Genomic DNA, 56,521 nt, shown 5'->3' with positions numbered 1-56,521 from the left:
AATGGCCGCCCCGGCCAGGGTTTTCATCGGGCCGGGAGAGATCGCATTGACACGGATGCCTTCGGGCCCAAGATCATTGGCCAGATAGCGCGTGGCGCTTTCCAGAGCGGCCTTTGCCACGCCCATGACATTGTAATTTGGCGTGACCCGGTTTGAACCGCCGTAGGTCAGCGTCAAGACGGTGCCGCCATTGTCTTTCATAAAGGGATGCGACCGGCGCGCCACTTCGATCAGTGAATAGGCCGAGATATCCATCGAGTTTTTGAAATTCGCCCGGCTGGTATCCAGAATGCGCCCGGTCAGTTCAGACTTGTCCGAATAGGCAATGGCGTGGACAACAAAATCAAAACTGTCCCAGCGGCTGCCCAATTGTTCAAAGGCCGTGTCCAGCGAGGCGTCATCGGTCACGTCAACGTCGACCATAAAGTCACTGCCGACGCTTTCAGCCAAAGGTGCCAGACGTTTGCCAAAGGCCTCACCCTGGTAAGTAAAGGCAAGGTCCGCCCCGGCTTCGGACATCGCCTTGGCAATGCCCCAGGCGATTGAGCGTTCATTGGCAACACCCATGATCAAGCCGCGCTTGCCCGTCAAAGTTCCAGACATTATGAGTGTTATCCTTTGTACTTGCTCAAAACCATCGATCCGTTGGTGCCACCAAAGCCAAAACTGTTGGTCATGACACAGTCGAGGCCTGCGTTTTCAACGAGCTCGGTTGCGATCTCGCCGGGCAGAATGCCCTCGGCCAGGGTGTCCACATTGATCGATGGGGTAATAAAATCTTTATCCAGCATCAATAGGCAGAAAATTGCTTCCAATGCGCCCGCCGCCCCCTGGGCGTGGCCGGTCATGGATTTGGTCGACGAGACCGGCGGGGTCTGACCTTCGCCAAAGACCCGGCGCACAGCCTCGACTTCGCCAACGTCGCCAACAGGCGTCGAGGTGCCATGGGCGTTGATGTAGCTGACCTTGCGGCCTTCAGGCAGGGTCGACAGCGCCAGACGCATGGCCCGTTCGCCGCCTTCGCCAGAGGGCGCAACCATGTCGTGGCCATCGGATGTGGCCGCATAGCCGACAACTTCGGCGTAGATCTTGGCGCCGCGTGCCAGTGCGTGGTCAAGATCTTCCAGCACGACCATGCCGCCACCGCCTGAGATGACAAAACCGTCGCGGTCCTGATCAAAGGCGCGGCTGGCCGCTTCTGGATTGTCGTTTTTCTTAGAGGACATCGCGCCCATGGCGTCAAACAGGCAGGACAGGGTCCAGTCCAGCTCTTCGCCGCCACCGGCAAACATCACGTCCTGCTTGCCCATCATGATCTGTTCTGCCGCATTGCCGATGCAGTGCAGCGAGGTCGAGCAGGCCGAGGTAATGGAATAGTTTATGCCTTTGATTTTAAAGGCTGTCGACAGGTTGGCCGAAATGGTCGACGACATACATTTGGGCACTGCAAAGGGCCCGATGCGCTTGGTGGCGCCGGTTTTGGCAACCACCTGATGCGCCGCCAGCATGGCAGAGGTGGAGGGACCACCAGAGCCTGCGACAAGACCAGTGCGCTCATTGACGATCTGATCCTCAGAGAGGCCCGCATCGGCAATGGCCTGGCTCATGGCGATATGGGCATAGGCAGCACCTGGCCCCATAAAGCGAAGGGCGCGCTTGTCGACATGTTCCTTGATGTCGATCTTCAGCGTGCCGGCAACCTGACTGCGAAAGCCATGCTCGGTCATTTCCGGGCTGGCAACGATGCCGGATTTCCCCGCCTTCAACGAGGCGATGACTTCTTCGGTGTTGTTTCCGATGGAGGAGACGATCCCCAGACCGGTGACGACGACACGACGCATACGTGCACTCCCTTAATTGCTTATGTCTTAGTATGCATTGCGGCGGGCAGGTGCAAGATGGCTCTGATATGGGCCTCTGGTGTTTGAACGTATTCGTGAGGATTGCCCAGGGTATCGAACCCGCTGCCCGAGAGATGCGCAGCCTGTTCAAATTTTGGCCGAAATCTCTTTCAGGGCGCCCAGCTCTTTTTGGGTCAAAACGGCCGTATCAGCACGTTCCAGCGCATCTTTCGACAGGGCCGCTGCGGCTGTTTTGAATGTTTCGGGGGACATCTCTGCGAGCGCCAGCAGGGCGTTGTGCAGTTTCACCTGGACCTCGATGACAGCTGCGCCATCGCGGGCAATAGGTCGAAAGGCCTGCTCCAGCAGCTCGGCGCTCTGCAAGGGGGGCACGGTGACATTGGAATATTCAACCTCTTGTGACAGGTCAGAATACCAAGGCGCGAGTATTCTGACGAGCCGGCCGATCACGTCAATCGCAGTTCCCGGATCATTGACCGATTGCGACAGCGCCCGTGAGGCGATCTCGGACATGACGATGAGCCCGAATTTGGGGTCCTGATCAAAGCTACGCCGTTCACCACAGGAAAACGCCGCCCTGAGCGGGGTAAGGTCGTGATCCGCATGAGTGTTGCCCGTCACCAACAGCAGTGGTGTTGCCTTATGAACAAATGTTCCTGGTAAGGCCGCGATCCAGACCTCGAGGTCCAGTTCCTTTGCGCATTTGGAAATGGCTCCAATGTCAATGTGTTGGACAAAGCCGATCACATTTGAACACAGCTTATGGGCGCCGTCTGGAGGGGGCTGTTTTTGCGGTTTGCCACCTAGGCAAGGTTTTTCAATACGCCGCTGCAGCGCGGTGCTTGCTGCTGCTTCAACACGTTCTACGGTGTCTTCGATGCGCCCAAAACTTGCCAGCTGACTGATCCAGCGCAACAGCGCCACCACAACAAATGCAATCACCAGAACGGTTGTGGCAAACAAGACCAGACGCCCTGCTTCGGAGTAGTAGCCCGCATTCAATGCAACAATGCCAACAAGGCTGAACAAGAAGGCCCCTAGAAACGTTGCCAGGACATTCTGTGTGGTGTGGTCTTCCTGCAGCAGGGCCGTTGCGCGCGGGGTGGCAGAACCGGCGGCTGTCGAGAAGGCCGAAACCGCGATGGACAAGGAAAACGTGGTCACTGCAAGCATCGAGGTGGCCAGAATATTGAGCACCTGATCCACCGCGCCTGCGCCGATTTTTTCGCTCCAGCTAAGGGGTAATAGCTGCCCCACAAACTTTGCCAGCACCACGGAGCCGAGAGCCAGGACTGCAAAGCCGACTGTTCTAACCCATATCTTGCGCAAGTGCTGCAAAATGAGCCAGACAAATTTGATATTGAAAAGATCTGAAAGAACGCTGCGCATAGTGGCGACCCTAGTGAGAAACAAATAGGGCGTCGATGAAAATATCGAAACCATGCGGGCGGCTATGGTGCGGGGCCCTGGGATTATGGCACAGGGCCTGGGGCAACAAAAAAGAGGCCCGGGGGCCTCTTTTCATTGGATCTCTTTTCGGATGGCTTATGCCTCGGAGAGAACGACCTTCATGTCTTTGACGTCATAGATCATCTCGCCATCGGCTTCGACGATGCCATCCGCCACACCCATGGTCAGGCGGCGCGTCTGGATCGCTTTTTTGAAGTCGATCTTATAGGTCAGCATCTTGCGCTCGGGGCGGACCATGCCGGTGAGTTTGACCTCGCCCACACCAACCGCCATGCCGCGCCCCTGCCAGCCGCGCCAGCCGAGGTTAAAGCCGGTGAGCTGCCACAGCCCATCCAGGCCCAGACAGCCGGGCATGATTGGGTTGCCGGGGAAATGGCACTCAAAGAACCACAGGTCCGGGTTGATATCGAATTCCGCAATGATATGGCCCTTACCATGGGCGCCGCCATCGGCGCTGACCTCGGTAATGCGGTCCATCATCAACATTGGTGGCGCTGGAAGCTGGGCATTGCCTGGGCCAAACAGCTCTCCGCGGGAACATTTCAACAGATCGTCTTTGTCAAAGCTGCTGGGGTAATCGGCCATGCTGGCGCGTCTCCTGCCTGAGGTGTTTCATGTGTTTTTCCTCATGTAGCACCCGGCTCAAGGGTCCTGCAAGAGCAGTGAACACTGCCGAGCACGGGGAGGGGGCACAGGTCGTTTGCCGTGCCGTTCACCGCAGGTGGGGATTCTGTTTGAAAAATGCAATTCATTCGCAGTATAAACACCAATAGCAACGCGATGCAGGATCCGCACATGACGCCAAACACCGAAGAAGTGGCAACACACTGGCTGGTTGACGCCGGTCTGCGCCCGACCCGCCAACGGCTTGCCCTGGCGGAGCTTTTGGTGGGCGATGGCAAACATCGTCATGTCACCGCCGAAAGCCTGTTTGACGCTGCCAAAACCAAAGGCACCGCCGTTTCACTGGCCACGGTCTACAATACGCTGCGTGCTTTTTGTGACGCAGGCGTGTTGCAGGAAATCACTGTGGATGGGTCAAAAAGCTATTTTGACACCAATACCCATGATCACCCGCATTATTTTTGGGAGGACGGCAACCGGGTTACCGATGCGCCCTCTGATCAATTGGTGATTCAACGCCTGCCCGACGCACCTGAGGGCATGGAAATTGCCTCGGTTGATGTGGTCATTCGTCTGCGGAAGGTCTGAGGCCCGCCGCTGCGGGTTTGGGATTCTGGGGGCTCAGGGTCTTTGACAGGATGTCCATCGCCTGCGCCACGGCCGAATCAGGTTTTGGCGCACCATGGGTGGTGATGATCACTGGCTCCAGGGCGCAGCTGTCGCGGATCGGGATATTCACCAGCGCTTTGCCATCGTAGCTTTGGCGGATAGGTGGCGCGCTATAGCTGATGCCGATCCCCTCTGCGTTGGCGGCGAGGCTGCGTAGCACCTCCAAAGAAGCCGCACGATGCGAGATGCGCGGAGTTAGCCCCAGGCTTTTGAACAGCGCCAGCATATGTTGCACCGACACACCCTCCTGCGAGAGCACCAGAGGTTCCCGGGCCAGTTGCGCCAGGGAGAGGCTGTCGTGCTGCGCCAGGTCATGGTTGGGTGGCACCAAGGCCTGAGGGGCGCGATTGTCGATCACCAGCCGTGTGAAGCCTGCATCCAACCCCAGATCATAGGTCACCGCCAGGTCGATTTCCCCCTGCAGAAGGCCAGCAATGATCTGTGCAAACCCCAGAGTTCTGGTTGTCACGGTGAGGTCAGGCAAGGTCGCGCGCAGGTGGCGCAGAGCGGGGGCCAGGACAAAGGGGGCCAGATCGGAAAAACAGCCTATGACCAGGCTTTGCACCACAGGGCTGCTGCCGTTCTGAGTCTCAAGCCGGGCGGCCTGGTCCAACAGGTGTTGGGCCGCTTTGGCAAAGTCACGCCCCTGAGGGGTGAGCGACAAAGGCGTGCCTCGCCGCCGTACAAACAGGGGGTGGCCCAGGTGGTCTTCGATCCGCGCCAGGGCGGTAGAGAGAGCGGGCTGACTGACATTGAGGGCCTGTGCAGCCGCAGACAGGCTGCCGTGCTGGGCAACGGCGCAGGTGTATTCGTAGTGGCGCAGAGTTAAATATAGCATGGGGTTATAACTAGGTTAGAAATATATTATTTGAAACTAATTTACTCAGGCGGCATGGTCGGCGCAGCAAAAATACTTTTTTTCCGCCCACCGCCAAGCTGGAGCCCGTCAGTCTGCCCGTCTGTCAGGCTGTCGCAAGCGGGCCGGTGTGGTGGTACAATCAGGACGGAGATCCCTATGGTGCACCCTCTCATCACGCAAACCCAAATTGATGACTTTCAGCGCGACGGCGCGGTGTTGATCAAGGGGCTGTTCAAGGGGCAGGTCGACCAGCTGCGCCGCGGCGTTGCCCAAAACATGGCGCAGCCCGGTCCCTATGCGTCAAACAACGAGAAGGCGGGCCAGACCGGGCGCTTTTTTGATGATTATTGCAACTGGCCGCGCATTTCGGATTTTGAGGCGGCGATCAAATCCTCACCGGTGGCGGAGGTTGCGGCTGACCTGATGCGCTCTGACCGGGTGCAGATGTTCCATGACCATGTCTTGGTGAAAGAACCGGGGACCTCGATGGCGACTCCCTGGCATCAGGATGGTCCCTACTATTTTGTAGAAGGTCGCCAGACCATCAGCTTTTGGTCGCCGCTGGACCCGGTGACAGAGGCTGCCCTGCGCTGTGTTGCGGGCTCTCACAGGTGGGAAAAGGAAGTGCTGCCAACCCGTTGGGTTTCACAGGAGGGGTTCTTTGCCGATGAGGGGCAGTACATGGCGGTGCCTGATCCCGAGGCTGAGGGCATGACCATTCTAGAGTGGGACATGGAGCCCGGGGATGCTGTGGCCTTTGATTTCAAAACCCTGCATGGGGCCCGTGCCAATACCAGCCAGAGCCGCCGACGGGCCTTCTCATTGCGGCTGGTGGGGGAGGACGCGCGCTATGTCGAACGCCCCGGACCGACCTCGCCGCCCTATCCGGGGCACGACATGCAGCCGGGGCAACGGCTGCGGGAGGATTGGTTTCCGGTGTTGCTGCAGCGTTAGGGGCAGCACGGTGAGGGGAGGGGGGCTGCCCCCTCTTGCGCCGGATGGGGCTTTCACTCCTAAGATCCTATTGGCCAGATGAAATGGCAGGTGGCGCCAAGGTTGGGTTTGGAGGTTAGAACCATTGTCCTGGTTCCATCAGGCCAAGGTCCAGCAGTTGCCGGGAGTGCCACTCAAAGGGAGTGGAGTTGTGCCATTTGAAACTGTCGATGGCAAAATCCGATCCGGGGTTGCGTTTAAGCGCTTTGGCGGTGCGAAAGGAGCAGATGGCAGCGGTTAGATTGTGGTGCCAGGGGCAGGCATAGGTGTTGTATTCCTGATTATTGAAGGTGTGATTGTTTTGCAGTTCCAGGCCTTCTTTGACCTGGAACAGGGAAATCCTGTCGATCTTGCGGCTGGTCCAGGGGATATGCTCCTCATGGCGCCAGCGCACGCCGCCAAAGAAGTCCAGCTGCCTTTCGCGTGGCTCTTGGGTGGCATCATCCCAGCGGGCCTGGGCGTAGTAGCCTGACTTGTCGAGAAAGGCGGTTTCCAGGGACACGGCGTTGGGATGTTTTTGTAAATCGCCAGCATAGAGATCGATCACATAGCTCAGCATTGCCGAGCGCCGTTCCTCGGTGTGGAACGTCAGCATCTCTGCCACTGTTCTGGTCTCGCAAAACGGGAAGAACAGGAATTCAGCATTGTAGCAGTAATAGAGCCAGCACCCCGGTTGCGCTGCCTTGATAATCTGGTTGACCGCCCCGAACACGTTCTCAGGGGCGCTGCAATCAAAGGGAACGCGGTGGACTTTGGATTTGATGTCACGCGGCAGATCAAAGGCATCTGGCATCAGGGCAACAACGGCTTTGAAGCCGGATTGCAAATGATGGCGCAGGGTTGTGGCCACCTCGATATCGTCCTCGACAAAGATCAGCGCGACGGGGCCTTTGACCAATAGGGCCTTTTGTTGTTTGAGAAAATCTTCCAGCGAAGAATACATCATGCTCTTGTGTCTCTGACCTTTTGCTGCCGTTCTGGCAATTGCCCTTAAAATCGGGTAATCCCGCCTGCATTGCAAGCCGCGAGATTTGCCGTTATGGCAGGCCGTTGTTCCCGATCCCTGCTGGAAGGCACCACAGATATGACCGCGCCCAAGAAGCTGTTTATCAAGACCTATGGCTGTCAGATGAATGTCTATGACAGTGAACGCATGGCCGAAGCGCTGGGCGGGCAGGGCTATACCGAGGCAAAATCTGCGGATGAAGCGGATATGATCCTGCTGAACACCTGCCACATCCGCGAAAAAGCTGCCGAAAAGGTCTATTCGGAACTGGGGCGGTTCAAAAAGCTGAAGGCGCAGAAACCGGATCTCAAGATTGGGGTCGCGGGCTGTGTTGCTCAGGCCGAGGGGCAGGAGATCATGCGCCGTCAGCCGCTGGTGGATCTGGTGGTTGGGCCGCAAAGCTATCACCGCCTGCCAGAGATGGAGGAAAAGGCGCGAGAGGGGGAGAAGGTGCTCGACACTGATTTTCCCGAAGAGGACAAGTTTGAGAAACTGAAGCGCCGCCCCAAGTCCAAACGCGGTCCGACGGCGTTTTTGACCGTGCAGGAAGGCTGCGACAAGTTCTGTGCCTTCTGCGTTGTGCCCTATACTCGTGGCGCCGAGGTTTCGCGCCCGGCAGATCGTATCCTCACCGAAGCCCGCGATCTGGTTGAGCGCGGGGTGCGCGAGATCACCCTGCTGGGGCAGAACGTCAATGCCTATCACGGTGCCGGAGCCAATGGCGATCTGACTCTGGCCCAGCTGATCTGGGAGTTGGACAAGCTTGAGGGGCTGGAACGTATCCGGTTTACCACCAGCCATCCCAACGACATGATGAATGATCTGATCGAGGCCCACGGCACCTGCAAGAAGCTGATGCCCTATCTGCATCTTCCGGTGCAGGCGGGATCTGACAAGATTCTCAAGCGGATGAACCGCAGCCATACCGCCGAAAGCTATCTGCGCTTGATTGAGCGGATCCGCGCGGCGCGGCCGGATATTCTGATCTCGGGTGATTTTATCGTCGGCTTCCCCGAGGAGACCGAAGCAGATTTTCAGGCCACCCTGGATCTGGTCGAAGAGGTGAAATACGGCACCGCCTATTCCTTTAAATACTCCACCCGTCCCGGAACCCCCGCTGCTGAGCGCCCGCAGGTCGACCCGGTTGAGGCCGATGACCGGTTGCAGCGGTTGCAGGCCTTGTTGACGCGCCAGCAGCGCGAAATTCAGGACAGCATGGTGGGGCGTGAGGTCGGCGTTTTGTTTGAGAAACCGGGGCGTCAGGCCGGGCAGATGCTGGGCAAGTCAGACTATCTGCACGCGGTTCACGTTGCGGATTGCGACCGGCAGGCCGGGGACTTGGCGCGGGTGCGTATCGTTTCGTCGCGCACAAATTCGCTGGCTGGTGAGCTGATCGACTAGCGGCAGCGGGGCTTTGGGGGCGCCTTGGGCGCCTGGCCAGTGCAACGTGGAAGGGGCCTCAGATAAGGGGCGATTCTTTTTGCCGTTGACTGCTGGTTGATTTCGCTTGGAAAACCGTTTTGCGGAGGTTTGATTTTGGCGAGTGAGTCATAATTGCTGCGCTCTTGGGGACAATTTAAACAAAACAGTATGAGTGTTGCCTGAAAGCGCATAATCTTGCGAAAAGCCTGCAAGGGTGGGGGCTGTTTTTATGAAAAAGCCGTGTAGATTGTTGCTGATAACCTGAGTGTTAGGAATTTTAAGCGGCAAGCTTCTCTGGGCGATACCCCTGGAGGGACTTAGGTGAAGGAAATCTGGTTGTGATGACATTTAAAGCAAATAACATGGCCGCCCTGCTGGCCGCTGCCGTGGCCGCGGTGAGCCTGTCTGTCGGGTCGGTGCAGGCGCAGCAGCGCACAGTTGTTGGTGAACGCTACGTTCCCACCATCTGGGTGGACCCCGACGGCTGCGAGCACTGGGTGATGGACGACGGCGCCGAAGGCTATATGACGCCGCATGTGACGCCTGATGGCAAACCCGTCTGCCGTCGTGGCAATCTGTGTGGCGTGATGGAGACGGATCAGTTCTTTGCAACTGACAAGCACTACATCAACGCTGCGGGTCAGTCGCGTCTGAAAGAGTTTTTCAATTCCAACAAAGGCAACGTGCGCTCTTTTGTGATCGCTGGTCACACTGACAGCCGGGCCTCTGATGAATACAATATCCGTCTGTCACAACGCCGCGCCAATGCGGTCGCAGGCGTTGCAAAATCGGTTGGAGCACGGATCACAGATATCCGTGCCTATGGCGAGCGTGACCCACGTGTACCCAATACCAGCGCCGCAAACATGGCGCAGAACCGTCGCGTCGAAATCTATTGCTTGCGCTAAAGAAGGACATCAAGATGCACCTACTCAAAGCAACCGCGCTGTCCCTTGCGCTGACCGCAGTAGCGGCCTGTGAAATCACCGAGGACAAAACCCGTGACCAACACGCTGGGGATGGCTCCAATACGCACCTGTCGAATATGACAGCGGGGATCTGGGTTGATCCCCAGGGCTGTGAACATTGGATCATTGATGATGGCCTCGAAGGCTACGCTGATCTGCGGCGCACCCCGGACGGCAAGCCCGTCTGCAACAGCCCGCTGCCGCGCAATGTTGCAACGGGTCCGTTCAAGGATGGCTCAACCTTCCCGGATTCTCTCTGAGGCTTTACGCTCAGGGGAAACCATCAGTTTCAAGATGCGGTCGCCCCTTTGGGGCGACCTTTTTTGTCTCATTTCTGTGAATTTGTAGGCCGCCTGCTTGCACCTGATCGGTGGCAGATGCAGACTGCCAAGAGAAACCCATACTCAGGAGCTCCCCCCATTGGTCACAAGCGCTCGGATCCAGCCACCGACCCCCAGCACCACGCAGGAGGTGCTGCTCGAATTCCCTGACAATCGCCTGCTGATTGATCTTTGCGGCGAATATGATCGCAACCTGACGGAAATCGAACAGAAAATCGGTGTCCAGATTGTGCGCCGGGGCAATCAGCTTTTGGTTCTCGGGGAAGAACCGCTGCGGGATCAGGCCGCTGAAGTGCTTGTTTCGCTCTATGATCGGCTGGAAACGGGGCGCAGTGTTGAACATGGCGATGTCGACCGCGAGCTGCGCATGGGTCATTCCAGCGACGAGGTCGCTGAGGATCAGCTTGAGATGTTCAAAGGTGGCCAGGTCGAGATCAAGACTCGCAAAAAGCTGGTTGAGCCCCGTACAGATGCGCAAAAGGCCTATGTACGCTCGCTGTTTGAGCATGAGCTGGCCTTTGGGATTGGTCCCGCTGGGACCGGCAAGACCTATCTGGCGGTAGCAGTTGGGGTGAACCTGTTTATCACCGGCCAGGTGGATAAGATCATCCTGTCCCGCCCGGCAGTCGAGGCTGGGGAGAAGCTTGGCTATCTGCCCGGTGACATGAAGGACAAGGTCGATCCCTACATGCAGCCGCTTTATGATGCGCTGAATGATTTCCTGCCCGGGAAGCAGCTGGCAAAGCTGCTGGAGGAAAAGCAGATCGAGATCGCGCCTTTGGCCTTCATGCGCGGGCGCACCCTGTCCAATGCTTTTGTTGTGCTGGACGAGGCGCAGAATGCCACTTCGATGCAGATGAAGATGTTCCTGACCCGTCTTGGCGAAGGCTCACGTATGGTCATCACTGGCGACAGGACCCAGGTGGACCTGCCGCGTGGGGTGACTTCTGGCCTGGCAGATGCGGAGCGTTTGTTGGCGCCGATCTCCAAGATCAGCTTTAATTACTTTACCGCGCGCGATGTGGTGCGACATCCGCTTGTCGCCGCCATCATCGAGGCCTATGACGCCGAGACACCACCGGCGTGACGCCCAGGTCCATTGGTGGCGAGGTTCTGTCCAGCTGCGGCGGTTTAAAAGGTGACGACATAGATGGCTTTGGAGATCACAGTAGAGGACAGCCGCTGGCAGCAGGCCGGGCTGGAACATCTCGCGCATCAGGCGGTTGATGCCGCGCTTGGGCATTTTGACCTTGATCCTGAGGAATGTGAGATTGCCTTGCTGGCCTGCGACGATGATCAGATCGCCGGTTTGAACGCAGAGTTTCGCGAAAAACCTGTTGCCACCAATGTGCTGAGCTGGCCAGCGGACGATCTGGCGGCGTCAGAACCGGGTGTGCAGCCGTTGCGGCCAGAGGCAGATTTTACCGGTGAGATCCCGCTGGGCGATATTGCAATTGCTTATGACACCTGTGTCCGGGAGGCAAATGCCGCAAATAAGCCGCTATCGGACCATTTGCGCCATCTGATCGTTCACGGAGTGTTGCATCTTTTGGGCTATGACCACATTAGCGACCTTGACGCCACAGTGATGGAAGGCTTGGAGGTCGAGATACTTGGCAATATGGGTTTGGATAACCCATATACTGTGGATGACAGCCTCTAGCGGGGCATTTTGGATAGGACAGATGGGCGATATAGAAGGCAGTTCTAACGCGGCGCATGGCGCGCTGCAGAACATAAGCAGCGCTGTGGCAGAAGCCAGCGCTGCACAACGACCCGGGTTTTGGGAGCGTATTTTTGGCTCCTTTGCGCCGGCCACACCTGTGGAACAGCCGCAGGCAGAGCCCGAGGGACCCAGTCCCGCAGCCCAGTCTCATGGGATGATAAACCTGCGCCGTATGCGGGTCGAGGATGTGGCTATTCCCTCGGCTGAGATCCTCTCGGTTCCGGTCTCTATTGATCGCGACGATTTGGTGCAGGTGTTCCGCGATAGTGGCTTCACCCGGATCCCTGTCTATGAGGGCACTCTGGATACGCCACTTGGGTTTGCGCATCTCAAGGATTTTGCCCTGACCCATGGGTTCAATGGCGGCAGCAAGCCCTTTGAGCTGTCTCAGATGCTGCGGCCTTTGCTGTTTGTACCGCCTTCGATGCCGATTGGTGTGCTCTTGGCCAAGATGCAGGCTGAGCGTCGCCATATGGCCCTGGTGATTGATGAATACGGCGGCGTCGACGGCCTGGTGACGATTGAAGACCTGATCGAACAGGTGATCGGTGAGATCGAGGACGAACACGACCCTGGCGAGGACCAAACCTGGTATCAGGAAAAGGCCGGCTGCTATATCGCTTTGGCCCGTACGCCTCTGGCGGAATTTGAAGCCGAGGTAGGCCAGTCGTTGACCCACCACGAAGATGTCGACGGCGAAGAGATAGAGACGCTTGGCGGGCTGGTCTTCATGCTGTCTGGCCGGGTTCCGGCACGGGGAGAGGTCATCGTGCACCCTGATGGGCCGGAATTCGAAGTCATGGACGCCGACCCGCGCCGGATCAAACGGTTGCGGGTGATGCTGCCGGACCCTGCCGCGGGATGAGCGGCCTGCGGAGCAGATGTTTGCGCGCTGCTCGGCAGCGGTCAAGCTGGGTTGCCGGGTTTTCGGCCTTTGGCCTTGGGGCGTTGCTGTCGGTTTCGCTTGCTCCGCTGCATATCTTGTTGAGCTTGCCACTGGCGCTTGGCGGCCTGGGCGTGCTGGCGCTTTGGGCGCGGTCCCCCCTGCAGGCCTCGGTGATTGGCTGGCTGGCAGGGCTGGGGTATTTTAGTTTTGCCCTGTCCTGGATTGTCGAACCCTTTCAGGTCGATGCAGAGCGTTATGCCTGGATGGCCCCCTTTGCACTGGTCTTTCTTGCGGCCGGGCTGGCGCTGTTCTGGGCGGTGGGCTTTGGCCTGGCGGTGCGCTGGAGCCCATGTGCCGGGCTGAAAGACAAACAGGGCGACAAGCTGGAGGCGGGGCGCGATGGCAGGCGGCTTGTGCTGCTGCTGGCGCTTTGGCCCCTGGCAGAGCTTGCGCGGGCCTATCTTTTTACCGGCTTTCCCTGGGCCGGGTTTGGGCAATTCTGGATTGATACCCCTGCGGCGCAGCTGTTGCCCTGGGTGGGCGGTCAGGGGCTGGCTGTTCTGACCCTTGCGGTGACGCTGCCGCTGGCGCTGTTGCGCAGGCGGCCGTTGTTGGCGGTCTCGCCATTGCTGGGACTGACCTTGGCTGGCTATGCATTGCCGCCCCTGCCTCCAAAGCCCGCGATGACCTCTCATCTGGTGCGATTGGTGCAACCCAACGCGCCCCAGGCGGAAAAGTGGCTCCCCGAGCGGCGCTGGGATTTTGTCCGTCGTGCCATCGAGATGAGCGAGACTGGCGTAAGCGCTGATCAACCCGGTCAAGGCCAGGTCAGGCCGGATCTCATTGTCTGGCCAGAGACTTCGGTTCCCCAGCTGCTGAACAATGCCAGCGATACCCTGTCTGCGATTTCAGAGCGGGTTGCTGGGGTGCCTGTCCTGCTGGGCATCCAGCGGCGCGCTGAGGGGCGGTATTACAATTCAGCGGTGCTGGTGAACGCACAAGGGCGGGTGGATCAGATCTACGACAAATCACATCTGGTGCCCTTTGGGGAATATGTACCCTTTGGCGATCTGATGGCCCGGTTTGGGATCTATGGTTTTGCGGCGCAAAGCGGCGCTGGCTATAGTGCAGGCCCGGGGCCTGGCCTGATCGACCTGGGCATTGGCCAGGCGCTGCCGCTGATCTGCTACGAGGCCGTCTTTGCCCGGGATGTGAATGCCGCCCCGGCGCGTCCCAATATGCTGATCCAGATCACCAATGATGCCTGGTTTGGTACGCGATCTGGCCCCTATCAGCATCTGGTGCAGGCACGGATGCGCGCAGCAGAGCAGGGGCTGCCGATGCTGAGGGCCGCCAATACCGGCATCACCGCGATGATCGACCCCTTTGGGCGCCTGCGTGAGACCATCGCATTGGGAGAAACCGGCGCCGTCGATGCCATTCTGCCACAACCGCTGGCTGCCACTGTTTACAGCCGCACGGGCGATCTCCCGGTGCTTTTTCTGTGTATCGTCCTGGTTTTGGGTGCTGTAGAAAAACGACGCAGGGCCGCGAAACCGTCACAGTAGATTAACGTCTGGCGATTAGTATTTGACCTCTAGTTCATCCGAGCGTACTTGGTACGAAGTCCTCTCACAACGGCTTCCTGACGTGACGAGGTTAACCCAATGGAGCATTTTCATGTCTCGTAAGAATTATACTTTTACCTCGGAATCCGTTTCCGAAGGCCACCCGGATAAGGTCTGCGATCAGATTTCGGATGCGGTACTTGACGCATTTCTGGCCGAAGAGCCAGAAGCCCGCGTCGCTGCGGAAACCTTTGCAACCACCAACCGCGTTGTCATCGGCGGTGAGGTGGGCCTGTCCGATCAGGACAAGCTGCACGAATACATGGGGCGGATTGATGCGATTACCCGCGCCTGCATCAAAGAGATCGGCTATGAGCAGGACAAATTCCACCACGAGACCGTGGAAGTCACCAACCTGCTGCACGAACAGTCTGCCCATATTGCCCAGGGCGTTGATGCCTCGGCTGACAAAGACGAAGGCGCGGGCGATCAGGGTATCATGTTCGGCTATGCCACCACCGAGACACCGCAGCTGATGCCTGCGCCGATTCAGTACAGCCACGCTGTTCTGCGGCGTCTTGCAGAAGTGCGCAAAAATGGCACCGAGCCTGCATTGGGGCCGGATGCAAAATCGCAGCTGTCCGTTGTCTATGAAGATGGCAAACCGGTGCGGGTCAGCTCGCTGGTGCTGTCGACCCAGCACCTGGACGAAAGCCTGAGCTCGGAAGATATTCGCGCAATCGTTGCGCCTTATTTCCATGAGGTCCTGCCCGAGGGCTGGCTGACGAACGAGACCATTTGGCATGTGAACCCAACTGGCAAGTTTGTCATCGGCGGTCCCGATGGGGATGCAGGCCTGACCGGGCGCAAAATTATTGTTGATACATATGGCGGTGCGGCACCTCACGGTGGTGGTGCCTTCTCGGGTAAAGATCCGACCAAGGTTGACCGCTCGGCGGCCTATGCGGCGCGCTACCTGGCCAAGAACGTGGTTGCCGCCGGCATGGCAGAAAAATGCACCATTCAGCTGTCCTATGCGATTGGTGTCTCCAAGCCCCTGTCGATTTACGCCGATACCCATGGCACCGGCGAGGTGGCTCCGGCTGAGATTGAACGCGCAATTGATCAGGCAATGGATCTGACCCCCCGCGGCATTCGCCAGCACCTGGGCCTGAACAAGCCGATCTATCAGCGCACCGCTGCCTATGGCCACTTTGGCCGCGAACCCGAGGCCGATGGCGGCTTTAGCTGGGAACGCACTGACCTGGCCGAGGCGCTCAAAAAAGGGCTCTGATCCAGGCAACAACCTAACTGCAGGGGCCAAGGTCTTCCATCATGGAGGGCTTTGGCCCTTTTGCTTTTTGGGCTGCATGCGGCAGAGCGTTCGCTCCGTTGCGGCCCATCTGCCCCATCTGGCCAGTGTCGATGCCAATTTGCACTTGGGTCAAAGCACCCTATCGAGTCATGTTGGGGGCAGCACATGAAACTGATTAGGTTTGGACAGGATGCCCCGTTTGATGATCCGAAGTATTGTCGCTGCTACTTTGGCGCTAAGCCCCCTGTCGCTTATGGCAAAGGAACGGATGTCGGATAAATTCGAGGTCAAAGGATCGGTGCTGATCTATGACACCGAAAAAGCCAACGGCGAGATCCTTGATGATGACATTCGGGCCCTCAAGTTGTCCCTGAGAAAACACACAGCCGTCACGGAATTACACCTCAACAGCAGCGGTGGCAGCGTCCATGCCGGGGCCGAGATGGCTGCGATTGTAATGAAGTACCGGCTCGATACCTATGTCGAGGAGGAGTGCACAAGCGCCTGTGTTGATGTTTTTCTTGCCGGTAACCGGCGGCAAATGGCCAGTGGGGCCAAAATCGGCTTTCATCAACGCAGCTGGGCGGCCCAGGCGGTCCAGCGCTACTATCGCAAATACCGCGCGCGCAATGATTGGGGGACACCCTTTGAATTTGGCTCCTGGATCTACGGCGATACTCAGACGGAAGTTCATGCGCATCTGGTCTATATGATTTCACGCGGGGTGGAGCCGGGCTTTGTGGTGTCGACCTTGAAGGCAAAATCGGATGAGATCTGGTATCCGTCTCACGAAGAACTTTCTGCGGCCGGGGTGCTGCGCGAGGCAGTGCCGGGCGTTGTCCCATTGCAACGGGTGCCCGTGGCGCAGGCGGAGCAACTGCCGCTTGTGGCGCCGGAAGTGAAAAAGCAGCGCTAGGGGCATTGAACCGGCGCCTCTCTTGACCTGCGCCGCTGCTTGCGGCAGATGAGCGGCCAACTGCGCACAAGCCTTGTTTGCAAAGGCTGCTTTGATTGCGACTGATCAAAGAGGGCGCCTGAATAAAGGAAGTGCCCCGCCATGGCCGAGAAGAAAACACCCCGTGATACCGGCAGCGACAGCGGTTCAGCCAAGGGTGACACAGCAAACAGCACCCCGGAAAATGGCGCTCATGTGAGCGGCGCGCCCTGGCGCAATTTCTATGGCCGGTTTAGTGGCAAGACCCTGAAAGACAGCCAGCGGCGCTATCTGGCCGAAGATCTTGAGGCGCTCAGCCCCGGTGCTGTGGGCTGGGAGGAAAACCCGGATCGCGCGCCACTGGATCTCGATGCCCTGTTTGGCGGGCGCGACACCTGGCTCGAGGTTGGCTTTGGCGGCGGTGAACACCTGGTGCATCAGGCCAGCTGCAACCCGGATGTGGGCATCATCGGGGCTGAGCCGTTTATCAATGGTGTTGCCATGTTGCTGGGCAAGATCCGCAAGGCAGGCTGCGAAAATATTGCCGTGCATCCCGGCGATGCACGCGATTTGATGGATGTGATCCCGCCACAGTCCATTGCCAAGGCGTTTTTGCTGTATCCTGACCCCTGGCCCAAGAACCGCCACCACCGCCGCCGGTTTGTGACCCAAGAACATCTGGAGCCCCTGGCGCGTTGTCTCAAGCCCGGTGCCATCTTTCGCGTCGCCACCGATATTCCCGACTACGTGCGCCAGACGCTGGAGGAGGTGCCAAAGGCTGGTTTTGAATGGCTGGCGAGCGAGGCCGCAGATTGGCGTGAACCCTGGCAGGACTGGATCTCCACACGTTATGAGCAAAAAGCCCTGCGTGAGGGGCGCACTCCGACCTATCTGACCTTCCGCCGTCTCGGCTAGAGGGGCAGCGGGCAGGGTATCGGTGCTGGACGCTCTGATCGCAATTCGTTACCGATAGCGGAAACATATGCAGGCTGACAGATGCAGGCTGACACGACATAGACAAAGGAAACGCCATGTCCGGACACGGTACCCCGATCCCGATGACCTCCCACCGTGCTGAGCCTCTGAAAGGCGTGGCAGAGGTTCCGGGGGACAAGTCGATCTCCCACCGCTCGCTGATCCTGGGGGCCATGGCCATTGGCGAGACCAGGATCTCCGGTTTGCTGGAAGGTGATGATGTGCTCGACACGGCCAAGGCAATGCAGGCCTTTGGCGCCGAGGTGGTCAATCACGGGGGCGGCAAATGGTCTGTCTTTGGTGTGGGCGTTGGTGGCTTTGCCGAGCCGGATCAGGTGATTGACTGTGGCAACTCCGGCACTGGGGTGCGGCTAATCATGGGCACTATGGCCACTTCACCCATCACGGCGACTTTCACTGGTGACGCCAGTCTCAACGGGCGCCCCATGGCGCGGATTACCGATCCGCTGGCGCTGTTTGGTGCCAAGGCGGTGGGCCGCAAGGGGGGGCGTTTGCCGATGACCATCGTTGGCGCGGCAGAGCCAACCCCGGTACGCTATGTGGTCCCGGTGCCCTCGGCGCAGGTGAAATCTGCGGTGTTGTTGGCGGGGTTGAACGCGCCGGGCAAAACCGTGGTGATCGAAAAGGAAGCCACCCGTGATCATTCCGAACGGATGCTGGCCGGCTTTGGGGCCGAGATCACCGTGGAGGACACCGAGGAGGGCCGGGTGATTACCCTGACCGGCCGCCCGGAGCTTAAGCCACAGGAGATCGCCGTGCCGCGCGACCCGTCTTCGGCGGCCTTTCCAGTCTGTGCAGCGCTGATTACACCGGGGTCGGATGTGTTGGTGCCAGGCATTGGCCTCAACCCCACCCGCGCCGGTCTGTTTTACACGCTGCAGGATATGGGCGCGGATCTCATATTCGAGAACCCGCGCGAAGAGGGCGGCGAGCCAGTCGCGGATCTGCGGGCAAAATACTCTCCCGATATGCAGGGCATCGAGGTGCCGCCAGCGCGGGCGGCGTCGATGATCGACGAATATCCGGTACTGTCCGTTGTGGCGTCTTTTGCCAGTGGCAAAACCATGATGGCGGGGGTCAAGGAGCTGCGGGTAAAGGAAAGCGACCGCATCGACGCGATGGCGCGCGGGCTGCGGGCCAATGGCGTCACCGTGGCCGAGGGCGAGGACTGGTGGTCGGTTGATGGCCTGGGGCCGGACGGGGTTCCCGGCGGCGGCACCTGCGAAAGCTTCCTCGATCACCGGATCGCCATGTCCTTTATGGTGATGGGCATGGGGGCTCAGAACCCGGTGACAGTGGATGACGGCTCGCCGATCACCACCTCCTTCCCGATCTTTGAGCCGCTGATGACAGGCCTTGGTGCCAAGTTTACGCGAGCCTGATGCGCTGGCGCGCCGCATATTGGCTTTGCGTTTTGGCCGGGCTTGCCGTTTATGCGGCCATGGTGTTCTGGACCCTGCCAGCCATCGCGCAGGCGGCAGGGGGGCTATCGGCTTTTGATCTGCGGCCCTTTGGATATAGCGAAGCTGAGGCGCGTGCCTTTCTGACCGCTCTGAGTGCCGAGGGGCGGGCGCTGTACACTGGCCCGCAGCGGTGGCTGGACCTGCTCTATCCGGCGCTTCTGGGGCTGTCGCTGGCGGGGCCGGTGCTCTGGCTGGTTGCGTCCAGACCCTGGCGCGTGGTGTTTATCGGCGTGATTGTGGCCGCTACCGCGCTGGACTACCTGGAAAACTATCTTGTGGCCGGTTTGCTTGCAGGGGATATTGACGCGAGGGCGATTGCCGCAGCTTCGCGCGCGACGATGGTTAAATCGGCGCTGGACAGCTGCGCTATTTTGATCGTGCTGGCCGTCTCCATACGGGCGGCCCTAAGGAAGGGAAAGAACAGACCATGAGCCAGAGTTTTACCATTGCCATCGACGGTCCAGCGGCAGCAGGAAAGGGTACGATTTCTAAGGCGGTTGCCGCAGAGCTGGGGCTGGGACATCTGGACACCGGGCTGCTGTACCGGGCGGTTGGGGTCAAAACGCTGGAAGGCATCCCGGCCATCACAGCTGCGCAGGGCCTGACCTCTAAGGATCTGCAACGGGATGATCTGCGCGGGCCAGAGGCGGCGCAGGCGGCCTCCAAAGTGGCGGTAATCGCCGAGGTGCGCGCGGCCCTGGTCGATTTTCAACGCGCCTTTGCCCGCCGCGCCGGTGGGGCGGTTCTGGATGGGCGCGACATTGGCACGGTGATTTGCCCCTATGCCGAGGTAAAGCTTTTTGTCACCGCCAGCGCCGAAGTCCGCGCCCAGCGGCGGTTCCTGGAGCTTTCTGCAAAAGGCGAGGCCCAGACCCTGGAAGAGGTGCTGGCAGATGTCAAAGCCCGCGATGAGCGCGACATGAACCGCGCCGAAGCACCGTTGCGCCCCGCAGAGGATGCCGTGGTGATCGACACCAGCGCATTGTCGATCAAAGAGGCCATTGCCAAAGCCCTGCAAGAAGCTTCTGCCCACCGTTGACGCACTCCTCTGATCTAAGTGAACAGCGTCAAGCGTGGGCCTGGTGGGGTACTATATTGGCAGCTATGCGGGCATTTCTGCCGTTTGAGATTTGGTCTGGACCTTCAATATGGCTCAAAAAATTCAATCCCTTGCTGTGGTCGATCGCCTTTTCCCACTCATTGTGACAGGCGAAAAAACGTCAACAATTCGGTGGCGGGAGCGGCGCATCGCGCCAGGTCGGCTAAGGTTCTTCAATCAGGCTGACCCCAGTAAGAGTGTGGAAGTCGAGGTGGTTCGTTGTACCGAGCTGCCTTTGGGCGAGGCTGCGCAGTTTGTGGGGCGGGCGCAAGAGTGGCCCGACGCGATTATGCTCGAAGGCATGCGCGAACACTATCCGGAGATACAGCTTTCGAGCATTGTGCAGGTTGTTGAATTCGCCCCTCCTTCGTCTTCATAGGTCTGTAGGTTTGGGCACGCAGCTGCCGTCTGGTCGCGCAGGAATAAATTTCTCTGCGAGATATTGAACTAAACAGTTCAGTTCCGATATGGAAGATGTAAACCTTCCAATGACGGGAAAGACTATGTTTCTAGAAAAGCTGAACTGGCGCTATGCCACCAAAAAGATGGACCCCTCCAAGCCGGTGTCCGAAGAGGCCGTGGCGAAGATCGTTGAGGCGGTGCAGATGGCGCCGACCTCTAGCGGCTTGCAGCCCTATGAGCTCTTGGTGGTGCGCAACACAGAAAAGCGGGCGGCTATTCGCCCTGTTGCCTGGGATCAGGCACAAATCACCGATGGCTCGCATCTGTTGGTCTTTGCCGCCTGGGACAACTACAGCGAAGCGCGTATCGACGCGGTTGTGGATCAGATGGCTGAAGAGCGCGGTGGCATGACTGACCTGCTGCAGGGCTATTATGACCGGCTCAAGGCGATGTATCTGCCCCGTTCTGATGAGGAAAACTACGCCCATGCGGCGCGTCAGGCCTATATCGGTCTGGGCTTTGCCCTGGCAGCGGCGGCGGAACTGGGTGTGGACAGCACCCCTATGGAAGGATTTGATCCGGAAAAGGTCGACGAAATTCTGGGGCTTAAAGAAAAAGGCCTGCGCTCGGTCCTGTTGTTGCCCCTGGGCACCCGCGACGAAAGCGGCGACTGGTTGGTGAACCTCAAGAAGGTGCGCAAGCCGCTGAGCACATTTGTGACCAATATCGACTAAACGGAAAGATGGGGCATCTCGTCGTGCCGAGGTGCCCTCTTTCCCCTCGTGTCAGCGCCTGAATTAGGTGCCGCTGTGCTCGGCTGATCCAGAAAAATAAGGCCTTTTCCCGCCTGCTGCGTTGGTTTTACTTGCGCGGCGCCGGGAATCCGCTTAACAAGCGCGCTGTCAGTATAGGGGCGGCTAACGCTCGAATGGCAATCTGAGCAGGGTCGGGGAAAGTTCCGGCCCTTTGTGTTTGTTTGCTCCAGATGCCTTTGTGCCACGTCCCATGCGACCAAACCCCAAGACCGGCGGAGACAACCGCACGGCCAGAAAACTTTGTAAAGGAAACCTGAGACCTCATGGCTCAAAACGTATCTATGGAGGACTTCGAAGCCCTTCTTAACGAAAGCTTCGAAATGGACACCCCAAACGAGGGGTCCGTTGTTAAAGGCAAGGTTATCGCGATCGAAGCGGGCCAGGCCCTGATCGACGTAGGCTACAAGATGGAAGGCCGCGTTGACCTGAAAGAATTCGCAAATCCTGGCGAAGCTCCTGAAATTGCTGTCGGCGACGAAGTAGAAGTCTTCCTGCGTTCCGCTGAAAACGCCCGTGGCGAAGCTGTAATCTCTCGTGAGATGGCACGCCGCGAAGAAGCCTGGGACCGTCTGGAAAAAGCATATGCCGACGACGAGCGCGTCGAAGGTGCGATCTTTGGCCGTGTCAAAGGTGGCTTCACCGTCGATCTGGGTGGCGCAGTTGCCTTCCTGCCAGGTTCGCAAGTTGACGTCCGCCCCGTGCGTGACGCTGGCCCTCTGATGGGTCTGAAGCAGCCCTTCCAGATCCTGAAAATGGACCGTCGTCGTGGCAACATCGTTGTATCGCGTCGTGCGATCCTCGAAGAATCCCGTGCCGAACAGCGCGCCGAAGTTATCGGCAAACTGTCCGAGGGTGATTCTGTTGACGGTGTGGTCAAAAACATCACCGAATACGGTGCATTCGTTGACCTGGGCGGCGTAGACGGCCTGCTGCACGTCACCGACATGGCATGGCGTCGTGTGAACCACCCTTCCGAGATCCTGGCGATCGGCGAAACCGTCAAGGTTCAGGTCATCAAGATCAACAAAGAGACCCACCGTATCTCCCTCGGCATGAAACAGCTGCAGGAAGATCCATGGGATCTGGTTGGCGCCAAGTATCCGCTCTCCTCGGTCCACAAAGGCCGCGTGACAAACATCACCGATTACGGTGCATTTGTTGAGCTGGAGCCCGGTGTCGAAGGTCTGGTCCACGTCTCTGAGATGTCCTGGACCAAAAAGAACGTGCACCCCGGCAAGATCGTCTCCACTTCGCAAGAAGTTGACGTCATGGTGCTGGAAATCGACGGCTCCAAGCGCCGCGTTTCCCTGGGTCTCAAGCAGACACAGCGCAACCCATGGGAAGTCTTCTCGGAGAGCAACCCCGAGGGCACCGAAGTCGAAGGCGAAGTCAAGAACATCACCGAATTCGGTCTGTTCATTGGTCTCGAAGGCGACATCGACGGCATGGTTCACCTGTCCGACCTGTCCTGGGACGAGCGCGGCGAAGATGCGATCCAGAACTACCGCAAAGGCGACATGGTTTCGGCCGTTGTCTCCGAAGTGGACGTTGAAAAAGAGCGTATCTCCCTGTCGATCAAAGCCCTGGGCGGCGACAAGTTCGCAGAAGCCGTTGGCGGCGTGAAGCGTGGCTCCATTGTCACCGTGAACGTGACTGCCATCGAAGAAGGCGGCATCGAAGTCGAATACGAAGGCATGAAGAGCTTCATCCGTCGTTCCGACCTCAGCCGTGATCGCGCAGAGCAGCGCCCCGAGCGCTTCAATGTTGGCGACAAGGTCGACGTGCGCGTCACCAATGTCGACAGCAAGACCCGTCGTCTGGGTCTGTCGATCAAAGCTCGCGAGATTGCAGAAGAAAAAGAAGCTGTTGAGCAGTATGGTTCCTCGGATTCCGGCGCAAGCTTGGGCGATATCCTGGGCGCAGCTCTGAACAACGACTGATTTCGACCTGCACTTTAGGTTCTAAACGATTTGAACGGCCCTGCCTTTTGGCGGGGCCGTTTCTTTTCGGCGGATTTCCACCACTGCCCTGAGCGCTCCAGACGGTCTCCGGCCCGGCACCGGTGGGCGCGACCTGCGGTTCACGGCAGCGCTGAAAAGGGCGCTGTTCTGCTGGGGAACGGCTTGCGAATCAACTACTTCTCTTGCCGCCTGCGATGCGCAGTTAAGGGCTTTGTTGGCTCTGCTTTGCTCTTTGCTGCGGTTAAAACTGTGAATTTGTGGTCGTTTGACGAATTTTGCAGCGTAAATATCGGCCAACTCTCTTCTGTTTTGGTTCCTAGATGGGGCTTTTGGACCTATAGTTGTCATTAGCCGGCAAAGGCTTGCGTAGTTTTGGGAGGGCAGTGAGTATGATCCGTTCTGAATTGATTCAGAAGATTGCAGACGAAAACCCGCACCTGTATCAGCGGGATGTCGAAAGGATCGTGAATACGGTGTTTGAGGAAGTGACCGATGCGATGTCCCGGGGCGACCGGGTTGAATTGCGTGGCTTTGGGGCTTTCTCAGTGAAACAAAGGGACTCGCGCGTTGGTCGCAACCCACGCACTGGTGAAACTGTCCAAGTTGAAGAAAAACATGTTCCGTTCTTCAAGACCGGTAAGCTCTTGAGGGATCGCCTGAACGGAAAGGCCTAAATGCGTTATATTCGCTACGCTATCCTGGGAGCCCTGGGAATTCTGTTGGTTTCGGTTTGTATCGCAAACCGCACTATCGTTTCGCTGAAACTGCTGCCGGATGCAGTTGCTGAATTTGTCGGGATGAACCCTTCGATCTCTTTGCCATTGTTCATGGTGGTTCTGGGTGGCCTCGGGGCCGGTCTGGTCATTGGCTTCATCTGGGAATGGATCCGCGAACATAAGCATCGCCGCACCGTCAGCAACCAGAATCGCGAAGTAAAGAAACTGTCGCGCGAAGTGAAAAAGCTGAAGCAACAAAAACATGAGGGTAAGGACGAGGTTCTGGCCCTTTTGGACGAGGCTAGCTGAGCAAAGCGAATGAGTGCTATTCGGGTCAAGATCTGTGGGCTCAACAGCCCACAGGACGTCGCTGCGGCTGCCGCTGCAGGCGCAGCCTATGTTGGTTTTGTCTTTTTTCCAAAATCTCCACGTAATATCTCCATTGAACAGGCCACCCACCTGGCGTTGGAGGCCCCTGTTGGTCTGTGCAAAGTGGCGCTGACGGTGAACGCCGATGATGCCATGCTGGACGCCCTGACCGATGCGGTGCCACTGGATATGTTGCAGCTGCACGGCAGCGAGAGCCCGGAGCGGGTTGCCGAGGTAAAAGCGCGCTATGGGTTGCCAGTGATGAAGGCAATTGGGGTGGCAGATGCTGCAGATCTGCCGCAGATTGATCTCTACTCTCAGGTGGCGGATCAGTTGCTGATTGATGCCAAACCGCCCAAGAACGCTGATCTGCCGGGCGGCAATGGGCTGGCCTTTGACTGGCGTCTGCTGGCGGGTCGCAAATACTGGCAGCGCCCCTGGATGCTGGCAGGCGGGCTCACCCCCGAAAATGTCGCAGAGGCGGTGCGCATGACAGGCGCCCGGCAGGTTGATGTCTCTTCTGGTGTCGAGGCGGCGCCGGGACAAAAAGATGCTGCGCTGATTGCCCGGTTTAGTGCGGCCGCCCAGTCTGTGGCTGTCTGAGTGGCAGTTGGCCCACGCGCTGCTGACTGGTCTCTAGGTGCCGCGTCTGGGGCCGACACGTTTGTGCATCAGCAGTCCATGGGCCGTTGGGTAAATCTGAAGCCCGACAGATAGAATCCTTCCTTGCCTCCCTTTACCCGCCGCCGCCCGCAGGCTAGTCATATCGGGCGCAGCGACCAGTGCTTCGACAAGGGGAAGAACCATGGCAAACGATCTCTTCAACAGCTTTATGAACGGACCTGACGAAAAAGGTCGCTTTGGCATCTTTGGTGGACGATTTGTCTCGGAAACCCTGATGCCGCTGATCCTCAGCCTGGAAGAGGAATATAACCGGGCGAAAGATGATCCCAGCTTTTGGGCAGAGATGGAGAGCCTCTGGAAGCACTATGTTGGCCGTCCCAGCCCGCTGTACCACGCTGAGCGCCTGAGCACCCATCTGGGTGGTGCCAAAATCTACATGAAGCGCGACGAGCTGAACCACACCGGCGCGCATAAGGTCAACAATGTGTTGGGCCAAATCCTGCTGGCGCGGCGCATGGGCAAGTCCCGCATCATTGCGGAAACCGGCGCGGGCCAGCACGGGGTTGCTACGGCAACTGTCTGCGCCAAGTTTGGTTTGAAATGTGTGGTCTACATGGGCGCCCATGATGTGAAACGTCAGGCCCCCAATGTCTTCCGCATGCGTCTCCTGGGCGCTGAAGTCATTCCGGTGACTTCGGGGCGCGGCACCCTCAAGGATGCCATGAACGACGCTCTGCGCGACTGGGTAACCAACGTCAACGATACCTTTTATTGCATCGGGACCGCTGCAGGCCCGCATCCCTATCCGGCGCTTGTTCGTGACTTCCAGTCGATCATTGGCAAAGAGGTGCGGTGGCAGCTGGCCGAACAAGAGGGCGAAGGCCGCCTGCCAGATACGCTGATTGCAGCGATCGGTGGTGGCTCCAATGCCATCGGGTTGTTCCATCCTTTCCTGGATGACAAATCGGTCCAGATCATCGGCGTCGAAGCCGGCGGTAAGGGCGTCGATGACCGGATGCAGCACTGTGCCTCGCTGACAGGGGGCCGCCCTGGTGTGCTGCACGGCAACCGCACCTATCTGTTGCAGGACGATGATGGTCAGATCCGTGAGGGCTTTTCGATCTCTGCTGGTCTGGATTACCCTGGCATCGGGCCAGAGCATTCCTGGCTGCACGATACGGGCCGCGCCGAATATGTCTCGATCACCGACAAGGAAGCCCTGGAGGCCTTCCAGCTGTCCTGCGCAATGGAGGGTATCATCCCGGCATTGGAGCCCAGCCATGCGCTGGCCCACGTGATGAAGATCGCACCTGACCTGCCATCGGACCATATCATCGTGATGAATATGTGCGGGCGCGGCGACAAAGATGTCTTTACCGTCGCGCGCCATTTGGGCTTTGACATGTCCGACACGGAAGAGGGGCGGGATCTGGAAGACTAACCGGTCACAGTCCAGGCCTTGTAATCAAAGGAAAAGAGCCGCCCCGGAAACCACCAGGGGCGGCGTTCAGCTGCTTCAGGGGTTCTGCAGAACGGACCTGCGGCTGCCCGATAAAGGCACTACCGCCGCCGCTAGGGGCGCGGGTCTGATGTCTTGACGGCGTGGTTTTGCAACAGCGACAAAGGCACAATGTCGAGGGCCCGCGCATGTGTCGCCTCAAGACAGACAAGCGGCGCGCAACCTTCGTGGGCGGCTTGCAAAAACCGCCCGGCGCAGAGGCACCATTGATCCCCGGGCTTCAATCCAGCAAAGCCAAATTCGGGTCGCGCTGTGGAGAGATCATTACCGACATATTTTGAATAAGCGAGGAATTCGGCTGTCATGACGGCACAGACCGTGTGGCTGCCCTGGTCTTGGCTGCAGGTGTTGCAATACCCGTCGCGAAAAAAGCCGGTGAGCGGCGCCAGGGAGCAGGGCGCCAGCGCGCCGCCCAGAACATTTATGCTTTGATCCTGTTTCATGGGTTTAGCCTACAACATTCTAGCCAGGTTTCGGAACATTTTGATATTGATCCTGCTGACGCGTCTATTCGTGGCAAAACGGGGCGTCCCCGCCCAGAGGCGACTGCAAAGGCAGGTGCAAAAGGGGGGGCGTTATTTGAACTTATCTACCAGCTTTTCCAGAGCAGATCGATCATCCGGCTCTACGGCTGCTTTGGGGGGCGCAGGAGGGGCAGCAGGTTCCGAAGCGTGTTGTGACCCAGGTTTTTGGGCATCCTGTTGGGGGGCGGGTTTCTTTCCGGTGGGCGGTTTTGAGCCGCCAGAGCTGCGTGGTGGAGCCACCCGCAGCGACACTGCGTTCATGAACTTGCCACCATCCCCGGCGGCCAGCGCCGCAGCCCCATCCGAGATACCGCGCAGCAGATCATCCAGCCAGGCCTCATCCGCCTTGGGGAAGTCGCGCAACACATAGCCTGCCACCGCATCTTTGTGGCCAGGGTGTCCCACCCCCAGCCGGACCCGGGCATAGTCCGCTCCGATATGAGAATGCAACGAACGCAGCCCGTTGTGGCCGGCATGGCCACCGCCCTGTTTGACCCGGCATTTGCCCGGCGCCAGATCCAACTCATCGTGCAATACGGTGACATCTGCGCTGGTTAGCTTGTAAAACCGCATCACCTCGCCAACGGACTGGCCAGAGAGGTTCATGAAGGTCTGGGGCTTGAGCAGCAAGACCTTGATGCCCCCCAGTGTGCCCTCACAGATCTGGCCCTGAAATTTTGATTTCCAGGGCGAAAACCCATGGTCAGAAGCAATTTCATCCAGCGCCATAAAGCCGATATTGTGCCGGTTGCGGGCATATTTGGCACCGGGATTTCCGAGCCCAACAAAGAGTTTCATAGCCTGTTTCATCCCAGGTTTCGGGTGCTTGCGATCCCTGACTGTACGCGTGCCAGTCAGATTGGCAACCGGTCATGGGGCTTGAGGCTATATGGCGCGGTTCGAAGCAAATATCCAGAGCCGCGGTCCGAAGGAGGTCGAAATCCCAACGAGGGAGCAGGTTTGATCTGTACACTGGCAATCGGTGTCTTGGCCCCCTGGGCTGCTCAGAGCCCGTGGGCGCCGCGCTGTGGTAGGGAATAGTCCGCATCCTTGCCCAGCAGATGACGGGGAATAGGATCGGATATGATCTCGCCGCGAAATCTGGGGGCATCAAAGTTGAACCCACGCAAGATCCGGAACAAAAGTCTTCTGCGCAGCTTGGCCTCTTCCTGCTCCAACCGATCTAACATCACACATCACCCCTTACTCTAGACAGATGGGAGCCTGGCTGGAAAAGGCAAACGAGAGGTTTTCACAAAGCAGGATTCTCTTTAGAGCTTGTCCCTTTTTTTGGACAGTTTTTGCGGATTTATGGCTTGTTTGACTTTCGACGGGGGCTTGGCGTTCAGCTGCTGCGAGGGCGACAAAACGCCAAGCTGCTGAAAAAACCGCAGCCGAAACACACCCCTTTGAAACAGACGCAGCGGAAACAGACGCAGCGGAAACGGACACAGCGGAAACGGACACAGGGGCAGGCGCAAAGGTAGGCGCAAAAAAAACGGGGCCCCGCAGGACCCCGTTTCATCACATCCCAAAGGGGAGGTGATTTTACTCTTCAGCTGCAGCGGCTTCTTCGCCGGCTTCTTCGTCTTCGTCAGCGGCAGAGATGCCACCAGGTGCTGCGATGTTTGCAATAACGAAGTCACGGTCGATTGTTGGACGCGCGCCTTTGGGCAGCTCGATCGAGGAGATGGTGATCACGTCGCCGATTTGGCTGTTCGCCAGATCAACGGTGAGCTTCTCAGGGATGTCACCTGCGGTAACAACCAGCTCGACTTCGGGGCGAACAACAGCAAGCATGCCGCCCTTTTTGACGCCGGGGCAGGTGTCTTCGTTGATGAATTCAACCGGGATGAACAGGTTGATTTCCGAAGTCCGGCGCAGGCGCATCAGGTCGAGGTGCGTGGGCAGGTCTTTGACAACGTCACGCTGAACGTCGCGGCAGATCACGCGCACGTCTTCCTGGCCTTCAACTTTCAGGTTCCACAGGGTGGACTTGAACTTGCCGGCTTTCAGCTTTTTCAACAGAACGTTGAACGGGATCTGGATCGAAAGGGGATCCGCGTCACCACCGTAAACAACACCAGGAACCATGCCAGCACGACGTGCTGCGCGAGCGGCGCCCTTGCCCGTCCCCGCACGTTCCTCGGCGACGAGATCAGGAATCTCTTTTGCCATTTGTATTCTCCAATATATCTAGGTGGAGTGCCTCCAAGGCTGTCACTCCACGTGAAGGCCTGCGCTTACAGGGGATTTGGGATTCTCGCAAGGGGGCATTCGCTTGAACTGCCAGTTGCGGGCGCTGCCCCCGGACTGCGACCTTTCGCCGGGATATTTTCGTCCAAATGAAAGGGACTGCAAAAGGTGATCTGTCGCGAGGCGTTGCACAGATATGGGTAGCGGCAACGCCGCCGGTGCTAAGGGAAGTATTAAAGGCCATAGGTTAGTCTGGAAACCCTGTTCATTCTCCGGAGCCTGCTGAGGTGCTGCATCTGTTTTCCCTCTTTTTGCCAACGGTGATTCCTTCCTGGCGGTTTTTCAAGACCGTGGCGCCTTCGCCGCGGATTGAATACCGCCTGATAGAGGCTGGCCGGGTCGGGGACTGGCAGGAGGACCGTCCGCGGCCTGGGCATCTTGGGCTTGGTCAAATCCTGCGGCGCATGCTGTGGAACCCGGAATGGAATGAGCAGCTCTATCTGGTCAGCTGCTCTGAGCGTCTGATTGATGAGCCCAGTCAGCATAGCGTCGACGAAATCAACCTTCGGGTTGCGCGGCTATTACCTGCCGGACAACAAGAGCTGCAGTTTCGCCTTGTGTTTGTGTCGCGTGAGCAGGGCCAGATCGTCAAGCTGGTGGAATATGAAAGCAGTCCTGTTTCTCTGATCACCCTACAGGAGGCGGTGGGATGAGTGGCCTGAGTTTCTTGCAGCAGGGGCTTTCAGCGGGGCAGGCGATGGACTGGATGCAGCTTTTGCTGGCCTTCGCCATTGCTCAGCAAAGCCTGGAGCACCTGGCACTGGGTGCGTTGGGGCTGCGGGACCGGATGATCTTTGTGCCGCGCCTGGTGCTTTGTGTTGTCATGGGGCTGGGCATTGGCGGCGCCTGGCCTGTTTGGGGGCTTTGGGGGATCAGCCTGGCCATGCTCTGGCGCTATCAGGGGCCCTATAATGGCGGCAGCGACAAGATGACCATGCTGATACTCAGCTGTCTGAGCCTGGCCCATCTGGCGCCAACAGCGTTCTGGCAGGAGATGGCACTGTCTTATCTGGCGGTGCAATTGGTGCTGTCATATTTTGTCTCGGGCCTGGTCAAGGTGGTGAACCCGGAATGGCGCTGCGGGGAGGCCCTGCGCGATGTCTTTCGCTTTTCCGCCTATCCGGTGAGCGAGGGACTGCGGAGGTTGGCGGATCATCCGCGTTTTCTGTTTGTGATGGGCTGGGCGGTGATCCTGTTCGAGCTGGTCTTTCCGCTGGCTCTGCTGGATCCGGTGGCGCTGAAGCTGGCGCTACTGTGTGCTGCCGGGTTTCACTTTTCCAACGCCTGCTTTTTTGGGCTGAACCGGTTTTTCTGGATCTGGCTCTGTGCCTATCCGGCCCTGATCTGGTTTCAGGACCGGATTTTCTAATGGGTTCAGTCCTGCCAGTCGCCTTCAAAATCCTTGGGGATCAGCAGATTGTGCCGCCCGAGGTTGGCAATGTCGCGCTCGCCACAGAGCGCCATGGTGGTGTCCAACTCTTTGTGGATCACCTCCAGCGCCTTGGTGACGCCCTTTTGTCCCATGGCGCCCAGCCCGTAGACAAAGGCGCGGCCAATCATGGTGCCAGAGGCACCCATGGCCAGCGATTTCAGCACGTCCTGGCCTGAGCGAATGCCGCTGTCCAGGATGACCTCGACCTCACCGCCAACCGCATCCATGATCTGCGGCAACATTCGGATCGAGCTCAGCGCGCCGTCCAGCTGGCGGCCGCCGTGGTTGGAGACAACGATTGCATCTGCCCCGACTTTGACTGCCATCTTGGCGTCTTCGGCATCCAGAATACCCTTGAGGATCACCTTGCCGCCCCACATTTCCTTCAGCTTGGCAATCTTGTCCCAGTCCAGCGACAGGTCGAACTGTTCCGCAGTCCAGGCCCCCAGCGAAGAGGCATCGGAGATACCGTCGACATGGCCGACAATATTGCCAAACTCACGTCGTTTAGCGCCAAGCATTTCGATGCCCCAGGCCCATTTGGTCATCAGATTGGCGATGGTTTTTGGTGTCAGCTTTGGCGGGGCGGACAGACCGTTTTTCAGGTCCTTGTGCCGCTGACCGAGGATCTGCAAATCCAGGGTGATCACGAGGGCCGAGCATTTGGCATCCTTGGCCCGCTGGATCAGCCGCCGCACGTAGTCTGCGTCGTTCATTGTATAGAGCTGGAACCAGAAGGGTTTGGTTGTTGCTTCGGCGACATCCTCGATCGAATTGATGGACATGGTCGACAGTGTAAAGGGGACGCCAAAGTCTTCGGCGGCTTTGGCGGCTTTGATTTCACCATCGGCATGTTGCATGCCAGTCAGCCCAACCGGCGCCAGGGCCACGGGCATGGCGACATCTTCACCGATCATCTGCGCGGCAGTGCTGCGCCCTGACATATCTACCGCAACCCGTTGGCGCAGGCGGATCTGTTCAAAGTCAGATGTGTTTTCGCGAAAGGTCTGTTCGGTCCAGCTGCCGCTTTCCGCATAGTCAAAAAACATCCGCGGCACCCGCCGTTCGTAGATGCGTTTCAGATCCTGAATATTGGTGATTACCGGCACGGATAAACCCTCGCTTTGGTGTGGTAAGGTTTCCTTACCAATTTTGAGCACTCACTGCAACACTCAGAGTGCCCTTCCCAAAACGCAAAAGGCCGCACCCAAAGGCGCGACCCAGTCTTGTTCCGGAACTGTGAAAATAGTTAGCCCCGATGGGCGCCATCCGCGAGGGATTTTACAAAACCCAGCACCTGAGACACCGGCTTGCCGCTTGCCATCTGGCTGACGATGGCGCTGCCAACCACGGCCCCGTCAGAGATCGAGGCAATGTTCTGTGCTTTTTCTGGCGTGTTGATGCCAAACCCGACGATGACCGGCAGATCAGTCGAAGCTTTGATACGGGCCACTTCGGGGCCGACATCGCCCGCCTGGGCTTCGGCTGAACCGGTAATGCCGGTGACGGAGACATAGTAGACAAACCCAGAGGTGTTCTGCAGCACGGTGGGCAGGCGTTTGTCATCGGTTGTTGGGGTTGCCAGACGGATAAAGTTCAAACCCGCTTTTTGTGCCGGAATGCACAGTTCATCGTCTTCTTCAGGGGGCAGATCCACCACGATCAACCCGTCAATGCCGGCGGCTTTGGCATCCAGCAGGAACTTGTCGACACCGCGACTGTAGATCGGGTTGTAATACCCCATCAAAACGATGGGGGTGGTGTTGTCATCCCTGCGGAACTCAGCGGCCAGCTGCAGCGTTTTTTCCAGGGTCATTCCGCCATCAAGCGCGCGCTGGCCTGCCAGCTGAATAGTTGGGCCGTCGGCCATGGGATCGGTGAAGGGCAGGCCAAGTTCGATAATGTCGACACCCGCCGCTGGCAGGCCCTTTACCAGCTCTAGCGAGCGCTCATAGTCTGGGTCACCAGCCATGACATAGGAGACAAAGGCCTTTTTGCCGGCAGCTTTGAGTTCGGCGAATTTGGCATCAATACGGGTCATGGTCAGGCCTCTTGCAACTTACCGCTCCGGTGTGCCGAAAGTTGCAAAGGAAATCAATCCCGAGGCTGAGCCCATTTGCGTTTTGATCCGCTAGTTCAGCGGAATATGCCAACGCAGGGTCAAACTATTCACACCAGGATTGATGGTGGCTGTCGAGGCATTGGATTTATGGCTGAGCGCCAGAGACAGGGCCTTGCCGTTCTTGAACTGTTTGCCCACCGCCAGTTGGCTGCGGATTTCAAAGGTAGAGCCGAGATCGTTCAAGGCAGTGCCTTCAATAAAGGCACCAGGCAAAACGCTGGCCTCGATAAACCAATCCTGTTTCAGGTCCCATTTGCCACTTAGGCCGCCCCCTACAAAGGCATCCCCTGTGTCAACCACTTCAACCGCGCCCGCCAGTCGTGCGGAAAAGACATTGCCTTCATAAAAGGGGCGATGGTTGTACTCCAGTGACAGGATCGCGCCATCTTCTGCGCCATTCAGTGAATAGTCGGAGTAGCCTGCGCCAAGAACGATCTCCTGGCCAAAGGCGGAGCTCGCGAGCCCTGCGGTGAGAACCGCAGAGAGAAGAATTCTGTTTTTCATGTCTTTCCTCAAAACGTCATGGAACTTGGGAGGAGGTAGGATAAGAATCGGCGATTTAAACCTGCGCACACGTTTATGATATCATAAGTGAAGAATTCACATTTAACAGTGTGCTGCTGCGGGTCAAGAGATCTGCGCGTGAAGTCAGGCAAGGCTCGGCGGGCGATGCTACCTTGCGCCGGGACGCAATGCTGCCTAGAAGCCATTGCCAAATGGCATCAGGAGGCCGAGATGGGCTTTAAAATGGGAATTGTGGGCCTGCCGAACGTCGGCAAGTCGACCTTGTTCAACGCATTGACCAAAACCGCATCGGCGCAGGCCGCGAATTTTCCGTTCTGCACCATCGAGCCCAATGTGGGTGAAGTTGGCGTGCCGGACAGCCGCCTGGACAAACTGGCGGCGATTGCCGGTTCAAAGCAGATCATCCCAACCCGGATGACCTTTGTCGATATTGCCGGTCTGGTAAAAGGCGCTTCCAAAGGCGAGGGCCTGGGCAACCAGTTCTTGGCAAATATCCGCGAAACCGATGCAATTGCACATGTTTTGCGCTGCTTTGAGGACGGCGACGTGACCCATGTCGACGGGCGCGTTGATCCGGTTGCGGATGCGGAAACCATCGAGACCGAGCTAATGCTGGCGGATCTCGAGAGCATCGAAAAGCGCCGTGCCAATTTGGTACGCAAGCTAAAAGGCAATGACAAAGAGGCCCAGCAACAAGAGCGTCTTCTGGCCGAAGCCCAGAAAATGCTGGAAGAGGGAAAGCCTGCCCGCCTGGTAGAAGTGGACGAAGAAGACGCCAAAGCCTGGAAGATGCTGCAGCTCTTGTCCACCAAGCCGGTTCTCTATGTCTGCAACGTCGGTGAGTCGGAATCAGCCGAAGGGAACGCGCATTCTGCCAAAGTTGCGGAAATGGCGGCGGCCCAGGGCAATTCACATGTGATAATTTCGGCGCAGATCGAAGAAGAGATCAGCCAGCTTGATGCAGACGAAGCTCAGATGTTTCTTGAGGAAATGGGTCTTGAAGAAGCCGGACTCGACCGGCTTATTCGTGCGGGCTACGAGCTGCTGCACCTGGAAACCTATTTCACCGTCGGCCCCAAAGAGGCACGGGCCTGGACCATTCGTCAGGGCACCTCTGGGCCGCAGGCTGCCGGTGTCATCCACGGCGACTTTGAAAAGGGCTTTATCCGGGCCGAAACCATTGCCTATGAGGACTTTATTGCCTGCAATGGCGAACAGGGCGCCAAAGAGGCCGGCAAGATGCGCGCCGAGGGTAAATCCTACATCGTTCAAGACGGCGATGTGATGCACTTCTTGTTCAATACCTAAACGCTTTTGCAGTGTGATCCTGGCCTATCAACGGCCATTTTGCCGATATGCTCCCCCATGCAGTGTAACTGTATGGGGGTTTTCTTTTGATTGGACAGGTGCCGCTTTGGCAACCCTGGTCTTGAATTGGGGGCGGGGCTTGAAGCGCAGCGGGCGCAAATGCTAGGCCGGCCGGGGGCGCCAAGTGGAGACAGCCATGATTAAACTGATAATTGACACGGATCCCGGCATTGATGATGCCATGGCGATCTTTTACGCGGCGGCGGCGCCGGAAATCTCGCTTCTGGGGCTCACCACGGTTTTTGGCAATGTCACCACCCAGATTGCCACGCGAAATGCCCTGCGCCTGCTCGAAGCCGCAGATTTGCAGGTGCCGGTGGCCCATGGGGCCGAGGCACCTTTGTCTTTGCCGCCGTTCTCGCCGTCAGCACAGGTTCACGGCGACGAAGGTTTTGGCGATATCCCAGCCCAGCAGCCCATAGGCGCGCCGGTAGCAGAGGAGGCCGCGGACTTTCTGACCCGCATGGCTCGCGAGCACCGGGGCGAGCTGGTGCTGTGCCCTATCGGTCCTTTGACCAATATCGCCCTGGCCATTCAGCGCGACCCTGAGTTTGTCAAAAACCTCAAGCGGATTGTCATTATGGGCGGTTCGCTGGAGGAAGGTGGCAATATCACCGCTCATGCCGAGGCGAATATCTACCACGACCCCCATGCGGCGGATGTGGTCTTTGCTTCGGGCGCGGATCTGGTGATGGTTGGGCTGGATGTGACCCATCAAATTCTGTGTACCGAGGCCGATTTCAGCTCGATTGCGGCCCGCTCGCCGACATTGGGGGGAATGTTGCAGAAGATGTCAGAGTTCTATCTGCACTTTTATGAAACCGTGGGGAAATTTGACGGCTGCTCCCTGCATGATCCGGCAGCGGTGATTGCCTGCAGCCACCCGACCTTGTTTGAGATCAAGAAACTGCCGGTCCGGGTGTCCTGTACCGGAGAGACCTCTGGCGCGACAGTCGAAGCGGACAAAGGCAGCCGGGCCGCGACTTCGGTTTGTCTCAATGTCGACGCGCAAGCGGTAAAATCACTGTTCCTTGAGCGCCTGGCATTGCTGCCCTGAGGAGGCGCCGTGCCGCCGCCTTGGCGCGCTATTGGTGATTTGCCTCAAGGGAAATCGGTGTCTTCTTAAGTGGAAATATTAAGAGCCGGGCTCCCCACCAGTTTGCTGGGACTTGTCCGCGAGCCGTTCCGTGGCGCCGTTGGCAGACGGCTGATTGCCGTCTACGCGGCCGACGTGACGGCCCGCTATGGGCGCAAGGATTTTAAAACCCGGGTGCGGCGGTCGCGTTTTCCTCTGGGGGAGCAGGGCTAGCTGCTGCTGGCTCTGCCCACGGCAGGTCGTGAATAGGACAGGCGGGACATTTTTCGTGGCAACACGGTCGGCAGGCCTGTTCGTTTTTGTATCATCTCCAAAGGTTTTGACTGCGCTGTAGAGGCTCCGCTGTTGCTGGTCTTCTGTGGATTGCCCAGGCGGCCCTAGATTAAGGGTTCCTAAGCGAGGTTATGCCGTGACCGGGCGCCATGGCTCAGCGGCATTGGACACGGAAGCCCCAGTAAGGCTCAGGAGGGGGCGGCGTTCCCTGCGTAGCCGGGGGGCGGACAAACAGTCAGCCGGATGTAGCTGGCTGACCCGTGGCGCAGCCTCTCTTATTGCGGCAGGACGACACCTTAACGAAGCGAGGCGCAATTATGGATTTGGAAAGAGAATCCAGAAGGAGCTGCGATGCGAATCGTGGCTGATTCTTGCCTCAATTGGGTGATTTTTGGCAGCAGTCCACCGAATTCTTACCGAAGTCTTGTGGTCCAAGAGGTATTTTAGGGCGCATGAACGAGACAAAAATGCACGTTTTTACAGGTGTTTGGCTAAAATCTTAAGAAGAGTCTTAACGTCAGGTGGTCTTTTGCTCTGTTTTAGCACCATTCTGCAGCATCAATAACCGGGGGGTTAGGGAATTGTTAACGCTGCCACATTCTGTCCACGATTTCGTCCACCACGCACAAGATTGGGCCCCATTCCAGCCGCACGACTGAACAAACATGTCGATGTGGGAATTTGGAGTGGAAAATGAAACAAATAATCGCTGTGGCTGCGGCCTGCTTGCTTGCAAGTATGACCAGCGGCGCGAGGGCGGATGATCCGCAATTTGGAGCAAGATCGCTACCTGGGTGGGAAGCGGTTGGACGTCTGAATATTTCGGGACGCAATATGTGTACCGGATCCTTGATTGCGCCAAATTTAGTACTGACCGCGGCCCATTGCCTGTATGATCCGGTAACTGGACGCGCGATTGATCCGACGACGATCAAATTTGAAGCGGGCCTTGTGGGGCGACGTGCCAAGGCTGCACGCAACATTGCCAAAGCAGTGGTGCATCCTGGATATCGCCACAGTGAAAGAGGCGACACACTGATGGGCAGCGACATTGCGGTGCTCCGTCTGTCTCGACCGATCAGTTCGAGTCAGATCCAGCCGTTGAGCATGTCCCTGAATGCCAATCGCGGAGACGCAGTAGGCGTGTTGTCTTATAACTTCAATCATGCAACGCGCCCCAGTTTGGAACGCAGTTGCGAGGTTCTGGCAAGACAGCGCACAACCTTGGTAATGTCATGTCTGGTTGATTTTGGAGCCTCAGGCGCACCGGTTCTACAGGTGAACCCTGGTCGATCGCCCACACTGGTTTCGGTGGTTTCTGCCAAGGCCGCGATGGGGAACAGGCCAGTGTCGATTGGAACCGCGCTGGATTCAACCCTGTGGCGCTTGATGCAGCAGGCCGGCTGACGACAGATACGTCCCTCCTTAGCGACGTTCCCACGCGACCTGCTGCCAGAATGGCGGTGGGAAGCCGGGGCACCAAGGCGCAGAGGACCATTGGGGCGCAGTCCTGAACGGCTGGACCGTAGAGGACAGGCTGTCAGGGACAGCCGGGAAGAACAGGACAGCGGGCAAAATGTTGTTGCATCCGCTGCTGGGGCCGGGCCGTGATATGCGTGTCTATGGTTCACGAAAGGCCTCTTGAGATTTGTACAGAGGCTTCAACAGGTATTTCAGCACGGTCTTTGATCCGGTTTGCAATTCTGCGGTGGCCCGCATGCCTGGACGGATTTCGATGCCCTGCTGGCGTTCGGTCAGATCAGAACGATCAACCCGGACGGTGACTCGATAAAAGGGTTCGGCGCGGGGATTACGTTCGTCCTCAAAGGTATCCGCCGAGACAAAATCGACCTCGCCATTCAGCGCGCCATAGATGGTATAGTCATAGGCCGACAGCTTGATGGTGGCCTTTTGACCGGTTTGAACGCTGGCAATATCCTTGGGTTTGACGCGGGCTTCGACAAACAGCTCTTCGCCCATTGGAATGATTTCAAAAATCTCTTCACCGGGGCGCACAACGCCGCCAATTGTGGTGACGCCCAGGCTGTTGACGATGCCGGACATCGGCGAGGTGATAACCGTACGGTTCAGTTGGTCTAGCGCCAGTCGCTGATCCTGCCGCAGCGAGGCCAGCTCACGCAGGGCCTCTGAGTATTCTTCAGCCAGTTTCAATTCGTTCTGGGTGCCAATCTCGTTGAACTTGGCCTGGGCATCGGTGGCCGCTTTCTGCGAGCGGTTCACCTCGATCAAGGCGACGATGTTTTTCTCATAGAGATTTTGCATATTCGCCAGCTCGTCATTCAGCTGGTCGAGGATCTTGCGCGCGCTGGTGCGGCGGCTGTCAAAATCCCCCTGCCGGGCGTTCAGCAAGGCCCGCTCAGAAGCCAGGATCTCAGCCGAGCGGTTGGCCAGGGCATCAGGGACGGTAAACTCATAGGCCCCGTCCATTTCTGCTTCCAGGCGGAACTGTTTGATTTCCAGGGTGTCGATCTGGTCCTGCAATTCATCGGCGATGGTGCGGAATTTGGTGTCCTGCAGCTTGGCCAGGATCTGCCCGGCGCGCACCTCGTCCCCCTGACGCACGTGGAGCTCGGCCAGAATGCCGCCTTCTAGGTTCTGTACGATCTGCGCCCGCGAGGAGGAGACCACTTCGCCTTCACCGCGCACGATTTCATCCACCGAAGCAAAGGCCGCCCAGCCGATGAACAGCAACAGGGCTGCCCCAACCAGATAGACAATGCGGCTGGCGCCACGGGCGCTTTCGGCAAGATCGTAATGCGCGGATGAGGTCATTTAGCCTCTCCAGCGGCGAGATGGGCCAGAACCTTGTCGCGGGGACCATCCACCACCATGCGCCCGTCCTGCAGGATCAGGGTGCGGTTGGTCAGTGACAGGATGGGCATCCGGTGGGTGGCAATAACGGCTGTGCGGCCCTGGAGCCAGGTTTCCAGGCGGCTGACCAGGGTCCGCTCCAGCGTTTGATCCAGCGCCGCGGTTGGCTCATCCAACAACACGACTGACGGGTTCTGCAGCCACAGACGTGCCCAGCCGATGGACTGGCGCTGTCCAATCGACAGGCCGCCACCGCCATCGCCAATATCCAGATCCAGCCCCTTGTGGTGACCGCGCACATAGGCGCCCAGGCCTGAGAAGTCCAAAGCAGCCATCAGGCGGGTATCGTCGCGCTCCAGCTGATTGAGGTTGAGGTTGTCGCGCAGCGAGCCCGCAAACAGCCGCACGTCCTGGCTCAGGTAGCCGATATTGCGACGCAGATCGCGTGGGTCGATCTGGCCCATATCGGTGCCATCAATCATAATGCGGCCTGAATCTGGGGAATAAAGCCCTGACAACAGCTTGATCAAAGTGGATTTGCCCGAGCCATTGACACCCAGTACCGCAACCCTTTGGCCGGGGGTGATGGCAACACCGGGAACATCCAGGGTCGGGGCGGCGTCTTCGTCGTAGCGGAACACAACTTCGCGCAGCTCAAAGCGGCCCTGAAGCTGCTCACGGCGCAGGTAGCTGCGTTCGGCCTCCATCTCCTGCGGGGCGCTGGCGATGGCCTCCAGCCCCTCCAGAGCGCCCTTGACGTTGCTCCAGCGCGCCATGGTGGCGGCAAACTGGGTCAGCGGTGCCAGAGTGCGGCTGGTCAGGATGCCGGTGGCAATGATTGTGCCGACGGTGAATTCACCGGCAAAAACCAGAAGCGTGCCCAGAACCACAGCGGTGATATAGGTGGCCTGCTGGATGCCCTGGGACCAAAAGGTGAGAGCGCTTGCCAGACGGCGTTGCTCAGTTGAGGAGTGCGACGACAGCACGTTCAGCTCATCCCAGTTCCGCATCACGCGGTCTTCGCCACGCTGGGTTTTTACGGTGTCAAGTTCGGTAATGACCTCATGCAGCAACCGGCCTGCCTTGGCATTGGCGCCTTGGGTCTGGCGGGTCAGCGCGATCATCTTGCGCTGCATGAAATAGGCCGGCAGCAGCATCAGCACGCCACCGACCATGATCACCCAGACGATGGGGCCGGCGATCGAGGCCACCAGCAGCAGGAAGACGGCGATAAAGGGAATATCGGCCAGGGTGGAGATGGTCGAGGAAGTGAAGAATTCACGCACGGCGCCAAAATCGCGCATCGCGGCAAACAACCCCGACGGCGGCAGCGGTTTCTTGTCCGACCGCATGCCGATCAGGCGGCGCATCAGATTGTGCTGCACCGACAACTCGATCTGGCGTCCGGCGGCATCTGTCAGCCGGGCACGGGCAACTTTCAGCAGCGCTTCCAGCATAATCGCAAGAAATGCGCCAAGGGCCAGCACCCAAAGCGTCGCATGGGATTGATGGGGAACCACCCGGTCATAGACCTGTAGCGAGAACAGCGCGACAGAGACGGCCAGAATATTGGCCACCAATGAGCCCAGCATGATTTCGCCCACCTGACGGCGGTACTTGGGGAACTCGCCCCAGAACCAGTGGTCGCTTTCCAGCTGTGGCGTGTGGCGCGCGGCCATTTGTTTCAGCGAGGGGCGCGCAACCAGGAGGGTGCCGGTGAAAAATGGAGTGAACTCGCCCAACGGCACCTCGGTGCGATTGTCGGGGCAGGTGGTGTCAAAAATGGTGAGCCGCCCCTGGTCCTGACCCAGAACCAGCACACATTGGCCGCCCTTCATCATCGCCAGGGCGGGCCAGTCGCCGGGGGTCAGCTCTGGTCGGCGTTGCAGTTTCACCTGCAACCCGGTGGAGCCCAGAGCCTGGGCCAGGCTTTCGGCCGAAGAGTCGCCCGGGTTGTTGCTCCACATGAAGCTGGCGATATCGCCGGCATGGGCCTCTGTGCCCTTCAACGAGGCAAGTGTCGCAATCAGGGTCGCCCGGTGCTGAATGCGGGCGGAGGCGCCTTCGATCAGGGTGCCAACTTCGCGGCGGTTGCCTGTTGCCACTTCTGTTTGTTGAGGGGGGGTGGAGCGGGCAGCAGCCGTGGGGGGCTGATGGGCCAACCCTGTTGCAGGCTGGTTTGCCGTGGCGTGCCGGTGTTTTGCGGTCGCAGCGCCGGGGGCGTCAATAATCTGACCCGCAACAGGAGCCGCAGCCGAGGACGGCGCCGGGCTGGGGGGGACAGCCCGCAGCCGGGGGCTGCCTGGTTTGCGCGACGGGGAGTTGGCTTGCGGGGTCGATCCGGGCCGGGGTGGAAAGGTTGTATCGGTCAAATCTTATCCCCATCCGCCAGTAGGCCCATGTCACTTGCCAGCATCAGCTGGATCAACACAACTTCGTATTTTGCTTCGATATGGTCCTGCTCGCGCTGAACCAGTTCTTCGTAGATTGAGACCACATCCATCACAGGCCGCTGGCCCGCCTCGAACTGTGCTTTGAAAAGCCTGTATGTTTCGCGGCTGGCCCGCGCCAAAGAGGCGGTCTCGGCGGTCTGACGTTGGTAGGAGGCCAGTCGCTGCACCTGACGGGAATAGCTGCGCCGCGCGTCTTCTTCGGATTCGCCAATCTGACGGCGGGCGGCTTCTTTGGAGACTTCGATGGCTTTCAGAGCCGCGCCAGTGCCAAGCCCCAGGGGTTCGGCCAAATCCAGGGTCAGCCCCGCGCCGGAGCCATCAGAGGTGACATTGCCGGCCGCAGCAATCTGCGGCAAGAGCCCGGCGCGGCCAATCACCGCTTCCGCCACGCCACGATTGGCGACGGCCTGGGATTTCAGCACTGAAAGATACTGCGTTGTGTCCGGGGGGGTGCCCAGGTCGAGCTTGCCGGGTTTTTCCGAAAAGCTTTCCCCGGTCATCGCCGTGAGCTCGGCGCGGGCGGTGGTGGCCGCATCCTGCGCCGTGGTGCGGGCATTGCGCATGCCGTTGATCTTGCTGTCGACCACATTCAAATCAGAGCGGTCGGACAACCCGCCATCAACCCGGCCCGCGACGATGCGGCGGAATTCCTGCATCTGGGTCAGGGCGCGGCTGTTGTAGGCGGCTTTCTCATCACCGCGCAGCCCGGCCAGATAAAGCCCCACGGCATCTTCGACCCGCTCGTTCATATCAACCGAAAGATTGACCGCAGCGACTTCGACATCGGCGGCTGCAAAGGCGCGTTCGGCTTTGCGGCGCCCATTGTCAAAAAGAACCTGTTGAATAAGCATGCCAGCCACAAGATCGCCCAGGTCGGTCAGGCTGACCGAAGGGCCGATCGAGGACAGCCAGTTTTTCGATTCTGCCTCGGCGCGCAGTTTGGCGCTGATCAGCTCTGCCTCGGACGCGCGGGCAGAGGCCGCCACCGCGGCTTCGGCGACGGCGTTATATACAGTATCTTCGGCCAGCAGCGAGCGGCGCTCAAGCAGGGTCGAGATAACTTGTGACCTGGCCTCACCTTCGGGCTGCACAAAATTGCCGCCGCGCCGAGAGACCTCGGTCTCGTCACCGGGTTTGCCCGCAAAGAAGGGCATGCCATCGGCGCAGCCGGAAAGACTGCACATAAGTGCCAATGCGCCAATGGGTCGTGCCAGTTGCATACTGCCCCTCGCCCTTTTGTAGGGTTTTGGTTGGGACCGGCAGCAGTCAGGAACGGTGCCGGTCCAATTGATCAGATGATGACGGTGACGTCTTGATCAATGATCAGGGTCGCGCCGTCGGTGCCGACGGTGTAGACATTGTAGTTCTCGCCGTCGACATTGCGGGTGCCTTCCAGGGTCGCCCCTGTCACGGTCACGCTGTCGTCGCCCGGGGTTGACCCACTGTGGATGGTCAGGGTGTCCGAGTTTTCAGACAGCGCCTTGATATCCGCTTCGGTCAGAACCAGGGAAACATTGCTGGCCGCGCCGAGGTCCAACTCATCAATGTTGAACTGACCCAGAGAGGCGTGATCCAATGTGCTGGCCGTGGTGGCGTTGTCTTCGAGAACAAGCAGGGTGCTGGAGCCGTTGCCCAGCGAGTCAACATTGGTCACCACCAGGTCGGTACCGTCAGGGATGGCTGTGGAGAAATCAAACTCCGTGATGCCGCCCCCTTCAGAGACAGTCACGCCTGGGTTGGAAACAGACCCATCGCCTTCGAGTGCCTTAACGGTAATGGATTCACCCGCTCCGGCGATGCCTTCGACGCTGATTTCGCTGACGTCCTGGCTGCCAATCTCATAGGTAACAGAGTCCAGAACTGGGGCTTCAAAGACGGTATCGACTTCGAAGCTTTCTGTCAGGGTGCTGGTGTTTCCTGCGGGATCTTTTGCAACAATCGTAGCCGTGGTAGAATACTCACCAGCCGGCAGATCACTGCCCGAGAATTCAGCACTCCAGTTGCCCGCTGCATCGACGGTGGCGGTTTTTGCGACGCCCCGGATCGTCACGATCACCTCAGAGCCCGGCTCAACGGTGCCCTGGAGCGCAAAGCCGGCGTTCAGCTCATCCTGATTGACCACGTCATTGGCGGTCTGATTGGCCTCGACGCTGAAGGGATCCACCTCGGTGTCGATCGCAAGGGTGCGGGTAACGACATCGGTGTTGCCCACAGCATCGGTGGCGCGCACTTCGATGTCGACATCGGTTTTGCCGGTCGGAATGGAGCTTTGCGGAATTAGGACCGTCCAGTTGCCCGCAGAATCTACCGTGGCGTTTTGGGCGCCAGCGGTGCCAAAGAACACCTGAACAGTGGAGCCGGGCTCGGCTGTGCCGGTCAGCTGGACACCGCCCTGGGCTTCGGGGCCGGACAAAATATTGTCCGCACCGGCAAAGCCGCCGTTCAGTGTGGCGCTGGTTTCGGTATCAATATGGACCGTGTGGCTGCTGGTCGTGCTGTTTCCGGCGGCATCGCTGGAGGTGACTTCAACGGTGCTGGCATAATTGTTGCCGCCAGTGATCTGCGCGCTGCTGTAGCCAACAGACCAGGTGCCATTGCTGGCCACGGTCGTTGTTTGGGTAACGCCCTGGAACAGAACCGAGATCGAGGCCCCGGCCTCACCGGTTCCCGACAGGATGACACCATCGGAGGCTTCAGCCAAGTTGATGATGTTGTCGCCCTCAACGGTGTTGATACCAATGGGCGGCGCAATCGTGTCAACGACCAGTGTTTCAGTAAAGTTGGCGCTATTGCCAAAATCATCTGTCGTGGTGATGGAAACACCTGTGGTGTATTCACCAGTATTAATCTGGCCCGGGCTAAAGGTCACTGCCCAGCTGCCATCTGCAGCAACTGTTGTGGTCTGGGTGTGGCCGTTGATGACAACACTGACGCTGGCGCCTGCTTCACCTGTGCCGGTGATCACGGTGCCGGAGGAGTGTTCGCTGCCATTGACAATATCGCCAGTGGACTGCGTGCCACTGGTGACGTCCAGATCTGGTGGGGTGGTGTCGATGATGACCGTAGGGCCATCCAGATCATGGGTTGTGCCATCGGGATCGACGACCTTGACGGTGGTGTCATAGTTGCCATCGATTGGCAGGGCCACGACCGGGAAGGTTACTTCCCAGGTGCCATCCTCCTTGACGGTGCCTGTCTGTGTCTCGCCGCCAACGTTGACTTCGACCTCAGCTCCTGGCGTACCTGTGCCGGTGATGACAACCGGATCCGTGGTTGAGCCCGCAACAGGATAGGTCGCATCGGGGTTATCTACGGTAGGAATGATGAGATTGCCACCGCCGCCGCCACCTCCGCCACCGCCACCAGCGACGACTGCGGCACCGGCGACACCGGCTGCTGCGCCAGCTGCGCCGAGACCGCCAAAGAGTGGGGCTGCCAAGGGAGCAATAACCGGCTCGATGCGGTCAACATCCAAAAAGACCATGTCATCATAGGCAGACCACTTGCCGGAAAGATCCAATGGCTCGTAGCTGGCAAACAGCGCGCCCTCGGCTTTGTCTTCCAGGACAACTTCGACGAAATTCCCGTCCTCGCTGAGGAACAGGTTTTTGCCTCCGGCTGTGCCATTGCTGTAGTAGTTCTGCAGCACTAGTATTTGGCCATCAGCCAGCACGAGGTGGAGATCGGATCCCCGTCGTACATAGCTGTCGATGTCCGAGGCGCTGAGGTTCAGCGAAATATCCTTGGAGTGCGTGACATTGAGAAGTGAGGGGGAACCCTCTGAAAAAGTGCTTTGACGGGTGGTCCCCGAAAGATCACGGGTGATAAATCCAACAGTACTCATTTTTTTCCGCTCGCTTCTAGGGCCCGTGGACATTCAGGATTCCCAACCGGTCTGAATTCTGATTCAAGCTTCCAAAATGGAGGTTTGAATGAACGAAGAGCGGTTTGTGTTGACAGATGACGTCTGGCTTCGCCTCGCGCCGCACTTGCCTGGCAAGGAGGGCGATGCGGGTGTGACGGGCAAGGATAATCGTCTGTTTCTCGAAGCCGTGCTATGGCGTGTGCGGACAGGGTTGCCGTGGCGTGACCTGCCTGCTTATTTCGGCAACTGGAACAGCGTGTTCCGACGGTTTCGCAGATGGGCTGAGGGCGGCGTATTCGAGCGAATTTTCAAGGAAATCAGTGGGGATCCAGATTTCGAATACGCAATGATCGACGGCACGATTGTTCAGGCTCACCAGAAGGCGAGCGGCGCAAGGGGGGGACTCAAAATCAAGCCATCGGGCGGTCGCGTGGCGGATTGACCACCAAGATCGTTGCTTTGGTCGACGCCCTAGGAAACCTGGCTGACTTCGTACTCCTGCCTGGTCAGGCTCACGACATGAAGGGCGTCGAACCGCTCATCGATGGCGTGGCCTTTGATGCTCTCTTGGCCGACAAGGCATTTGATGCCGATTGGCTGCTCACAGAACTCGATGCGCGCGGTGCCACCGCCATCATCCCACCGAAAGCGAACCGCAAGTTCCTGCGCGATTACGATAAACACGCCTACAAATGGCGGCACTTGATCGAGAATTTCTTCGCAAAGATCAAGGAATTCAGAGCCATAGCGACCCGGTACGAGAAAACAGCGTCCAGCTATGCTGCCAACTGGCATCTCGCAGCTGTCATCATCGCTTCAAGATGAATGTCCACGGGCCCTAGACCACGCAGCGCCCGAAATCATGGGGTGCGAAGTGTCCGGTGCCTGTATGTTTCTGCCGAAGACCGTTCTATGCGGCCATATTGTGAGTATATTGCGTCGAATTGTAACTCCCAAGTACTCCAGAGGATATCGGGTTTTGGGTTACTCTGGCGCCGTTAGAGCCGCGCGATGATCTGTTGTGGTGATAGGGTGAGTGTTTCGAGGATATTGCCCCCGTGTTTTCTGACCGTCGAGATGACGGATCTGATGTCAGCGAAGACCTGAGCACCCTCGAGAGTGCGGAAGGTTCCCGAAATTTTCATGCGCAACTTCATCATGCGCAGGTCCTGTTCGGCCTGATTGTTGGTGAAGGGCACTGTGAAGTCCGCAAGGAACCTCAGAACGTCATCGCGGTAGTCACGCAAGCGGACCAAGAGGTTGTGGCCTGGCCGTTTGGCTTCTCGGCCTCGCGCGCCAGGGAGTCTCACCAGCGGGGCTTGTCGCTCATGGAAGGCGAGGCCCTCGGTGAGGATTGCCATGTATTTGGTGATGATGCCCTGATAAACCGACGCCGAAAGTTCGGTCTCACCTCGGCCTTGAGCAGCACACTTGAGTTGATTGGCGCTGGTGAGCAGCGCGCTCATTGCACACGCCCACGGCTCCTTTTCGATCTCTTCGATAGCCTTGAGTTCGCGTAAATGATGCGCCCCGCACAGGGCGTGAGTATCCACCCCACTCATATGGGCGTAATAGGATTTCCAGTGGTCATGAACAATTGTCCCGCCGGTCAGAAAGGCTGGAACAGCACCGCGCTTGGCGCTTATGCGATAATGCGTGAAGGCGTGATCGCTGATTGAGTGCAGCCAGTGCAGCTTACCAGCGACACGAAGTCCGGTCTCATCCAGATGCCGAACGCCGCCTTCAGTGAGCCGGGCCAGAATGTGTTCGACGACGCCACCCAAGGTGCGCGCTGCGCCGTTCACCCAGTTGGTCACGCTGGCCGCGCACAGGCTGGTGGCACCGAACAAATCGCGCAGGAGTTGGCAGACCCGATCCTCGGGGATCAGCTGCTGAACATTGCAGTAGACCGCCGCCGCTCGAATGCGCTGACCGTATTGCACGTGTGCATTCACGCCATCGGGAAAGGCCGCGGTCGCCGTAGTGCGGCAATGGCCACAACAATAAATCGCTGCCTCATGCTCTGTGACCTCCAGGCGTGGTGGCGGCACGTCAAACACCTGACGTCTCTCAAACCCCTTGATCATCCCCGCCGTCAGGGCGCGCTGACACCCGCCGCACTGCGCAGTTTCATGTCGCTCCACAAAGTCGGGCGTTGCTGTCTGGCGTAATGTGTCGCCCCGGTGGCCAGCTTGGCCACCACTTTTCTTACCGGACTTACCACGCAGGCTACGCGGTGCCGGCTTCTTCAACCCATCACTCGAAGGCGGCTTGCTACTATTACTGCTGTTCTTGGCCAACTGCCTACGCAAATCCGCATTCTCTTGCGCCATACGCGCCAATGAGGCTTCCAACTCGGCGATCCTGCGTAGAGCCGTGGCGAGGAAGTGTTCAAGGGTAGAAACTTGGTCCATTTCACCACTGATTCAGAGAAATCGGCGCAGCGCCACGAAATTCAGACCACAACAGAAAATTCATGCGCCAAATAGCCAGCGGGACCCACATCAAAACTGACAAAAACCCGTTGGCCCCTGGGGTGCTTGGGAGTTACGTCGAATTTAAATCAAATGTCTAGCCGGCGCTGGCAAGAACTGTGGATGAATTGCGCTCTATAGTGTCTTGTTTGCCGCAGGTTTTCTGCCGTGACAGGGCGTTTTCGCCTTTTCTGGGCGACTTATTAACAAAGGGTTAATGAAATTGACGGCAGTCGGCTGGTCGGACGGAGCAGTGGCTCGGGGCACGATTTGGACGAAATCAAGGCGAAAGCCAGCACCCGGGGTTCAGTGCCCCGTTATCCTGTCCCAACCAAAACAGCGCCCGAAAGCCCGGCGAAACCCTGTGAGAGGGAGGGGTGACCCAGGCTGTCGGCGGGAGCACGCTGGGGATGCGCTCAGAAAATCTGGAGAGTTTGTGAAGGTTTTTTTACAAAAATCTTCTGGCAATTAATTAAAAATACACCAGTTCCTATTAGTATGAAACTCGCAAATAGTGTACCCTTGCGGAAGACTGAACGGCGTCCGAGACACTCGATTAGCCGGACCAAGCCCCCTGATCAGAGCGGGCATCCGGTGCTTAAGACGCCGATGAACAAGAGCAGAAATCAAAAGCAAAAACGACCGCGGACCGCCGTGGCCCAGGTACTGGGCTCTCTATGTCTGCGCGTTTTCACCACCGCCAGGAGGAAGGGCGAAGCGTAACCCAGGAGGCTAGATCCGATGAAAGACATTGCCGAGATATTTGTTGAGCAATATGGCCAGACGCGTGAACAGGAGATGTCGCTCTATGACTATCTCGATGCCTGTCGCACCGATCCGAGCCTCTATGCGAATGTGGCGGAGCGGATGCTCAAGGCCGTCGGCGAAGAGGAGCTGGTCGATACGTCCAAAGACGCGCGGCTTGGGCCGATCTTTCAGAACCGAACGATCAAGCAGTATAGCGCCTTCAAAGATTTTTATGGGATGGAAGACACCATCGAGCGCATCGTCGGCTACTTCCGTCACGCTGCCCAGGGGTTAGAAGAGCGTAAGCAGATCCTTTATCTGCTGGGACCGGTGGGGGGCGGTAAATCCTCGCTGGCGGAACAGCTGAAACGTCTGGTCGAAGATCAGCCCATCTATGTGCTGAAAGCCGGTGAGCAGTTGTCGCCAATTTTTGAAAGCCCGTTGGGGCTGTTTGATCCCGTGCGCATGGGCAAGCTGCTGGAAGAAGAATACGGCATTGCCCGCCATCGCCTGCCGGGGCTGATGTCGCCCTGGGCGGTGCAGCGGTTGGATGAGTTCGGCGGGGACATCTCCAAATTCACCGTGGCGCGGATCTATCCGTCGGGGTTGCGGCGCATGGCGGTGGCCAAGGTCGAACCCGGTGACGAGAACAATCAGGATATCTCGACCCTGGTGGGCAAGGTGGACATTCGCCAACTGGAACATTTCAGCCAGGACAATCCAGATGCCTATAGTTTTTCGGGCGGTCTGAACCGCGCCAATCAGGGCGTGTTAGAATTTGTCGAAATGTTCAAAGCCCCCATCAAAATGTTGCACCCCTTGCTGACCGCGACCCAGGAAGGCAACTACATGGGCACCGAAAGCTTTGGCGCCATTCCCTTTACCGGGCTGGTGCTGGCGCATTCCAACGAGAGCGAATGGCAGGCCTTTAAGAACAACAAGAACAACGAGGCCTTTATTGACCGGGTGTCAATTGTGAAAGTGCCCTATTGTCTGCGGGTCAGCGATGAGGCGCAGATCTATGACAAGTTGATCCAGCACAGTGAGCTGGCAGAGGCGCCCTGCGCGCCGGAAACGCTCAAGATCCTCAGCCGCTTTTCGGTCCTCACCCGGCTAAAGCCGCATGAGAACTCCAACCTATATTCCAAGATGCGGGTCTATGATGGCGAAAGCCTGAAAGACACCGACCCAAAGGCCAAGACGGTTCAGGAGTACCAGGACCGGGCCGGCGTTGATGAGGGCATGAGCGGCATCTCCACCCGTTTTGCCTTTAAGGTGCTGTCGTCGACCTTCAACTTTGACACCGATGAGATCGCGGCGGATCCGGTGCACCTGATGTATGTCCTGGAACAGATGATTAAACGGGAGCAGTTCCCAGCTGAGACCGAGGCCAAGTATCTCGACTTTATCAAGACGGATCTGGCCCAACGCTACGAGGAGTTCATCGGAAACGAGATCCAGAAGGCCTATCTGGAGAGCTATACTGAATACGGCCAGAACGTCTTTGATCGCTACATCTCCTATGCGGATGCCTGGATCGAAGAGCAGGACTACAAGGATCCCGACACGGGGCAGCTGTATGACCGTGACATTCTCGACAGTGAGCTGAGCAAGATCGAAAAGCCGGTGGGGATCGCCAACCCCAAGGATTTCCGCAACGAGGTGGTCAAGTTCGCTCTGCGTCATCGCGCCAATACCGGCGCAAACCCGGCGTGGAACTCGTATGAGAAACTGCGGGACGTGATTGAAAAGCACATGTTCAGCCAGGTCGAAGAGCTGCTGCCGGTGATCAGTTTTGGCAGCAAGAAAGACAGTAAGACCGAGAGCAAGCACCAGGAGTTTGTCGAACGCATGCGCAGCCATGGCTACACCGATCGTCAGGTCCGACGCCTGGTTGAATGGTACATGCGAGTCAACAAGGCCGGGTAATGGGGGCGCTGCAAGATGCATCAATTCATCGACAGACGCGCCAACCCCAAAGGCAAAAGCCACGGCAACCGGCAACGGTTCCTGCGCCGTGCCAGGGAAAACATAAAAGAGCGTGTTGACCGCTCGGTGCGGGAAAAATCCATCCAGGAGGGGGATGGTGTCTCGCCCGAGGGGGAAAAGGTGACAATCCCGGCAAAGGGATTGCAGGAGCCTCGGTTCTTTCACAGTGGCCAGGGTGGCAACCGCAGATATGTATTGCCGGGCAACAAGGAGTTTGTGGTTGGCGACACCATCTCGAAACCAGATGGCGGTTCAGGCCAGGGCGGGCGCAAGGCCTCGGAAGAGGGCGAAGGTGATGATGCGTTTTCCTTTACCCTGACCCGTGACGAATACCTGGAGATCCTGTTTGACGGGCTGGAGCTGCCGGACCTGGTAGAAAAATCCACAGTTGAGACAGAAACCATCGGCAGCCGCCGCGCCGGGCTGACCACGGCTGGCACGCCCAATAACCTCAACCTGGTGCGCACCATGCGCAATTCCCTGGGACGGCGGATTGCTTTGCGACGCCCTTCTGCTCAGGCGCAGGCGGACCTGGAAGCTGAGATTGAAATGCTGGCGGGTCTGCCCACTCTTTCAAAGGCGCAGGTCGCGCTGCTGGAGGAACTACAATCCCGGTTGGAGGCGTTGCAACGCAAACGTAAGGTTGTCGGCTATATCGACCCGATAGATCTGCGCTTTGATACCCATGTGCCAGAAAAGATCCGCAAATCTCGCGCGGTGGTGTTCTGTCTGATGGATGTTTCCGGCTCAATGCAGGAGCGCGAAAAGGATCTGGGCAAGCGGTTTTTCCTGCTGCTGCATCTGTTCCTGTCGCGCTGCTATGAACACACGGAACTGGTCTTTATCCGCCATACCCATCTGGCGGAGGAGGTGGATGAGGAAACCTTCTTCTATGCCCGCGAAACCGGCGGCACCATTGTGTCCACCGCGCTGGACAAAATGCGTGAGGTGATCGCGGACCGCTACCCGCCACAGGAGTGGAACATCTACGGCGCGCAGGTGTCAGATGGCGAAAACTTTGGCAATGACTCGGCGCGCTGCAAAAAACTGCTGCTCGAGGATCTGCTGCCGGTCTGCCAATACTACGCCTATATGGAAATTGTCGAAGAAAGCGCGGATGCGCTGCTGCATGACAGTGAGGCGGGGGATGACCTTTGGCAGAACTACCGCGCGGTCAAAGCCCAGGCGCCGCATTTTGAAATGCAGCGCGTGGCCCATGCAGCCCATATCTATCCGATCTTCAGGGAGTTCTTTCTGCCCCGGATAAAGGGAGGTCAAAATGCTTGACGCAAAACCGGGATCCAACCTGCTGTTTGACGGGCCAGAGTGGAGCTTTGAACTGCTGGAAAAGGCTCGCGACGCGATTGAAGAGATCGCGCTGAATGATTTGGGGCTGAATGTCTATCAGAACCAGATCGAAATCATCTCGGCGGAGCAGATGCTGGATGCCTATTCTTGCACCGGCTTGCCGCTGATGTATCAGCACTGGTCCTTTGGCAAACATTTTGCCCGCGACGAGGCGCTGTATCGCACCGGACGCCAAGGGCTGGCCTATGAGATTGTGATCAACTCCAACCCCTGCATCAGCTACAACATGGAAGAAAACACCATGGCGATGCAGACATTGGTGATGGCCCACGCCGCCTTTGGGCATAATCACTTTTTCAAGAACAACTATCTGTTCCTGCAGTGGACCGATGCCGATGGCATTCATGACTACCTTGCCTTTGCCAAGAACTACATCGCCGCCTGTGAAGAACGCTATGGGCTGGACGCGGTGGAAGAGGTGCTGGACGCGGCCCATGCGCTGCAAACCCAGGGGGTGTTTCGCTATGGGCGCCCCCCCAAACCCACTGCGCAGGAGCTGCAAGCGATGCAGCGGCTGCGCGATGGCCATGAGGCCAGCCGCAGCCTGCTGGATATCTGGACCGATGCCACTTTGGGGCCCAAAAAGGAGGAGGACGCGCGGGAGGCGCCCTTTAGTGCACGCCGCAAAAGCCTGAGCCTGCCGCAGGAGAATATTCTCTACTTTTTGGAAAAGCACAGTCCGATTTTGCAGCCCTGGCAGCGGGAACTGCTGCGCATTGTGCGGATGCTGGCGCAGTATTTTTATCCGCAAAAACAGACAAAGGTGATGAACGAAGGCTGCGCCACCTTTGTGCATTATTATATCATCAACGAGCTCTTCTCGCAGGGGCGCCTCACTGAGGGCGCCTATATGGAGATGATGCACAGCCATACCAATGTGGTGTTGCAGCCCGACTATAATGACCCGCGCTATGCGGGACTTAACCCCTATGCGCTGGGCTTTGCCATGATGATGGACATCAAACGCATCTGCCAGGACCCTACCGAAGAAGACCGCGAATGGTTTCCTGATATCGCAGGCCATGGGGCGTGGCGGGATGTCTTGCGCGATGCCTGGGCCAATTACCGGGACGAGAGCTTTATCCAGCAATTCCTGTCGCCGCACCTGATGCGCAAATTCAAACTCTTTGCGCTGGTCGATCAGGAAGACCAGAAAGACCTGGTGGTGAGCCAGATCCACAACCGGGCTGGCTACAAAGAAATCCGCCGTGCTTTGGCGCAGCAATATGATCTGGCCTATCTGGAGCCCGATATTCAGGTCACTGATGCAGATCTGAGCGGCGACAGGCGTTTGATCCTCACGCATACGGTGCGCGATGGCGTTCACCTGGATGAGGAAAACAAGCGCGAGGTGCTCAAGCACCTAGGCACACTCTGGGGCTATGATGTCTGTCTGAACGCGATGGAGACAGAGCTCTGGACCTGAGTGGACGGAGACCGGGCGCGCTTTGGGCCTGCTTTGATGAGCGTCCTATCGGCTGCGGGGTGGGAATGTTTTGTGCAACTCGTCAATGACATAGGGGTGTGAATGCCGCTGTGACGTGCTTTTTTCCTGGTCTGCCGTGGATTGCAGATGTGGGTGATCAGCGGCCAGTTCGGGGTGCGCATGGGGCAGGTTTTCTGGATCATCGGCAGGCCATTGGCGCCGCGCATAGAGCAGCCCCAGAATGGCCAGGGCATTCAGCACCAAGAGCGAAATCCCCATGCCAAAGCTGCTCATGCTCCAGCCGGCCAGGGGATAGGTGATCAGCCAGCAACCATGGGACAGGGTGAACTGCGCGGCAAAGACCGCTGGACGATCCTCAGCCCGGGCTGAGCGTTTTAACAACCGCCCCGAGGGGGTGAGCACGGTCGAATAGCCAAACCCGGACAGGAACCAGCAAAGCATCACCGTCAGCAAGGCCGCATTGGCCAAGATCGCATAGGCCGCCAGCCCGGTCTGGGCCAGGATCGCGATGAGCGCCCCTGCGATCATCAGGCTGCGATCCTGGTGCCCTGCCAGTAGCCTTGGCAGGGTAAAGGCCGCCAACATGGATCCGGCGCCAAACGCGGCCAGGGCCAAAGCCACCATATGTTCGGACAGGCCTAGCTCGGCCCGGATGATCACCACGGTGTTGATGATCACCATGGCGCTGACCGAGGCGGCAACGGCTGTCAAACCCAGCAACCCGCGCAGGCGCGGCGTCTTCAGGTAGATGCGGATCCCCAGCGTCGTGCGCTGATACAGCCCGGTGGTGGCGCTGGGCTGGGGCGAGGGCAGGACAGTTGAGACCACCAGCAGCGCCGAGGCGATAAACCCAGCGGCAGTGCCAAAAAACAGGGAATTGGCCGTCACCAGCGTCAGCAGCAGCGCGGCCAGCGTAGGCGACAACAGGCTTTCGATGTCATAGGCCAGGCGCGACAGGGACAGCGCATTGGTGTAATCGTCTTCGTCCGGCAGCACATCAGGAATGGTGGCCTGAAAGGCGGGGGTGAACCCGGCAGATGAGGCCTGCATGACAAAGATCAGCACATAGATCTGCCAGATTTCGCTGACAAAGGGCAGCGCCAGCGCCACCAGGGCGCGAAGGAGATCGAGCGTCACTAACCAGCTGCGCCGGGGGAACTGGCTGGCAAGTGCAGCGGCTATTGGGGCAAGGGTCACATAGCTGACCATCTTGATGGTGAGAGCGATACTCAGCACGATGGAGGCATCGGCGCCAGCCAGATCATAGGCGATCAACCCCAGCGCCACGGTGGCCAGGCCGGTGCCGATGATGGCAATAACCTGCGCGGCAAACATATGGCGAAAGCTGCGGTTTTTCAGAACCGCTAACATGGCTTCAGCAGGCCTTGTGATACCTTTGCAGCTGTCGCAACGATGTTCACCAGAACTGCCTGCGGTGCCATTCTTTGGCTGCGGTCAAGATGATCCAATTTCAGCTCCCAATTGGGGGTTATACCACAGGGGCAGCATGGCCTCATTTTCCCGTAGCGGACGGTAAATGCAAGGCGGCTTTTGGCTGGCAGCGCTTCCTGACAAGACTTCGCATTGACAAGGCCCCTGTTTCAATTGGATACAATATTCCAAATAAGGATGCGCGTCGGTTCATTTATGGGCTTGCTGCATCTCTCTGTTGTTCTGAAATTAGTGCGCGTCAACAGCGCGCCCTTGTCTGATCCTTTTGGGAGACCTCAATATGACCGCTTCTTTTGCCGAATACCGTGAATTGGCCAAATCCCTGGGCGTTGATGCCTTGGCTTTGGTGCCGGGGCCAAATTTCACGCGGGCGTTGGGGCAGGGGTTTATGAGCCATGAACGCCCTTTTGTCCTGGTGATCCCGGCGCAGGGGGCTCCGGCGGCGATTGTGCCAAATCTTGAACTGGGATCCTGGGGGCTGGTGGATTTTGACGGCGCGGTTTTTGATTGGCGCGACCAGGACGGCTATCAGGCCGCCTTTGCGGCGCTTGCCAGCCATATGCCAATGACACGCCTCGCGGTGGAAGGTCAGGTGATGCGGGTCTTTGTGCATCACGCGCTTAAACAGGCCAGCCCGGAGCTTGAGATTATCGACGCCGAAAAGCAGATCTCGGGGTTGCGGATGATCAAGAGCGAGGCGGATATCGCAGCCATGCAAAAGGCAATCACCCTGTCAGAGCGCGCCCTGTGTCGGGTCTTGGCGACGGTTGAAATTGGTCAAAGCGAGAAAGAGATCGAAAGCCGCCTCATACAGGCGCTGTTTGCCGAGGGCGCGGATGATCTGGCCTTTAGCCCAATTGTGGTGGCGGGCGACAATTCGGCCCGGGTTCATGGCCACGCCCGCGCAGACTACTTTATTCAGTCGGGTGATGCGCTGCTGTTTGATTTTGGCGCCCGCAAGGATGGCTTCTGCGCCGATATCACCCGCACGGTTTTTGTCGGCGAGGTGAGCGATGAAGGCCGCGCGGTTTATGAAACGGTACTGGCGGCCAATATGGCGGGGCTTGCGGCGACCAGGGCCGGGGTAAGCGCTCATCAGATTGATGATGTGGTGACAGGCGTGTTGGAGACCTCTGCCTTTGCTGCGCATATCGAGACCAAGACCGGTCACGGTCTGGGACGGGACGTGCACGAAGCCCCCTACATCATGCGCGGCAACCCCCAGCTGCTGCCTGCAGGCACGGTTTATACCAATGAACCGGGGCTGTATCTGTCGGGCAAGTTTGGCGTTCGGATCGAAGATGACGTGCTGATCACCGAAGAGGGCTGTCAGGTGCTGACGCAGTTTCCAAAGGAGTTGACGATTGTCGGGGCGTGAGGGCTGACCACCTTGACCCGCTGAGGGCGGCTACATCCTGACCAAAGACAAAGGCGCAACCCCATCAGGAGTTGCGCCTTGATAGATTATCGGTGCCCCTATTTCAGAGGCGGCATTCCGGTTTTAGAATTCAACAACCGCGCGGATGGATTTGCCCGCATGCATCAGATCAAAGCCTTCGTTGATCTGATCAAGCGTCAGCTTATGGGTGATCATCGGGTCGATTTCGATCTTGCCGTCCATGTACCAATCGACAATTTTGGGCACATCGGTGCGCCCGGATGCGCCGCCAAAGGCGGTGCCGCGCCAGCTG

52 protein-coding genes and 1 riboswitch (2 of these 53 only partly in view) are annotated in these 56,521 nt (G+C 58.3%); of the genes, 32 read left to right on the top strand and 20 right to left on the bottom strand.

Annotated features, from left to right (window positions below):
* The 4 genes from JZI28_RS14790 to fabA form a co-directional block, all read right to left on the bottom strand.
* On the bottom strand, window positions 1-603 hold the 5' portion of the coding sequence (locus tag JZI28_RS14790) for an enoyl-ACP reductase (RefSeq protein WP_295453943.1). 189 nt of this gene lie to the left of the window's left edge; 603 of the gene's 792 nt are visible here — the first part of the coding sequence; its start codon is at window positions 601-603; its stop codon lies beyond the left edge, outside the window.
* 8 nt (window positions 604-611) lie between these two features.
* Window positions 612-1,841, bottom strand: coding sequence for a beta-ketoacyl-ACP synthase I (gene fabB / locus JZI28_RS14785; RefSeq protein WP_295453939.1), 1,230 nt, complete (start codon window positions 1,839-1,841; stop codon window positions 612-614).
* Between the two features lie 147 nt (window positions 1,842-1,988).
* Window positions 1,989-3,251, bottom strand: a complete 1,263-nt coding sequence (locus JZI28_RS14780) for a DUF2254 domain-containing protein (protein WP_375698102.1) — start codon at window positions 3,249-3,251, stop codon at window positions 1,989-1,991.
* A 156-nt stretch (window positions 3,252-3,407) separates the two neighbouring features.
* A complete protein-coding gene (fabA, locus tag JZI28_RS14775; protein ID WP_295453934.1) occupies window positions 3,408-3,917 on the bottom strand; it encodes a bifunctional 3-hydroxydecanoyl-ACP dehydratase/trans-2-decenoyl-ACP isomerase in 510 nt (169 codons plus the stop codon).
* 210 nt (window positions 3,918-4,127) lie between these two features.
* Here fabA and irr point away from each other — a divergent pair, with 210 nt between their 5' ends.
* Window positions 4,128-4,544 carry a Fur family transcriptional regulator Irr gene (irr, locus tag JZI28_RS14770; protein ID WP_375698101.1) on the top strand — a complete coding sequence of 139 codons (417 nt, stop codon included), beginning with the start codon at window positions 4,128-4,130 and terminating at the stop codon, window positions 4,542-4,544.
* Here the strand turns inward: irr and JZI28_RS14765 are convergent.
* Window positions 4,522-5,463 (bottom strand): LysR family transcriptional regulator, encoded by a 942-nt coding sequence (locus JZI28_RS14765; protein WP_353400278.1) that lies wholly within the window; start codon window positions 5,461-5,463, stop codon window positions 4,522-4,524. The two genes, irr and JZI28_RS14765, sit on opposite strands and share 23 nt — an antisense overlap.
* 177 nt (window positions 5,464-5,640) lie before the next feature.
* Here JZI28_RS14765 and JZI28_RS14760 point away from each other — a divergent pair, with 177 nt between their 5' ends.
* Entirely contained in the window at window positions 5,641-6,438 is a 798-nt protein-coding gene (locus JZI28_RS14760) for a phytanoyl-CoA dioxygenase family protein (protein WP_297341780.1), read from the top strand.
* 115 nt (window positions 6,439-6,553) lie between these two features.
* Here the strand turns inward: JZI28_RS14760 and JZI28_RS14755 are convergent, their stop codons facing one another.
* The gene (locus tag JZI28_RS14755; RefSeq protein ID WP_375698100.1) at window positions 6,554-7,423 is read right to left on the bottom strand and encodes a glycosyltransferase family 2 protein; all 870 of its coding nucleotides are present in this window, start codon (window positions 7,421-7,423) and stop codon (window positions 6,554-6,556) included.
* Between the two features lie 138 nt (window positions 7,424-7,561).
* Between JZI28_RS14755 and miaB the strand changes: the two genes are divergently transcribed.
* The 20 genes from miaB to trpB all read left to right on the top strand — a co-directional run bounded on the left by miaB (window position 7,562) and on the right by trpB (window position 26,529).
* Window positions 7,562-8,884, top strand: coding sequence for a tRNA (N6-isopentenyl adenosine(37)-C2)-methylthiotransferase MiaB (gene miaB / locus JZI28_RS14750; protein WP_375698099.1), 1,323 nt, complete (start codon window positions 7,562-7,564; stop codon window positions 8,882-8,884).
* A 362-nt stretch (window positions 8,885-9,246) separates the two neighbouring features.
* Window positions 9,247-9,813, top strand: coding sequence for an OmpA family protein (locus JZI28_RS14745; RefSeq protein WP_375698098.1), 567 nt, complete (start codon window positions 9,247-9,249; stop codon window positions 9,811-9,813).
* Window positions 9,814-9,827: 14 nt separating this feature from the next.
* Window positions 9,828-10,133, top strand: coding sequence for a hypothetical protein (locus JZI28_RS14740; protein ID WP_295451337.1), 306 nt, complete (start codon window positions 9,828-9,830; stop codon window positions 10,131-10,133).
* A 160-nt stretch (window positions 10,134-10,293) separates the two neighbouring features.
* Window positions 10,294-11,301: a PhoH family protein gene (locus tag JZI28_RS14735; RefSeq protein WP_295451333.1), complete on the top strand. Its 1,008-nt coding sequence runs from the start codon at window positions 10,294-10,296 to the stop codon at window positions 11,299-11,301.
* A gap of 63 nt (window positions 11,302-11,364) precedes the next feature.
* Window positions 11,365-11,877: an rRNA maturation RNase YbeY gene (ybeY, locus tag JZI28_RS14730; RefSeq protein WP_375698097.1), complete on the top strand. Its 513-nt coding sequence runs from the start codon at window positions 11,365-11,367 to the stop codon at window positions 11,875-11,877.
* A 22-nt stretch (window positions 11,878-11,899) separates the two neighbouring features.
* Window positions 11,900-12,805, top strand: coding sequence for a hemolysin family protein (locus JZI28_RS14725; protein ID WP_295451328.1), 906 nt, complete (start codon window positions 11,900-11,902; stop codon window positions 12,803-12,805).
* Complete coding sequence (gene lnt / locus JZI28_RS14720) at window positions 12,802-14,394, top strand: apolipoprotein N-acyltransferase (protein WP_375698096.1); 1,593 nt, start codon at window positions 12,802-12,804, stop codon at window positions 14,392-14,394. The genes JZI28_RS14725 and lnt overlap by 4 nt, the downstream gene beginning before the upstream one ends.
* A gap of 58 nt (window positions 14,395-14,452) precedes the next feature.
* A riboswitch (SAM-SAH riboswitch) is annotated at window positions 14,453-14,501 on the top strand.
* Between the two features lie 5 nt (window positions 14,502-14,506).
* Complete coding sequence (gene metK, locus JZI28_RS14715; protein WP_375698095.1) at window positions 14,507-15,688, top strand: methionine adenosyltransferase; 1,182 nt, start codon at window positions 14,507-14,509, stop codon at window positions 15,686-15,688.
* A 223-nt stretch (window positions 15,689-15,911) separates the two neighbouring features.
* Window positions 15,912-16,625, top strand: coding sequence for a hypothetical protein (locus tag JZI28_RS14710; RefSeq protein WP_375698094.1), 714 nt, complete (start codon window positions 15,912-15,914; stop codon window positions 16,623-16,625).
* Window positions 16,626-16,766: 141 nt separating this feature from the next.
* Window positions 16,767-17,558 carry a tRNA (guanine(46)-N(7))-methyltransferase TrmB gene (locus JZI28_RS14705; RefSeq protein ID WP_375698093.1) on the top strand — a complete coding sequence of 264 codons (792 nt, stop codon included), beginning with the start codon at window positions 16,767-16,769 and terminating at the stop codon, window positions 17,556-17,558.
* Between the two features lie 116 nt (window positions 17,559-17,674).
* The gene (gene aroA, locus JZI28_RS14700; protein ID WP_375698092.1) at window positions 17,675-19,021 is read left to right on the top strand and encodes a 3-phosphoshikimate 1-carboxyvinyltransferase; all 1,347 of its coding nucleotides are present in this window, start codon (window positions 17,675-17,677) and stop codon (window positions 19,019-19,021) included.
* Entirely contained in the window at window positions 19,021-19,533 is a 513-nt protein-coding gene (locus tag JZI28_RS14695; RefSeq protein WP_375698091.1) for a hypothetical protein, read from the top strand. The genes aroA and JZI28_RS14695 overlap by 1 nt, the downstream gene beginning before the upstream one ends.
* Entirely contained in the window at window positions 19,530-20,141 is a 612-nt protein-coding gene (gene cmk, locus JZI28_RS14690; protein WP_295451308.1) for a (d)CMP kinase, read from the top strand. Before JZI28_RS14695 ends, cmk begins: the two co-directional genes overlap by 4 nt.
* A gap of 109 nt (window positions 20,142-20,250) precedes the next feature.
* Window positions 20,251-20,580 (top strand): ASCH domain-containing protein, encoded by a 330-nt coding sequence (locus tag JZI28_RS14685; RefSeq protein WP_295451305.1) that lies wholly within the window; start codon window positions 20,251-20,253, stop codon window positions 20,578-20,580.
* Window positions 20,581-20,704: 124 nt separating this feature from the next.
* The gene (locus JZI28_RS14680) at window positions 20,705-21,337 is read left to right on the top strand and encodes an NAD(P)H-dependent oxidoreductase (protein WP_295451302.1); all 633 of its coding nucleotides are present in this window, start codon (window positions 20,705-20,707) and stop codon (window positions 21,335-21,337) included.
* A gap of 344 nt (window positions 21,338-21,681) precedes the next feature.
* Window positions 21,682-23,358 (top strand): 30S ribosomal protein S1, encoded by a 1,677-nt coding sequence (gene rpsA / locus JZI28_RS14675; protein WP_295451299.1) that lies wholly within the window; start codon window positions 21,682-21,684, stop codon window positions 23,356-23,358.
* A 410-nt stretch (window positions 23,359-23,768) separates the two neighbouring features.
* Complete coding sequence (ihfB, locus tag JZI28_RS14670; RefSeq protein ID WP_009811081.1) at window positions 23,769-24,053, top strand: integration host factor subunit beta; 285 nt, start codon at window positions 23,769-23,771, stop codon at window positions 24,051-24,053.
* The gene (locus JZI28_RS14665; RefSeq protein WP_375698090.1) at window positions 24,054-24,404 is read left to right on the top strand and encodes a LapA family protein; all 351 of its coding nucleotides are present in this window, start codon (window positions 24,054-24,056) and stop codon (window positions 24,402-24,404) included.
* Window positions 24,405-24,413: 9 nt separating this feature from the next.
* Complete coding sequence (locus tag JZI28_RS14660) at window positions 24,414-25,067, top strand: phosphoribosylanthranilate isomerase (protein WP_375698089.1); 654 nt, start codon at window positions 24,414-24,416, stop codon at window positions 25,065-25,067.
* Between the two features lie 202 nt (window positions 25,068-25,269).
* Window positions 25,270-26,529, top strand: a complete 1,260-nt coding sequence (gene trpB / locus JZI28_RS14655) for a tryptophan synthase subunit beta (RefSeq protein WP_375698088.1) — start codon at window positions 25,270-25,272, stop codon at window positions 26,527-26,529.
* Window positions 26,530-26,660: 131 nt separating this feature from the next.
* Here the strand turns inward: trpB and JZI28_RS14650 are convergent, their stop codons facing one another.
* The 4 genes from JZI28_RS14650 to JZI28_RS14635 all read right to left on the bottom strand — a co-directional run bounded on the left by JZI28_RS14650 (window position 26,661) and on the right by JZI28_RS14635 (window position 29,309).
* Complete coding sequence (locus JZI28_RS14650; RefSeq protein ID WP_375698087.1) at window positions 26,661-27,050, bottom strand: DUF2237 family protein; 390 nt, start codon at window positions 27,048-27,050, stop codon at window positions 26,661-26,663.
* Between the two features lie 132 nt (window positions 27,051-27,182).
* Entirely contained in the window at window positions 27,183-27,929 is a 747-nt protein-coding gene (gene pth / locus JZI28_RS14645) for an aminoacyl-tRNA hydrolase (RefSeq protein WP_375698086.1), read from the bottom strand.
* Window positions 27,930-28,135: 206 nt separating this feature from the next.
* On the bottom strand, window positions 28,136-28,321 hold the full coding sequence (locus JZI28_RS14640) for a peptidyl-tRNA hydrolase (protein ID WP_295451282.1): 186 nt from the start codon (window positions 28,319-28,321) through the stop codon (window positions 28,136-28,138).
* A 358-nt stretch (window positions 28,322-28,679) separates the two neighbouring features.
* Window positions 28,680-29,309, bottom strand: coding sequence for a 50S ribosomal protein L25/general stress protein Ctc (locus tag JZI28_RS14635; protein WP_295451279.1), 630 nt, complete (start codon window positions 29,307-29,309; stop codon window positions 28,680-28,682).
* 305 nt (window positions 29,310-29,614) lie between these two features.
* Here JZI28_RS14635 and JZI28_RS14630 point away from each other — a divergent pair, with 305 nt between their 5' ends.
* Together JZI28_RS14630 and JZI28_RS14625 are read left to right on the top strand one after the other, a co-directional pair.
* Window positions 29,615-30,040 carry a hypothetical protein gene (locus JZI28_RS14630; protein ID WP_375698085.1) on the top strand — a complete coding sequence of 142 codons (426 nt, stop codon included), beginning with the start codon at window positions 29,615-29,617 and terminating at the stop codon, window positions 30,038-30,040.
* Entirely contained in the window at window positions 30,037-30,756 is a 720-nt protein-coding gene (locus JZI28_RS14625) for an HTTM domain-containing protein (RefSeq protein WP_375698084.1), read from the top strand. Before JZI28_RS14630 ends, JZI28_RS14625 begins: the two co-directional genes overlap by 4 nt.
* 5 nt (window positions 30,757-30,761) lie before the next feature.
* On the opposite strand, the gene JZI28_RS14620 is transcribed toward JZI28_RS14625, so the two are convergent.
* The 3 genes from JZI28_RS14620 to JZI28_RS14610 form a co-directional block, all read right to left on the bottom strand.
* A complete protein-coding gene (locus tag JZI28_RS14620; protein WP_375698083.1) occupies window positions 30,762-31,928 on the bottom strand; it encodes an L-lactate dehydrogenase in 1,167 nt (388 codons plus the stop codon).
* Window positions 31,929-32,068: 140 nt separating this feature from the next.
* Entirely contained in the window at window positions 32,069-32,860 is a 792-nt protein-coding gene (gene trpA / locus JZI28_RS14615; protein WP_375698082.1) for a tryptophan synthase subunit alpha, read from the bottom strand.
* Window positions 32,861-32,950: 90 nt separating this feature from the next.
* Window positions 32,951-33,445, bottom strand: a complete 495-nt coding sequence (locus JZI28_RS14610) for an acyloxyacyl hydrolase (RefSeq protein WP_375698081.1) — start codon at window positions 33,443-33,445, stop codon at window positions 32,951-32,953.
* A 231-nt stretch (window positions 33,446-33,676) separates the two neighbouring features.
* Between JZI28_RS14610 and ychF the strand changes: the two genes are divergently transcribed.
* The 3 genes from ychF (at window position 33,677) to JZI28_RS14595 (ending at window position 37,610) form a co-directional block, all read left to right on the top strand.
* Window positions 33,677-34,774 carry a redox-regulated ATPase YchF gene (gene ychF / locus JZI28_RS14605; protein ID WP_295451260.1) on the top strand — a complete coding sequence of 366 codons (1,098 nt, stop codon included), beginning with the start codon at window positions 33,677-33,679 and terminating at the stop codon, window positions 34,772-34,774.
* Between the two features lie 196 nt (window positions 34,775-34,970).
* The gene (locus JZI28_RS14600; RefSeq protein ID WP_375698080.1) at window positions 34,971-35,891 is read left to right on the top strand and encodes a nucleoside hydrolase; all 921 of its coding nucleotides are present in this window, start codon (window positions 34,971-34,973) and stop codon (window positions 35,889-35,891) included.
* 1,005 nt (window positions 35,892-36,896) lie between these two features.
* Window positions 36,897-37,610: a trypsin-like serine peptidase gene (locus JZI28_RS14595; protein WP_375698079.1), complete on the top strand. Its 714-nt coding sequence runs from the start codon at window positions 36,897-36,899 to the stop codon at window positions 37,608-37,610.
* A 213-nt stretch (window positions 37,611-37,823) separates the two neighbouring features.
* Here the strand turns inward: JZI28_RS14595 and JZI28_RS14590 are convergent, their stop codons facing one another.
* The 4 genes from JZI28_RS14590 to JZI28_RS14575 all read right to left on the bottom strand — a co-directional run bounded on the left by JZI28_RS14590 (window position 37,824) and on the right by JZI28_RS14575 (window position 45,332).
* Window positions 37,824-38,996, bottom strand: a complete 1,173-nt coding sequence (locus JZI28_RS14590; protein ID WP_297339618.1) for an HlyD family type I secretion periplasmic adaptor subunit — start codon at window positions 38,994-38,996, stop codon at window positions 37,824-37,826.
* Complete coding sequence (locus tag JZI28_RS14585) at window positions 38,993-41,407, bottom strand: ATP-binding cassette domain-containing protein (protein WP_375698078.1); 2,415 nt, start codon at window positions 41,405-41,407, stop codon at window positions 38,993-38,995. The genes JZI28_RS14590 and JZI28_RS14585 overlap by 4 nt, the downstream gene beginning before the upstream one ends.
* Complete coding sequence (locus tag JZI28_RS14580; protein WP_375698077.1) at window positions 41,404-42,708, bottom strand: TolC family protein; 1,305 nt, start codon at window positions 42,706-42,708, stop codon at window positions 41,404-41,406. Before JZI28_RS14580 ends, JZI28_RS14585 begins: the two co-directional genes overlap by 4 nt.
* A 71-nt stretch (window positions 42,709-42,779) precedes the next feature.
* Window positions 42,780-45,332, bottom strand: a complete 2,553-nt coding sequence (locus JZI28_RS14575; protein WP_375698076.1) for an Ig-like domain-containing protein — start codon at window positions 45,330-45,332, stop codon at window positions 42,780-42,782.
* 88 nt (window positions 45,333-45,420) lie between these two features.
* On the opposite strand from JZI28_RS14575, the gene JZI28_RS14570 reads away from it, so the two are divergent.
* Window positions 45,421-46,178, top strand: a protein-coding gene (locus JZI28_RS14570; RefSeq protein WP_375698075.1) for an IS5 family transposase whose coding sequence is annotated in 2 segments (ribosomal slippage) — window positions 45,421-45,748 and window positions 45,748-46,178 — 759 coding nt in all. Because the reading frame shifts where the segments join, the coding sequence is not laid out codon by codon here.
* A 173-nt stretch (window positions 46,179-46,351) separates the two neighbouring features.
* Here JZI28_RS14570 and JZI28_RS14565 read toward each other — a convergent pair.
* Window positions 46,352-47,767 carry an IS66 family transposase gene (locus JZI28_RS14565; RefSeq protein ID WP_375698074.1) on the bottom strand — a complete coding sequence of 472 codons (1,416 nt, stop codon included), beginning with the start codon at window positions 47,765-47,767 and terminating at the stop codon, window positions 46,352-46,354.
* A gap of 801 nt (window positions 47,768-48,568) precedes the next feature.
* Here JZI28_RS14565 and JZI28_RS14560 point away from each other — a divergent pair.
* The 3 genes from JZI28_RS14560 to JZI28_RS14550 are packed head-to-tail and all read left to right on the top strand — an operon-like array spanning window position 48,569 to window position 53,357.
* Window positions 48,569-50,503 carry a PrkA family serine protein kinase gene (locus JZI28_RS14560; RefSeq protein ID WP_375698073.1) on the top strand — a complete coding sequence of 645 codons (1,935 nt, stop codon included), beginning with the start codon at window positions 48,569-48,571 and terminating at the stop codon, window positions 50,501-50,503.
* 15 nt (window positions 50,504-50,518) lie between these two features.
* The gene (locus JZI28_RS14555) at window positions 50,519-51,850 is read left to right on the top strand and encodes a YeaH/YhbH family protein (RefSeq protein WP_375698072.1); all 1,332 of its coding nucleotides are present in this window, start codon (window positions 50,519-50,521) and stop codon (window positions 51,848-51,850) included.
* A complete protein-coding gene (locus tag JZI28_RS14550) occupies window positions 51,843-53,357 on the top strand; it encodes a SpoVR family protein (protein WP_375698071.1) in 1,515 nt (504 codons plus the stop codon). Before JZI28_RS14555 ends, JZI28_RS14550 begins: the two co-directional genes overlap by 8 nt.
* A 45-nt stretch (window positions 53,358-53,402) precedes the next feature.
* Here JZI28_RS14550 and JZI28_RS14545 read toward each other — a convergent pair whose 3' ends face one another.
* On the bottom strand, window positions 53,403-54,749 hold the full coding sequence (locus tag JZI28_RS14545; RefSeq protein ID WP_375698070.1) for an MFS transporter: 1,347 nt from the start codon (window positions 54,747-54,749) through the stop codon (window positions 53,403-53,405).
* Window positions 54,750-55,110: 361 nt separating this feature from the next.
* Between JZI28_RS14545 and JZI28_RS14540 the strand changes: the two genes are divergently transcribed.
* Window positions 55,111-56,208, top strand: a complete 1,098-nt coding sequence (locus JZI28_RS14540; RefSeq protein WP_375698069.1) for a M24 family metallopeptidase — start codon at window positions 55,111-55,113, stop codon at window positions 56,206-56,208.
* Window positions 56,209-56,331: 123 nt separating this feature from the next.
* On the opposite strand, the gene JZI28_RS14535 is transcribed toward JZI28_RS14540, so the two are convergent.
* Window positions 56,332-56,521: the 3' end of an S-(hydroxymethyl)glutathione dehydrogenase/class III alcohol dehydrogenase gene (locus JZI28_RS14535; RefSeq protein WP_348150988.1), read on the bottom strand. Its footprint extends 923 nt past the window's final position; only the last 190 of its 1,113 coding nucleotides appear in the window; its start codon lies beyond the right edge, outside the window; its stop codon occupies window positions 56,332-56,334.

Source organism: Pseudophaeobacter sp. TrK17 (genome assembly GCF_042192375.1).
GTDB lineage: Bacteria > Pseudomonadota > Alphaproteobacteria > Rhodobacterales > Rhodobacteraceae > Pseudophaeobacter.
This window is presented reverse-complemented; position numbering and strand designations above follow the sequence as displayed.

What these genes read in the sequence shown, in the direction of transcription:
- fabB (WP_295453939.1), bottom strand. Translation starts at nt 1,841, where the DNA reads ATGCGTCGTGTCGTCGTCACCGGTCTGGGGATCGTCTCCTCCATCGGA.
- JZI28_RS14780 (WP_375698102.1), bottom strand. Translation starts at nt 3,251, where the DNA reads ATGCGCAGCGTTCTTTCAGATCTTTTCAATATCAAATTTGTCTGGCTC.
- fabA (WP_295453934.1), bottom strand. Translation starts at nt 3,917, where the DNA reads ATGGCCGATTACCCCAGCAGCTTTGACAAAGACGATCTGTTGAAATGT.
- irr (WP_375698101.1), top strand. Translation starts at nt 4,128, where the DNA reads ATGACGCCAAACACCGAAGAAGTGGCAACACACTGGCTGGTTGACGCC.
- JZI28_RS14765 (WP_353400278.1), bottom strand. Translation starts at nt 5,463, where the DNA reads ATGCTATATTTAACTCTGCGCCACTACGAATACACCTGCGCCGTTGCC.
- JZI28_RS14760 (WP_297341780.1), top strand. Translation starts at nt 5,641, where the DNA reads ATGGTGCACCCTCTCATCACGCAAACCCAAATTGATGACTTTCAGCGC.
- JZI28_RS14755 (WP_375698100.1), bottom strand. Translation starts at nt 7,423, where the DNA reads ATGATGTATTCTTCGCTGGAAGATTTTCTCAAACAACAAAAGGCCCTA.
- miaB (WP_375698099.1), top strand. Translation starts at nt 7,562, where the DNA reads ATGACCGCGCCCAAGAAGCTGTTTATCAAGACCTATGGCTGTCAGATG.
- JZI28_RS14745 (WP_375698098.1), top strand. Translation starts at nt 9,247, where the DNA reads ATGACATTTAAAGCAAATAACATGGCCGCCCTGCTGGCCGCTGCCGTG.
- JZI28_RS14740 (WP_295451337.1), top strand. Translation starts at nt 9,828, where the DNA reads ATGCACCTACTCAAAGCAACCGCGCTGTCCCTTGCGCTGACCGCAGTA.
- ybeY (WP_375698097.1), top strand. Translation starts at nt 11,365, where the DNA reads ATGGCTTTGGAGATCACAGTAGAGGACAGCCGCTGGCAGCAGGCCGGG.
- JZI28_RS14725 (WP_295451328.1), top strand. Translation starts at nt 11,900, where the DNA reads ATGGGCGATATAGAAGGCAGTTCTAACGCGGCGCATGGCGCGCTGCAG.
- lnt (WP_375698096.1), top strand. Translation starts at nt 12,802, where the DNA reads ATGAGCGGCCTGCGGAGCAGATGTTTGCGCGCTGCTCGGCAGCGGTCA.
- metK (WP_375698095.1), top strand. Translation starts at nt 14,507, where the DNA reads ATGTCTCGTAAGAATTATACTTTTACCTCGGAATCCGTTTCCGAAGGC.
- JZI28_RS14710 (WP_375698094.1), top strand. Translation starts at nt 15,912, where the DNA reads ATGATCCGAAGTATTGTCGCTGCTACTTTGGCGCTAAGCCCCCTGTCG.
- JZI28_RS14705 (WP_375698093.1), top strand. Translation starts at nt 16,767, where the DNA reads ATGGCCGAGAAGAAAACACCCCGTGATACCGGCAGCGACAGCGGTTCA.
- aroA (WP_375698092.1), top strand. Translation starts at nt 17,675, where the DNA reads ATGTCCGGACACGGTACCCCGATCCCGATGACCTCCCACCGTGCTGAG.
- JZI28_RS14695 (WP_375698091.1), top strand. Translation starts at nt 19,021, where the DNA reads ATGCGCTGGCGCGCCGCATATTGGCTTTGCGTTTTGGCCGGGCTTGCC.
- cmk (WP_295451308.1), top strand. Translation starts at nt 19,530, where the DNA reads ATGAGCCAGAGTTTTACCATTGCCATCGACGGTCCAGCGGCAGCAGGA.
- JZI28_RS14685 (WP_295451305.1), top strand. Translation starts at nt 20,251, where the DNA reads ATGGCTCAAAAAATTCAATCCCTTGCTGTGGTCGATCGCCTTTTCCCA.
- JZI28_RS14680 (WP_295451302.1), top strand. Translation starts at nt 20,705, where the DNA reads ATGTTTCTAGAAAAGCTGAACTGGCGCTATGCCACCAAAAAGATGGAC.
- rpsA (WP_295451299.1), top strand. Translation starts at nt 21,682, where the DNA reads ATGGCTCAAAACGTATCTATGGAGGACTTCGAAGCCCTTCTTAACGAA.
- ihfB (WP_009811081.1), top strand. Translation starts at nt 23,769, where the DNA reads ATGATCCGTTCTGAATTGATTCAGAAGATTGCAGACGAAAACCCGCAC.
- JZI28_RS14665 (WP_375698090.1), top strand. Translation starts at nt 24,054, where the DNA reads ATGCGTTATATTCGCTACGCTATCCTGGGAGCCCTGGGAATTCTGTTG.
- JZI28_RS14660 (WP_375698089.1), top strand. Translation starts at nt 24,414, where the DNA reads ATGAGTGCTATTCGGGTCAAGATCTGTGGGCTCAACAGCCCACAGGAC.
- trpB (WP_375698088.1), top strand. Translation starts at nt 25,270, where the DNA reads ATGGCAAACGATCTCTTCAACAGCTTTATGAACGGACCTGACGAAAAA.
- JZI28_RS14650 (WP_375698087.1), bottom strand. Translation starts at nt 27,050, where the DNA reads ATGAAACAGGATCAAAGCATAAATGTTCTGGGCGGCGCGCTGGCGCCC.
- pth (WP_375698086.1), bottom strand. Translation starts at nt 27,929, where the DNA reads ATGAAACTCTTTGTTGGGCTCGGAAATCCCGGTGCCAAATATGCCCGC.
- JZI28_RS14640 (WP_295451282.1), bottom strand. Translation starts at nt 28,321, where the DNA reads ATGTTAGATCGGTTGGAGCAGGAAGAGGCCAAGCTGCGCAGAAGACTT.
- JZI28_RS14635 (WP_295451279.1), bottom strand. Translation starts at nt 29,309, where the DNA reads ATGGCAAAAGAGATTCCTGATCTCGTCGCCGAGGAACGTGCGGGGACG.
- JZI28_RS14625 (WP_375698084.1), top strand. Translation starts at nt 30,037, where the DNA reads ATGAGTGGCCTGAGTTTCTTGCAGCAGGGGCTTTCAGCGGGGCAGGCG.
- trpA (WP_375698082.1), bottom strand. Translation starts at nt 32,860, where the DNA reads ATGACCCGTATTGATGCCAAATTCGCCGAACTCAAAGCTGCCGGCAAA.
- JZI28_RS14610 (WP_375698081.1), bottom strand. Translation starts at nt 33,445, where the DNA reads ATGAAAAACAGAATTCTTCTCTCTGCGGTTCTCACCGCAGGGCTCGCG.
- ychF (WP_295451260.1), top strand. Translation starts at nt 33,677, where the DNA reads ATGGGCTTTAAAATGGGAATTGTGGGCCTGCCGAACGTCGGCAAGTCG.
- JZI28_RS14600 (WP_375698080.1), top strand. Translation starts at nt 34,971, where the DNA reads ATGATTAAACTGATAATTGACACGGATCCCGGCATTGATGATGCCATG.
- JZI28_RS14595 (WP_375698079.1), top strand. Translation starts at nt 36,897, where the DNA reads ATGAAACAAATAATCGCTGTGGCTGCGGCCTGCTTGCTTGCAAGTATG.
- JZI28_RS14590 (WP_297339618.1), bottom strand. Translation starts at nt 38,996, where the DNA reads ATGACCTCATCCGCGCATTACGATCTTGCCGAAAGCGCCCGTGGCGCC.
- JZI28_RS14580 (WP_375698077.1), bottom strand. Translation starts at nt 42,708, where the DNA reads ATGCAACTGGCACGACCCATTGGCGCATTGGCACTTATGTGCAGTCTT.
- JZI28_RS14575 (WP_375698076.1), bottom strand. Translation starts at nt 45,332, where the DNA reads ATGAGTACTGTTGGATTTATCACCCGTGATCTTTCGGGGACCACCCGT.
- JZI28_RS14565 (WP_375698074.1), bottom strand. Translation starts at nt 47,767, where the DNA reads ATGGACCAAGTTTCTACCCTTGAACACTTCCTCGCCACGGCTCTACGC.
- JZI28_RS14560 (WP_375698073.1), top strand. Translation starts at nt 48,569, where the DNA reads ATGAAAGACATTGCCGAGATATTTGTTGAGCAATATGGCCAGACGCGT.
- JZI28_RS14555 (WP_375698072.1), top strand. Translation starts at nt 50,519, where the DNA reads ATGCATCAATTCATCGACAGACGCGCCAACCCCAAAGGCAAAAGCCAC.
- JZI28_RS14550 (WP_375698071.1), top strand. Translation starts at nt 51,843, where the DNA reads ATGCTTGACGCAAAACCGGGATCCAACCTGCTGTTTGACGGGCCAGAG.
- JZI28_RS14545 (WP_375698070.1), bottom strand. Translation starts at nt 54,749, where the DNA reads ATGTTAGCGGTTCTGAAAAACCGCAGCTTTCGCCATATGTTTGCCGCG.
- JZI28_RS14540 (WP_375698069.1), top strand. Translation starts at nt 55,111, where the DNA reads ATGACCGCTTCTTTTGCCGAATACCGTGAATTGGCCAAATCCCTGGGC.